The organism is Methanothrix soehngenii GP6, assembly GCF_000204415.1.
Classification (GTDB): Archaea; Halobacteriota; Methanosarcinia; order Methanotrichales; family Methanotrichaceae; genus Methanothrix; species Methanothrix soehngenii.
Genome location: NC_015416.1, coordinates 2,797,240 through 2,853,886, shown reverse-complemented (window position 1 = coordinate 2,853,886; position 56,647 = coordinate 2,797,240). Strand labels below are relative to the sequence as shown.

The following is a 56,647-nucleotide window of genomic DNA, read 5'->3' as shown; positions in this document are numbered from 1 at the left end:
CTACATAATCCTTGGACGCATACTGAACGCCTTGATCAGAATGATGAATAAGACCCTCAAGGGATTCCTTGGAACGGTTCTTCAATGCCTTTGCCAGAGCACTCATGGCCAGATCGCTTCTTATGCTCCTGCTCAGCTCCCACCCGATGCACTTTCTGCTGTAGAGATCCAGGATAACCGCGAGAAAGATATGCTCGTGCTGCAGCTGGACATAAGTGATATCAGAAGCCCATGCCTGGTTCAGTCCCGTGATTTCCCTGCCTTTTAGAAGGTTAGGATAGACCGGCAGACCATGAGTGGAATCGGTTGTTACCGGCTTGAACTTCTTCTTATAGCAAAGCAACTTCTCCTGGCGCATGAGCCTCAGCACGCGCTTATGGTTGACCGCATAGCCGCGATTTTGAAGTTCTGCTGTAATTCTCCTGTACCCGTAATAAGGAAACTCCAAAGCTATCTCTTGAATCTGGTTAACCAGATCCGAAGATTCGCTATTCTCCGCAGTGAACTTTTCGGACCGCTTCAACCACTCGTAGTAACCGCTGCGACTCACATCCAGCGCCAAGCAGGAGTGAGATATTGGCAACAGAAGGCCATCTGATTGAGCTTCCTGAATGATCATATGTCGTCCCTCAACATCGGCTTTCGTCTCTCCTCGCGGACCTTCTTCTGGGTCATGGCGAAGGCTTTTTTTAAAAGGTCAATTTCAGCATGAGCCTGGCCCAGAAGTCTCTCCAATTCTGCAATCTTCGCCTGATCTTTGTACTTGTTTCCGTTACCCATGAATGCTTTTTCGGGATTTTCAGCCAGCTCTGCCTTCCATCGGCAAGGAAGACTCGGATGGATGCCATATTCGCGGGCGATCTGAGCAAGTGGCTTGCCTGCCTCAAGTTCGGCTAATACTGATATCTTGAAGTCCCGGTCGTAACGCCGCCTGGTCTTCTTCATGCACTTCCCTCCATGAGTCGGCATTGCTTAACTTTTTGTCCACTCGGAGGGGTTCACTCCAAACGCAACGCTAGATCTGCTATGGATTTTTCCAAATATATTGCAGAGCCTATCCCGATGAAAAGGGAATTGAAACTCTTGTAATTTCTGTATCTAATGTTGATAGTAGGTCTTCATTGCAGAGCCTATCCCGATGAAAAGGGAATTGAAACTGACGGCATTTGCCAGGACGCCAAGAACTATTGGTTCCCGATTGCAGAGCCTATCCCGATGAAAAGGGAATTGAAACTTGGAGCGTCCGCAAGGTATGAGATGTACCGAGGGAATATATTGCAGAGCCTATCCCGATGAAAAGGGAATTGAAACACGAGGATCTCCGAACGGCCCGCATAGAGATGCATGATATTGCAGAGCCTATCCCGATGAAAAGGGAATTGAAACTCATTATTCTGAGATGATCAGATATACGATCTGCAGCCACATTGCAGAGCCTATCCCGATGAAAAGGGAATTGAAACACCGCCATCTTCTTGGCCATTGTCCGGGGTGCGGCCAGAGCATTGCAGAGCCTATCCCGATGAAAAGGGAATTGAAACCCGGGCGGGCATAATACTAATTCAGGATTGATGATATGATTGCAGAGCCTATCCCGATGAAAAGGGAATTGAAACACCATCTTGGTTAGGGCATCCATGCCGTATGAGCCGATTGCAGAGCCTATCCCGATGAAAAGGGAATTGAAACCTTTTTGAAGCCCTGGCTGGCAGAATCGTTGATCAGCTATTGCAGAGCCTATCCCGATGAAAAGGGAATTGAAACGTGTGAGTGTGACCCAGGCCCCCGCCAGCATATTCTGTGTATTGCAGAGCCTATCCCGATGAAAAGGGAATTGAAACCCCGCTTGGATTTCTCCAATGGTGATACCTTCCGCTTCATTGCAGAGCCTATCCCGATGAAAAGGGAATTGAAACATTCGGTGCCGTTCCACATCTCGATTGGGATATTTTCGAATTGCAGAGCCTATCCCGATGAAAAGGGAATTGAAACCAAGCATTATGATCCAATAATAGGCGAAAGACAAACTGATTGCAGGGCTTGGTTTACATTTTCCCGATTGCTTTCTTCTTGCAAGACATCAGCTGAGTTGGGGACTATTCAGCATCTTGACATCTGTATGGATTCACATATGCAGTGTATCTGTTAGAGCTTTTCTCCATTTTATAGGGTATATATGTAAGGACAAATATTCTATGTTTGCCTCTTTCAATCTTCTTATTCGAAAATGTATTTATATGATCAAATAAGTCTTTTGAGTCTGTCTCCCCAATATCATCTAGCGGTTGAACTATCTCATATCCCTTAATATTTCCTTCTGGATCTGTTGATTTCACTGTGAAGCCAGGTGGCAAATCTGGAATCGTTCTACTATTCGTATATTGGAAAAAACTTCCACGTTTTCCAAAATAATTTATATGAGCTGCTAATTCTTTTATTTTTTCAATATTTATGTTAGGGTAATTGGTCAGAGATAAAGCTATATTAAGCATTCCCTGGAAATAGCAAAACTCTCGGTAGGCGATCGTGGATTGATAGGGATCTGAATTTTTATCCCTGCTCTCATCAAGAATTTTTATAAAGGTGTTAAGAACATATAACCTCTCTGGAGGAGATAAGCGAATATCACAACCCTTGATATCTCCGAATATCTCCCTGGCTAAGCCCTCTCCGCCGATACGGAAAGCTGCATTTATGAATGATAGCTTAATTGAATAAGGTGTGGGAACGAAAAGCGTTTTCCCTCCTTTATTTGTGGCCGTTGAAATTTTAAGAGTGAATAAGCTAGTAGGCAAATATTCCAAGACCAGCCACTCTTGATTGCTCAGAGTCATGCTCATATCTCAATTGATTCTATTATTTCTTTAATCTTTGATGCGAATTCAGGTAGTCCCCCCTAATTAAGTTTATATTCCTTCATTGCATATTTAGCTTGGGGAATGCAATGAAGGCAGGTAGACTGGCAATTGCTGGTTCGTTTTGCTGGAATAAAGACTGTCCTGACTATGGCAAAGTGGATCACGGAAACATAGTCCGATACGGCCGCACTTCCAAGGGCACGCAACGTTTGAAATGCAAAACATGTGGCAGAGTATTTGTAGGAAATAAAGGGACTATCTTTTATGGCCTGCATCACAGCCCAAAAGAGATCCTCGAATGTCTGGCTATGCTTGCGGAAAGAAATAGCCTTGCCGCCATCCATAGAGTGAAAGGAATAAAGGAAGAGACTATTGTGGATTGGCTTCGCAAAGCATCGGCTCATGTTGAAGAGATTGAGGCTTTGCTTCTGGCTAACTACCATCTGACCCGAGTTCAGCTCGATGCGATGTGGACCTATGTAGGACATAAGGGGGAAAAAGCAACCATCCTGAAGAGGTCGATCGAGGCACATTCTGGCGAGGTACCGCGATAGATGTCGATACCAGGCTGAGAGTGGGACGTGCGATAGGAAAGAATGAAGAGGAAGTTGCAGTGGCTATGATGCTGCAAATAAAGAATCGCTGCAATCCGATTGAACCTCCTGCAATATCGAGCGACGGAAATGATAGTTATCCTGAAGCAATGCTTGAAACCTGGGGGAAGTCGCCTGAATACGCTGGCAGGGGAAGACCTCCAACTCGAAAACAACCGCAGCCTGGATGGAGATGTCTCCAGGTTACAAAGCATCGATCAGGTGGAAGATTGATTCGCATCACTCACAGAGTAGTCTATGGAGATCCTAACGAGGTACCAAGTTTTTTGGGATTGAATACCGCATATGTCGAAAGGACCAATCTAACTTCGAGACAAATGAATGGAAGAATGGTTCGAAAAACCTTATCATTCTCAAAAGAAGAGGAGATGCTTAAGGCTTCTTGTGCCTTGGAGGATATGGTTTATAACTATGGAAGACCTCTCAAATCCTTGCGAGAAGAATCCAATAGCGATCAAAGACAATGGGATCCCAGATCTCCAGCTATGGCAGCTGGCATAACTGATCATATCTGGACTATTGACGAGATGATGATGTTGCTAGTGGTTCCTGAAAGTATCAACGCATAAGGGGGTGACTACCCGAATTCATTAAGGCTATTAAAATCCCATTTGGTTATTGAGTTTGGGCTTAGTTCATTCAATGTAATGCATATGCCATCTATTTCTCCCAGGTAATTCTCATTAAGGGCGCTCACCGTTGGAGCGGGAAGCATCGAAGAGCTTGCAGTAATGCAGCCCTGGAAATTGACGATATGCGGATTTTGCGTGTTTCGGTGCGCTCCAGCTGGCTTGAGGATGGCTGCAAGTATGCTTTTAAGGGCAATTGCGGTCCTTCTCTTGCGCTCTTCGGTGTCTATTGAGTAGGTGCAAGTGATATCATTGAAACGCCCATGAGCCCAGGCAGGGGCTCACACGTGACGGATGGAAAACCAGATATTTTAATCCGTCCATGTTAAGTCTGATATGGGCAGTGAAGGCTGACAAGTTTATGGGACGCTTGATCCCGCGATTGAAACCAGCCAATATCCCTCGAATACGGGACTGCGTCATAGAACGCGTATGGGAAATTATCCCATATAAGGGAATGATCATCTGCCCATATCAGGCAGAGACATATATGAAAAAACGAAGAGAAAGAGTTTGCGGTGCAGATGTCCATAAAGATCTGATCGTTGCCACAATAACTGGCGACGAAGTGCCGTCGATTCGAGAGAATTTTGGGACAACAAAATCCGAGCTTGATAGATTCAGAAACTGGCTTGCAGACAACAAATGCGAACAGGTTGCATTTGAAGCTACAGGAGTCTATTGGATCCCGATTTATGATGTTCTGAGCCGAACCATAGATACCATTGTTGCCAATCCGCTGCAGATAAAGTCCATTCCAAACGATAAATCAGATTCAAAAGATTCAAAGCGTATTGCAACTCTGTGCTTGAATAATCAAATCAAGAGATCTCGGGTTTTTTCCGATGAAGACCGAGAGCTCAGGAACCTAACGCGAGCCAGGTCAGGATATGTCAAGACACGAACTCAGTTCAAGAATCGGATACACAAATATCTCTCATCAAACGGCATTAAACTCAGCTCTTCTATGGACGACATATTCTGCAAATCAGGAACACATATCATAAGAGGTCTGGCTGAAGACAAGCCCGTCGAAGAGATCCTGAAAGGCATACCCTCCGGAAAGATCAGGAAAAAGCAAGACGAGATCAGATCAGCACTTGCCAATGAACTGAGCGAGACAAATCGAATGCTGATCAGCGATTCTCTTGAAATCATGGACAATGTCGAATCCAAAATAGAGAAGACAAGCCTAAACATTCTGAAAAAGATTCAAAATAAGAGCAAGGATCTGGCTATCGTTATGTCCATTCCTGGAATCGCATTTATCTCAGGTTCGGTCATCCTGTCAGAGATCGGAAATTACAGAGATTTTCAGACCCCTGAACAGCTGGCGAAATGGTGTGGCCTCAATCCTGGAGAAAATGAATCTGCCGGCAAAAAGAGGAAATGCGGGATCACAAAGCGCGGTTCCAAGTATATCCGAGTTGTACTTGTCGAGGCTGCCCAGACAATAGCTAATATGAAAAATACAGGGCTGTCCAGATTCTACAAGAGGCTGAGCAAAAAGAAGGAGCACAATGTGGCAATCGTTGCCGTAGCCAGGAAACTCATCTGTCTGATTTATCATCTTCTGATCAACCAGGAGTTCTATCAAGAGGTTGATTGCAGAAAGAGGAAAAAAGGTCGAAATGAGTCCTGCCATGAACCTTCTTTGAAGGATGAGCATCTGACGGATAAGGTAGCTGCAATTGTAGATGCCTTTTATGGAATGAGCGATAGTAGCCGGAAGAAGGCTCTCTTGCGAGCGCTTGAAGATATTTCTGTGAACAAGCCCGACCAGAAAAGGTCATCTGATGGAGGTGGATAGCTAGCCTCTTGCATTTGATTTTTTTTGGTTTTCCATGGGAAACCTATTCGACATAAATCGGCATTTAAGATTATTGCATATCTGCCGCTTGACGCGGGCCTGTGAAAAATATTTTGCCCTATGTTGGCGCCAGTACTCTCATCTCCTCTTCCACTGGCTCTCTCGGTCTGATCAAACTTGACATGAAAATAAGACTCGGTTTTTGTTTTCTCCGGCTCACCAACCGCCCAACCGAACTCTATTATCGATTTCCTGCCGATGGCTCTTTTTTTCTTTCCTATCTCCTGCGTGATGAGAATTCCCTCGATGTCATCTCCTGCACATTTTTCCAATAATTTATCAAGAATTTCTGCATCTTTTGCTCCTTCGGAAAATCCTTGGACAAAGCCACTATCAACATTTATTCTATTTGGATTGTCCTTCGAGCAGCCATCGCAAAGGGATATGTTTTCTTCACGTGCAAGGGAATATAGATGATCGGCCTGAATATGTTTAAACATGTCTCCCGAGATGGCATTCACCGAATGAGCGATTCCTTTTTCATCTACTATTTCAACCATCCTTGTCTGGAGATAGTTTCCTTCACTGCCCTCATTATTTAATGCATGCATATTAAGGGTTAATAGTCCAGATATGCTTATAGAGTTTATTTTCATTTGATTTCACCTTCTTTAATTTCAGTACTATTTGATTCATCCGTTTCTTTGACATCTCTTGCATATCCGTAGGCTAAGAGAAGCATTCCAACCAGGAATGAGCCGTAATTCTTGATTAAGTTTAGAACTTGGTCCAGATCTCTTGTTGTTATATTTTTTCTTCTTTCTTTATTCTCTTCTGCATGTCTTGCATTTTCTGCGTTATATTGTTGGACAAATTCCGATATAGCAATAACCAGCTTGTCAGGCTGCTCTGCTACTCGCTTCCAATCCTGGGCTAATCCATACTTGATATCCCAATCTCGCCTGCCTTGTGCTTTACGATATTGTGCATTAACAGTGGCTCTTCGTATAGCGGATGCCAAATTCAAAAATCCTTCATCAGATATTATCTCAGAGTAATCCTTATCGACCATAAAAATCCTCCTTAGGTTTTGAACTGTAAATTGCATTACCCATTTGTTTTTCTCTCTCCTCTGCATGACATATGTTCCAAAAAGTGATAAAAACTCCAGAAAATGCCTATAATCTCCTGAGGATAGAAAATTACGATAATCCTGGAGAAGGGGAATATCACTGGAGATCTCTTCTTGAAGAGCACCAATGCATTTTCCGTGCTCATCTAAAATATCCATAAATTCATGCGCGGTTTTATTATCATCGATTGTGAACCATCCAGGCAACCCGATGAATGAATAGTTCATCAGTGAAGCAGCCGTTCCCATGCTTTTAAAATAGGCCTGATATAATCCTTCGATTACCTGGTTGGGACGCCTATTTAGCATCTTGAAAGAACCTTTTTCTTTATCGTATTCTTCTGAATGATTGACTAGAATTTTAGCAAGACTGAGCGTAGCCTGAATATCCAGTTTTATTCCGCCCCATAAATTCATTTTAAAGAGATCATTATGTATCGATACCACGGAATTATATGAGATATCCTTAGGAACTATAACTAAAAACTTAAAATCATCTCCATTCCTATATGGAAGCAGGAACTTAAACATGCCACGATACTTCATCCATTCTGAAAACCAATCGATGAAATCAGACGGCAGTCCAGACTTGCCTGTAGAATCTGGCTTTGACCTATTGACACCTTTACCGCCAATTGGTAGAAGAACCTGAGATCCAGATACGATTTTGTCAAGATCATCAGAACTGCATTTCTCAAAGCATGGATCTGACAGGTGCCTAAGGTTGATCATCGCTAATTTTGATATCTTCTCTCTATTGTTAATAAAGTACTCATGAAACTCTTTGTCGCTTTTCCAACCTTTGCGCATAGATGCCAAAATTTTGTGAAGCTTGAGATTAGGATCGGGTTCATAAGGCTTATCAAATCCAGAATCAATCATTTTATTGCTGATTTTATTTTTCCTTTTTCCAGATGTCTTAATGAATTTATTATATGCCTCTTCAATTTCTTTATTCTTTTCATAATCAAAAACATCGTCTACGCCGTTAGGTATTATCTCATCATTCTTTTGTTTTACAAAAGGATATCCTATGTCAAGTCGCGTAAAAGTATCTAAAAACTCTAAACCTTTATCGCTCGAGACTTCGATGGAAAGATTATCACCTCTATCCTCTATCGTAGTTCTGGCCTCATCTCCATAAATCTCATTCAGTAGGCTCGCCGTACCCAAGGCCATAAGGACATCGGCATAAGTATTGGTCTCCCTTGGGATTTTAAAACAAAGTCTCTGGCTCATTTCAGGCTCCAATCTTAGATGTTGCTCTTTGGTCAGCTAATCGAATGATTCTTACTGATAACCAGTATAGGAAAATTCCATTATCTATTTCGCTAATTTTTAAATACTGCCTGAATGAATCGATTACATCCTTGTTTGGTGTTTCGCTAATTTCCATATCCCCTAAGTCAATCTCCAACGTCTTCATAGCATCATTTAATACGTTTTTCGCTTGCGGAATCAGCTCAAACGGTTGAAGATTAGATGTCCTAGGCCCATGATGCCTGGCTATAGCTGCCATGATGCCAATTGCCATATTTTGTGTATCGTCGCCGTCGCCAAGCATAGTTTGACTTCCTTTAAATATCATTGTAAAAACTGCATATGCTCCCTCTGCAGCATGCGGACCTTTCTGTATCTTCAGCTCCTGCATTCTTATCCAATCTTTGACTGGATCGTAAGTCGTATGGGCTAAGGGCAATCCTTTGATAAATTGCTCTGCATTTGGATTTGAAATTCCTTGCCATCTGTTCATAGCGCCCTGCCACCTGACGCTTAATTTTCCAGTATCATGAAGAGCACAAGCAAGAAGGATCATCTTCTCAATGGAATGATTTCTGTCCAGCCTCATCTTTTTGGAGAGTTTCATTATTCCTTTATCAGAGAGAGGAATTAAAGATCTTGCCTCTGCGATGACGCGATGGGTATGTTCCTGGAAGGATTCGCAAGAATATTTATAGCTTTTATACGGGGATTTTTTATTTAGGATAATGCACCTCGTCCCCTCTTCACCAAATATCAGGCCAACTTCCTGAGAATACCTGGCAAATTTGGGATTCAATGCAACCAGCCAGGAAATATCTCGGACAGATTCCACCTTTTCCCATTTTACGCCTTTGAACTCTTCATCATCGCTGAAGATAGGAATCTTGAAGATCCAATCATCTGCACCCTTCTTTTTCAACTTGTATAATGTTGATCTCGGAACAGATAGCATCTCGGGCCATGAAATCTCCAAATTTTCGCTATGAGGATTTGGAGTGAGAATAATATTAACGCTGTCCACCTCTCTTATCAGCTTTTGAATGCTGGAAGAATGACCGTGATCCATTGCCTCATTCACTTCACCGCGACGATTCTGAAGAGAATCAATTAGCCTTGAATCATCAAGAGGAGCATGAACTCGTTCAACCAAATCCTTCTCAAAATCTGGATCAAGCTCTTTTTCTCTGAAATTCTTTATCTCTTTTCTGGTAGCATCAACTTCATTTTTAGGGTAAGGAAGTGGATTAGATGGATCCTCTATTTCATGAATGAATACATTACCCGTTCCTGAATACCTTGCACATCGCCCAGCACGCTGGATAAGAGAATTTGCGGGAGCTAACTCGGTATGCATCGTATTGCACGAAATATCAATTCCTGCTTCAACAACTTGGGTTGAAACCAGTATTGCATTTACATCCTCAGATCTTTTACCAAACCAAAGCTGCAGATTCTTCTCTATCTCGCTCCTATCCCTCTTAAAAAAGCGACTGTGCAGAAGAGCTATTTTCGTATCTGCATTTATGAGCTTTTCCTTGAGCTCTGAATAGATTTGTTGGGCTTTATCTACTCTATTACATATGACCAACGTCTTTTGTCTGTGATTCTTGATTACTGTGTCTGAGGATATCGGACTATTTTCAAATGAATAAACTCTGCTCCTTTTCTCATAGCCGGGTACGCTCTTTAACTCATTTATGCTACAGGTTATGGGTTCAGCCTTTATTTGCTTTGCCAGCCATTTCTGCGTGGGCTCAGTCAAAGTGGCAGTCATAACAAAAAACTGGGCCAAGCCCTCGAATCTATTCATCATCTCTGTTGCAGTTAAGAATGATCTTTGAAACTCCATCAGATGTACTTCATCAAATACAATTAACGACCCAATTATTGCACCTATATTTATATTTCCGAGTCTATCTGGAAGCGATACGGGCAATGTTAGATAACCAGATAGCAGTTGATCAATAGTTGTGAAAATTATATCTCCTTCAAAAAAGTGATCGTTTTGGAGTTCTCCCGTCTGTATTGTTATGCAAATCTCCGAATCTCTGTCTTCGCCGCTCCTTTTCTCAGGATCTTCTACTACACAAAATCCGGCCTTTTCGGCTGTCTGTATTGTCGAATTATAAAGGTCAAAAGCCAAAGCACGCATAGGTAAAGCGTAGATTATTCTATCCGCCATTTTCTCATTATTTTTTCTGAGATATAGATAAGGCATAATAACTGATAGAGTTTTTCCTGAGCCAGTGGGGGCTCGAAGAACTACGGATTTTCCACGATCAAGCAATGAGAAGACCTTCTCTTGATATGGATATGGGCAATAACTTGTGATTTCCTTGAAGAAGGAAGCGTATCCGTCAATCAATGATGGTTTCAGCATTGCACTCCAATCCTGGCCTCAAATGAACCCATAGCACTTTAAACTTTTTCCTTGCCATCCGAAAGTAATATCCCCTATGAAACCAATATTTCTCAAATGTCTCGCATCATCCTCTCTGACCGGGGGACATTCTTGGGCAAATCCAGCGAGCAGTTTCGCATCACTAGAAAGGATCTGCCCGATGTGCTCGTGCCTGCTCGGGGAGTGGAGCAGATATTGGTGCTGGGCAGCGGAATCTCTGTCTCCTCCGATGCCATTCAGATGGCAGACGAGCTGGGTGTCGAGGTGGTCTTCGCCAGCTACTATGGCAAGCCCATGGCCAGGCTCATCCCGGCAAGCCTGGGAGGAACAGTGAAGACCAGAAGGGAGCAGTACAATGCCTATAACGACTCCCGCGGAACCAACCTGGCCAGATCCTTCGTCCGCGGCAAATTGAAAAATCAGGCCTCCCTCTTAAAATCATTCGCAAAAAAGTGGAAGGGCGAAAGGCAGGACCTTTGGGGAGAGTTCCGCAATAATTCTAATCAGATAGAGGAGCTCATCCCCAGGCTCAATCTCATAAAAGGGAAGGTGGATGATGTCCGGGGAGAGATCATGGGAGTGGAGGGAATAGGGGCGGAGATCTACTGGAGGACCTGGGCCAAGCTGATCCCAGATGACTGGAGCTTCCCCGGCCGAGACTACCCTGCAGCCAGGGACCAGATCAACTCTCTCTTGAACTTCGGCTACTATCTCCTGGAGCAGGAGGTCTGGGCAGCAATCCTTTATGCAGGACTGGACCCCTACGCCGGCTTTCTTCATGCCGACCGGCCAGGCAAAGAAAAGCTGGTCTACGACATGATGGAGGAGTTCAGGCCCCTGGTGGTGGACAGGGTGGTGGTGAGCCTAGCCAGGGAGATGCGGCAAGGCCACTTTCAGGATGACTGCCGCATGACTAAGGACGGCATAAAGATTGCCTCCAAGGCATTCTATGGCCGACTGGACGAGAGAATAACCTACCGAGAGAAGAGCCAGATCCTGAGAAACATCATCCGTTCTCAGGCATCATCTGTTGCTACCTTCCTCCGCGGAGAGAGGCCATGTTACGAGCCATTCACCCCAAGATGGTGATGGAGTTCGTGATGATTCCTGGGAGGTGCCAGTGGATACCATAATCATCTACGATATCAGTGATAACAGCCTGAGAGCCAGGGTGGCCAAAGTTCTGCTGGACTTCGGCTGCATCCGCATCCAGAAGAGCGCCTTTTGGGGCATCATGAACCACAACACCAGAGAAAAGCTTCGCCTGCGGCTGGAGAGAATGATGCACGAAAAGGAGGGAAACATTCAGTTCTATCCGATGTGCAGCAAATGTTTCTCCCTCAAAGATAGCATCGGCGAGATCTATGAGGTCGAGGAGGAGGACGTGTCCGTCTTTTAGCCATGAGAGAAAGCGAAGACAAGCAGAGACAAGTGAAGGCAAGTGATGGCAAGTGAAGAATCGTGAAGGAAGGATATGAGAGATGATCACAGTAAGCGACGTGAAGCAGTACCTTTACTGTCCAAAGATAATCTACTTCGACCATGTCCTTCACATTCCCAAACCTCCTGACCAGAAGCTGCAAACGGGCATAGAGATGCACGATTCAATCACCGCCAAAGAGAAGCGCCGCAAGGGAGCGATCTTCTACGATCCGGAGCTGGACCAGGCAGAGAAAATGTTCAGGGTGGAAATGGAAAGCAGCACCCTCGGCCTGAGAGGGGTCTTAGACTACCTGGTGAGAACCAACCGGGAATTCATACCTGTAGACTACAAGTTCGGCCAATCCCATAAGGGAAGCATCCACCTGAACCACAAGTATCAGCTTGCCGCCTATGCCCTTCTGGTAGAAGAGAGCTTTAAGACCATCGTCCGACGGGGCTTCATCCATTACAGTAGGGATCAGAAAAATGTGCAGATTGACTTTGGCGATGAGATCCGCAGACGCACTCTGAAGATGATCGAAAAAATAGCTCAGATAATTGAGGATGAGATTGAGCCAGCAGGAACCAGGAATTCCGCTCGATGCATAGACTGCGAATATAGAAAGTACTGTGTTGGAAATATTTTGCCCAAACCACATACAGAGAAATAATATAATTATTCCAATACATTATTGGAGGGTGCATGTATTTCTTTTCCGAAGAAGAACGCAAATATCTCTTAAAAAAGCTTATTCCGAGCACACGAGAGAGAGGAATAGCAGAGGACCTCAGGGGCTGGAACTGGCACTGCTCTGAGCTATCGCCGCCACATGATATACTGATGCCCGTCTGGGAGGTCTCTGACAGGTACTGCGAGACCGGTCGGGACACTTATCTGAGACATGTGCAGAAGGTCAGCGTCCCGGCCAGCGAGGAGATGGTGGCAGGGCGCATCTACCATCAGGCTATGGCAGAGCTTTATCCCACTGCCAAGAGGCTCATCTACAAAGAAGGCATGAGCATCTGTGCCGAGCTGCCAGGTATCTTGATGGAACGGCTTGATGACGCCATAGTTGAAGCTAATGAGCAGCTCTCGCAAACAAAATTCTCACCCTCTGCAGAGGCCGGCCAAAGCGTCAGCGATAACCTGAGAAAGCTCTGGTCATTCGAGGTGAGCAGAATAGTTTCTTCCATCTTTGCCTATCTTGCCAAATATAAATACCTCAGCGATGATTCTCTGATCAATCATGCTCTGCCTTTTGTTGTAGAGCACAAGCTCGATGGTAAGTACTTGGGCTTAAGCCGCAACCTCTCTGCTGATGCCATCAATATGGGCGGGATGCTGATATGCGATCTGAAGACCGGGCAGAAGAGGGACTTTCATCGGCTCTCTGCCACCGGCTATGCCTTGGTCTACGAGAGCCTTTATGAGGTTCCCATCAACATCGGCTGCACAGTCTACCTGAGCTTCCCAAAAAATCACCCCACACCTCATATCGAGAGGGATTTCTTCATCATCAGCGATGAGGTCCGTCAGTGGTTCATTGAGGAAAGGGACAGCAAACAAGACCTTATATTTTATGAGCGCGATCCTGGAAGGTGCCCAAATCCAGGAAGCTGCAGGTACAGAGAATTCTGCTTTTAGCAGTAAACAGAGCAACTATGGCACTTCGTCCTGGCTATGGGTTTGTAGTTTAACCTCGTCAATTGTTGTTATCCAAGCCACCCCGGCGTTGAGGGGGCCAGGGCACTACCGCGCGTTTTTTTTCGCGCGCGACGCCACTGAAAAACAGCCTTCTCCAGTCATATCGTCCACAATACAGATCGGACTTTGGAAATCAACTGCATATTCTGACACGATTTCCCCAAAGAAAAGGAGAGGATAGCAACCAGAGGGACAAGGACCGGCGGATTTGCGGTAGAAGAGGCGTTGGCTGAGGCAGCGATGGAAATCAGCGAGTTCCAAGAGGCGGTAGAATCCGCAGCACAGACTACTCCAGGCTTTGGAGCACTGCTGGTTCTAGCCATGATCAGTCTGGGGATGGCAGGTGCCCGGAGGAGACGGAAATAGATTTGGCTCCTCGCTATTTATTATTGGTGAACTTAAATCACAAATTCTCTGTCTCTGCGCTTATGAGGTGAACCGCGATCCTCTGACCCAACTTGAGAGGCGCAGAGAGACAGAGGCTGCAATATCTGCCAGGCCAGCACACATAATTCAGCAAAGAGCCGAAAATCTGTTACTATACCAAAATTGTAAAAAGTGGCAACGATCAAAAGGGAAAAGGCTGTCCCTAAACGCAAATTAGATATACGTTGGAATGAGTTAGCAAGCAGAGATAATGATCACTGCCGTTCTTCCAGGATGGCAGTAATTATGGACTTGGATGTGAACAGTTTGGCTGATCGTGCAGCAGTCTTCATCGATGGTGCGTATCTGACTAAGATTTTGGATGTTGATTTCGGGAAGCCGAAGATCGACCTCGCCCGTTTTTCTGACATTCTTTGTGGCAACTATGAGCGTCTTCGGACCTATTATTATAATTGCATGCCTTACCAGAGCTGTCCCTCCACTGACGAGGAGAGCCGCAGGTTTGCCTCCATGGACAAGTTCGTCTATACTCTGCGAAAGCTCCCCAGATTCGAGGTTAAGCTGGGGCGGCTGGGCCGGGTGGGAGGAGAGTTTGTGCAAAAGAGGGTGGACATCGCCCTGGCCGCGGACCTGGTCCGGCTGAGCTGCGGGCGGATGATCGGAAAAGCGGTTATCGTCACTGGGGACAGCGATTTTCTCCCCGCCATCGAGGCGGCAAAGGATGCAGGCGTCCTGGTGACCCTATTTTACTCAGAGAGCTCTATTCACGATGAGCTCCTGTCCGCAGTGGACGAGAGAACTCCCATCGATCAGGATCTGATAGATCTGGTGGCTCGATAGAGGAATCGAGCAGTATGATTTGCTCTGATGTCTGGATAGAGAGCCAAATTCCATTTATGTGAAAAGATATGTACATAAGCAATTGGCCAATACAAATATCAGTGTGATATAAAATGGACATCCTGGCCATAAACGGAAGCCCTCACATGAACGAGGGAAATACGGCGAAGATCTTGAATCCATTCCTGGAAGGCTTGAAGGAAGCGGGAGCAAATGTTGAGCTGATCTATTCCTGGAAGCTGAACATAGAGCCCTGCAGCGGAGACATGAGCTGCTGGTTTGTGAATCCCGGCACCTGCGCCAAAGACGATGACATGAAGACCATCCTCCCAAAGATCAAAAATGCAGATGTCATCGTCTGGGCCAGTCCGGTCTATTATTCGGGAATTACCGGCCCTCTTAAGACTCTGATGGACAGACAGCTACCGGCCTATGTGATGGGCCAACCCAGATCAAAGATGCAAAAAGCGGTTCTCGTCTCCACCTGCTCCGCCTGGGAGATTTCCATGTTCGATCCGCTTCTTGTGCAGATGAAGGCCATCTACGACAACCCACAAGATGGCTGCGAGTTTGCCGGCGCGCTTCTCAGGCCCATGGCAGAGGGCATGAATGAAATGATAAAAGCCGGTGAGACAGCACTGATCGAAGGCATCTTCAAGGCAGCAAAGCAGGCTGGCCACCAGCTGATAAAAGACGGCAGGATCTCAGAGGATATGGAGAAGGCGGTGAGCAGAGAGCTGATGCCCAGGGATGCTTACTACAGAGCTGCTCAAGAGATGATCGAACAGATGAGGACCAGCCAATAGATTGCTAATACCCTTCTGAAGTGTGCTCTCGAAAGGATCAAATCCTTGTACGTCTTTAGCCCCCGAGGAAGAAGGTATGATCATGAAGGTTCTTGTCAGTGATTCATTAGCAGAGGACGGCGTGAAGAGACTGCAGTCGGGTGCTGATGTCGATGTTATCACCAACCTCTCTCCAGAGGAGCTCATCCAGAAGATCCCAGACTACGATGCCCTGGTAATCCGTAGCGGAACCAAGGTAACGGCTGATGTCATCAATGCCGCGAAAAGGCTCAAGGTAATAGGCAGAGCCGGTGTGGGCATAGACAATGTGGATGTAGAGGCCGCGACCAAAAAGGGGATCATCGTTCTCAATACCCCCGGCGGAAATACCATCTCCGCAGCCGAGCACACCATCGCCATGATGCTGGCCCTGGCCAGGAACATACCCCAGGCAAACTCCGCCCTGCACCAGGGCGAATGGAATCGCAAGAAGTACACAGGTGTCGAGTTCTTCAACAAGACCCTGGGCGTCGTCGGTCTGGGCCGGGTGGGAGCAGAGGTTGCCACCCGCATGAAGTCCTTTGGCATGCGAATCTTAGCCTATGACCCCTTTGTGACTGAAGAAAAGGCCCAGCAGATGGGGCTGACCCTGGCGAACCTGGAGACCGTTCTGCGTGAGGGCGACTTCATCACCGTCCATACTCCCCTTACCAATGAGACCCGCAACCTGATCGACGATGACGAGTTCAAGATCATGAAGGACGGGGTTCGCATTGTGAACTGCGCTCGAGGCGGTATCATCAACGAGGCCGCTCTTGCCAAAGCTGTGGCCGAAGGAAAGGTTGCAGGAGCGGCGGTCGATGTCTTCACCAAGGAACCTCCCACCGGAAACCCCCTGCTCGGGCAGGAGAGGATCATAACCACTCCCCATTTGGGAGCTTCTACCGCCGAGGCCCAGGTCAATGTCGCCTTAGCAGTGGCAGACCAGATCCTGGCCATAGCTAAAGGCGGACTGCCCACCAATGCCATCAACATGCCTGCCATATCACCGGAAACGCTGGCGGTCATGGAGCCCTATATGATGCTGGCCGAGAGGATGGGATCGCTGCTCGGACAGATGGTTGGCAGCGGTTTTGAGAGCTTGGAGTTGATCTATAGCGGAACCATTGCCGAGAAGGATACGAGACCCGTGACCATATCAGCCATCAGGGGTCTTTTGGGCTGCCTGATGGGAAAAGACAGCATCAACTTTGTCAATGCCACCACGACGCTCAAAGAGATGGGCGTGAAACTTCTGGAAAGCAAGACCGAGTCGATAAATGGATACAGCAATGCCATAACCATGAAGCTCACCAAGAACGGCGTGATCAACATGGTTCAGGGCACGGTCTCAGGAAACAAGGAGAAGCGCATTGTGCAGCTTGATCTCTACCGGACCTATATTCCCACAGAGGGTGACATGGTGATAGCAGTCATAGATGACAAGCCGAATATCATTGGGCCCTGCTGCGTGGTTTTGGGTGAGGGCAATATCAACATCGGCTCAATGCATGTAGGGCGTATGGACGAGGGTCAGCCTCAGCTCATGGTACTGAGCGTCGACCAGATGGTACCCGATGATTTGATGAAAAGGCTATTGCAGGTTCCAGGGGTGAAGAGCGCCAAGATGGTGGAGCTGTAAAGCCGACGAAAGCAAGGAGATGTCGGATGATATTAGATGCAGCAGAGGTTCTTGAGAGGGTGAGAAGGGATAAGCCCCTGGTATGCCACCTGACGAACTTCGTCACCATTTACGATTGCGCCAATATCGTCAAGGTCTTTGGGGCTTCTCCGGTAATGGCACATGCCAGGGAAGAGGTAGCCGATATGGCAAAGATAGCCTCTTCTCTGGTCCTGAATATCGGCACCCTCACCACGGAATTCGTTGAGGCCATGCTGCTTGCCGGAATTAGCGCCAATGAAAAAAAGATACCCGTGGTCCTTGATGTCTGCGGCGCCGGAGCGACGAGGTTCCGGGACGAAAAATGCCAGGAGATCTTAGATGCAGTCGAAGTAAGCATCATCAAAGGCAACTCGTCCGAGGTCGCCCGCATCGCAGGAGAGGATGTCAAAACCAGGGGAGTTGATGCCGCAGATATCGAATCAAACCTGCTGGGGGTGGCCCATTCTCTTGCCGGGGAGCGAGGTTGCACTGTGGTCATCACCGGCAAGGATGATATCGTGGCCGATATGAAGAGAGCGATATGGGTGCATAACGGCCACCCCATGATGGCCAATGTAGTGGGCACAGGGTGCATGGCCACATCGGTGATTGGAGCATTTGCGGCCGTCGAAACTGATCATGTCGTTGCTTCCGTCTCCGGGCTGATCTGCTATGAGGTGGCAGCAGAGATCGCGGCCCTGGTTGCGGCTGGACCGGGATCATTCAAGGAGAACCTATATGATGCAGTCTACAACCTGGATTCCGAGACCATAAGGAGAATGCAGAGGATAGAAGATTGAAGGGATACTATTTCATTACCGATTCGAGATTGAGCCGGGCGGGGAACATCAGCGATGTGATGGAGGCTGCTTCTTGCAAGGTTGATGCAGTGCAGTACAGGAATAAGAATGCTGAAACCCGGGAGATGTATGAGGAGGCCCTGCACCTGAGAGAGATCTGCCGGGACCTAACCTTCCTGATAAACGACCGAATAGACATCGCTCTTGCCGTGGGCGCAGATGGCGTCCATCTGGGCCAGACGGACATGCCCTGCAAAACTGCCCGCGAGATGCTGGGGGAGGAGATGATCATAGGGGTGACCGTCCACAGCTTGTTCGAGGCTCTGGTGGCAAAGAGAGATGGAGCCGACTATCTTGGTGTTTCGCCGATATTTCAGACGGCGACGAAGTCCGACGCGGGAAAGCCCGCAGGGATTGCTCTCATCGAAGAGATCCGGCGGAAGATTGACATACCACTGATAGCCATTGGAGGAATCAATCTCTCCAACGCCCCGGAGGTCATCGGGGCGGGAGCGGACGGCCTGTGTGCTATATCCTGTGTCGTTGAAAGCGATGATGTGAGCGCCCAGATCAAGAGGTTCCAGGATCTGTTTTGAGCGATCCATCGCCCCATTCGACTGTGAAGAGCATAGCAGAGTGAGAGCGGCTAAGCAATAGGCATCCCGAATCCCAGGCAGATCAATTGCATCCAACGGCAAAATCATGATATCCTTAGATTCTCTTCCTCATCTTCCCGGATGCTACCTTTTCCGGGACAGCCCTGAAGAATGGGGCAATATCATATATGTGGGCAAAGCCAGAGACCTCAAAAAAAGGATTTCCAATTATTTTCAGAAGCAGAACCACAGCCCAAGGACGGCGGCCCTGGTGGCAGCCATAAAAGGGGTGGACTTCATAGTCACAAATACTGAGGTCGAGGCGCTTCTCTTGGAGAACACCCTCATTAAAAAGCACCAGCCCCGCTATAATATCAAGCTCAAGGACTCCTCCCGCTATGCCTCAATTCATCTGACCGATGAAGAGTTCCCCCGGATCAGAATCTCCCGCAAAGCCCAGGGCCCGGGCTCATTTTATGGTCCCTTTGTATCGGCCAAAGAGAGGGGATTCGTCTACCAGATAGTTCGCAAAGCCTTTGGCCTGCGCACCTGCAAGCGCCTTCCCAAGAGGGCGTGTCTTCGCTATCATCTCTGCCACTGCTCAGGCCCCTGCATAGGCAAGATAACGAAGAAGGACTACCAGGCAAGGGTCCAGAGAGCTAAATCAGCCCTGAGCGGCAGGACGGCTGAGCTGATCAGCTCTATGAAAGAGGAGATGACGGGCCGGGCCAATCGGCAGGATTTCGAGCGGGCCATAGAACTGAGGGATGAGATCAATGCACTTGATCGGCTTCAGGAGCGGCAGAGGGTTGAACAGAACCGCAAGTATGACCAGGACATCATCAGCTACTTGATGGATAAAGAAATCGTCTATCTCATGCTCTTCAAAGTCTATCGGGGCACACTGGCGGGAAAGGAGGAGTACCAGTTTCCCTCCAGCGAGGACTTTCTGGAGGAGTTCGTTGTGCAGTACTACTCGGAAAACGAGCCTCCAGAGGAGCTGATCGCACCGGAGCCATTCGATGATTCTCTGGAGGAATTCCTAGCTCACCTGAAGGGTAAGAAGGTTCGGGTCACCGTCCCCAAGCAGGGGGAGAAAAAAGAGCTTCTCTTGCTCGCCCAAAAGAACCTGGAGATCAGCGTCTTCGGCGATCGGGCAAAGCTAGTAGCTCTGCAAGAGGCACTGCACCTGCCCAAAAAGCCCGAGGTCATAGAGTGCTTTGATATCTCCCACCTGGCCGGCTCATTTGCCGTGGGCTCGATGGTCCAGTTCCGGAGCGGTAAGCCGGACAAAAGCAACTACCGCCGCTTTAAGATCAGAGATGTTCAGGGTGGAGACGACTTCGCCTCCATCGCCGAGGTGGTGCGCAGGCGCTACTCCCGGCTGAAGAAGGAGAATAAGGAGCTTCCGGACCTGATTGTCATCGACGGTGGCGCAGGCCAGCTCAGCTCAGCCTTAAAGGAGCTGCGGGAGATGAGGGTTAAGGTCCCCATCATATCTTTGGCCAAAAGAGAGGAGGAGATCTATGTTCCAGGGCTGGACGGGCCACTGGATATAAAGAAGAATGAAAAAGCATCACTCTATCTCCAGGAGATCAGGGATGAAGCCCACAGGTTTGCCATCGCCTATAACAGATTGCTTAGGAAGAAGGCATTGACAGAGTGAAGAGGGTTAGCCCGGCCCCAGGTTCCCTCTATCCCGCAGTCCGAAAAGGAGGATAGATAAAGGAGAGCCATCCGTGGCAACCTCCTTCATCGAACTGCAATCACAGCATAGATCATGAATCCCACCTCATTCGCTTATCGTTATCCAGGCGTCGAGGATTGCCTCTGCCTCGTCGCGGTAGGCATTCATCACATAATCTATTCCTGAGACCCGGGCCGCCTCCTCAGTGAGCGCCATCAGATCCTTTCGGGAGACGGTAGAGAGACGGAAGTTCCTCGATCCGGCCATAAGCTGCTGCATTCCCGTCTTGAACTTCTGGCAATAGGTGTAAAGGGCCACTGCTCCACAGGGGATATCCTTCATATCATTGCCATACTTGGCATGAAGATCCTCGTAGGAGACGAATATCTCCTCCGGCCGGCTGCCGTACTTGGAGACGCTGGCCGGCAGCTCTCCTTTCTCGAGCCATTTGCCGATGTTCTTTCCTACCATTCCCGGAATCATCAGCGCCCGGCCCATGCATATCGCTTTTACGAAGGGCGCGCCCATGGCAATGGACTTGAAGACACCATCCTCAGTGGAAAAGCCGCCGGCCATAGCGATATCTGGCACCTTCTTCCCCCGACGGGATAGCTTGGTGGCAAACTCATAGACCAGCGCCTGCAGGTAGAAGGTGGGAATGCCCCATTCGTTCATCATCGGCCAGGGGCTCATGCCCGTACCTCCAGGGGCACCATCGATGGTGAGAAGGTCGATCTTGGCCTCAGCTCCATAACGGATGGCCATGGCCAGCTCAGCCATGCTGTAGGCCCCTGTCTTCAGGGTGATGCGCTTGAATCCCAGGCCGCGAAGCCGGTCAACCTCATCGAAAAAGCCATCCCTGGAGACGAAGCCCAGGCGAGAGTGCCTCTCGAACTCCTTTATCGCTCCGGACTTGTAGGCCATCTGCACCTCCAGGTTCCCTGGATCGGGCTGAACCATATAACCCCTGGACTTCAGTTCCAGGGCTCTTTCCAGGCGGTCCACCTTGATCTCCCCGCCGATGCACTTAGCTCCCTGGCCCCACTTCAGCTCTATTGTCTCCAGGCCGTGCCGGGAAGAGACATACTCTGCCACCCCCAGGCGGGTGTCCTCTACATTCATCTGCACCAGGATCTCTCCCCAGCCCTCATGGAAGCGCCTGTAGGTCTCGATCCTCCGGTCCATCTCCGGAGACCTCTGCACCTGACCATGACCATCCAGCACCAGCTCGGGGTCCACTCCGCAGACGTTCTCCCCGCAGACGATGGTGATGCCGGATATAGCGGCACCGATGGCGAAGTGCTCCCAGTTCTTCCGGGCGATATCCGTAGACCCCAGAGCACCGGTGAATATGGGAAGCTTCATCGAAACCTTGTCAGACCAGCCATATTCGGTGGAGACATCCACATTGGGAAAGATGGACGTGTCCGGTCCCGGTTCCACCCCCTCGGGAAGGCCGAAGGCTCCCACGGCATAACCCTGGATGTTGAGGTGGGAATAGTCGAGGGGGTAGTTCTTGTCCGCTCCAGCGGTCATATCTCCGAATGGTCCTGGATACAGCACCTCTCTTCCCCTGAAAGAGGCCAGCCAGGTCTCGCAGCCACCTTTGCAGCCATCTATGCATCTGGTGCAGATTCCTGACATCGGCACCACATTTCTTGATCGGTTGAATGTTCCTGTTGCTTCATTGGCATTCGGTCTTCTTAGATTCATCCTTGATACCTCTGATTATAAATATGCAGACTGCTTGGCTTATTCATTAAAAAAAATAAAATTTATTGGCGCTCAAACAAACACTTTATCCGGCCTTTCTATTCTGGATCTCACTGGCAGCAAGCTGTTATTTGCTGCATCTTTCTCAGATAGATGCATCTCATGAAGCCTCCAGAAGGGCTCCGGGCTCCTCAGCCTCTCATCAATTCCCTCTTCCGGCAAAATCAGATCCCAGGGCTTCATGCACAGCCTGAAAATATTCGTATTCATCATTGCGCTTGCTTTTGGCGAATAACCTGCCCATGTGGTCCAGCCTCTTGCTCTCATGATCCATTCACCTGAGCAAATCTCTCTCTGGCCTTTACTTAGTTATTTTTGAGAATTGATCATAATTATTCATATCATAAATCTTATGAATATTTCGTAAAACATCATAATAAAAAATTGGTATATGTAAGATGCCCGAGAAATCAAAGGCACGGGGATAACGAGGGCGGGGATGAGCATATGCTAGCGGACTGGACTCATAAATGAAAAAAGCGAAAAAGAGCAGATACAATTATATTCCCTGAGGGATTGAGAAAAGCTCCATGCCAGGCAAAATCTCCCACAGCTATGCATTTCGCGGCTCAGAAAAACCGCTTATTGGAAAGACCATTGGGGATATGTTCGACGAGATTGCTGAGAAATATCCGGATAATGATGCACTTGTCTCCATTCACCAGGGAAAGAGATACACCTATCGCGAGCTGCAAAAGGAGCTAAACCGGACGGCAAAGGGATTCATAGCTCTGGGGCTGAAGAAGGGCGACCGCCTGGCCATATGGGCGACGAACATAGCAGAATGGATCATCACCCAGTATGCCACTGCCAAAGCGGGAATCATTATGGTGAACATCAACCCCGCCTACAGGACCCATGAGCTGGAGTATTCCCTCCGCCAGTCCGAGGCTCAGGTCCTCCTCCTCATGGACCGGTTCAAGAGCTCGGATTACGTCAAGATGTTCTATGAGGTATGCCCTGAGGCCCAAACCAGCAAACCGGGAGAGATCCACTCCGAGAAGCTGCCCTTCCTGAGAACAGCTGTCCTGATCAGGGGAGAGAAGCAATCCAGCATGTACACCTGGGAGGAAGTGCTCCGCATGGGAGAGGAGATTCCAGATGAGGTTCTGGCGGAGAGGCAGGCGAGCCTTGACTTCGACGATCCCATCAACATTCAGTATACATCGGGCACGACAGGATTTCCCAAGGGCGTGGTCCTGACCCACCATAACATACTGAACAACGGCTACTTCATCGGAGAGTGCATGAAATTCACGGAAGAAGACCGGCTATGTATACCGGTCCCATTCTATCATTGCTTTGGCATGGTTCTCTCCAATATGGCCTCTGTGACTCACGGGACCGCCATGGTCCTGCCGGCAGAGCACTTCGACCCCGTATCCACCCTTTCCGCGGTAGAAAAGGAGCGCTGTACCGCGGTGCATGGAGTTCCCACCATGTTCGTGGCTGAGCTTGAGCACCCCGATTTCAGCAAGTTCGATCTTAGCAGCCTGCGCACGGGAATCATGGCCGGATCGCCCTGTCCCATTGAGTTCATGAAAAAGGTGAGCACCCTGATGAACATGCGTGAAGTGGTGATAACCTACGGCCAGACCGAGTCCTCCCCAGGGATCACCATGTCATCCACCGATGACTCCCTGGACCTGAGGGTCTCGACTGTGGGAAAGCCCATGCCCCATACAGAGATGAAGATCGTGGATCCGAAGACGGGAAAGATCGTTCCCCGTGGGGAGACGGGCGAGATCTGTGCCCGAGGCTATATGATCATGAGGGAATACTATAACAATCCCGTGGCTACGGAGCAGTGCATAGACGAAGAAGGCTGGCTGCATACCGGAGACCTGGGGACGCTGGACGAGAACGATTACTGCAAGATAACCGGCAGGCTCAAGGACATGGTGATTCGAGGAGGAGAGAACATCTATCCCCGAGAGATCGAGGAGTTCCTCTATACTCACCCCGCCATCAGCGATGTGCAGGTGATCGGCGTTCCGGACAAGAAGTATGGCGAGGAGCTGATGGCCTGGATCAAGCTTAAGAATGGCGCATCTGCCAACCAAGAGGAGATCAAAGCCTTCTGCAAGGGCAGAATCGCGCACTTCAAGATTCCCAGATATATCAAGTTCGTGGACGATTTCCCCATGACGGTCAGCGGAAAGATTCAGAAGTACAAGATGAGAGAGGATTCGATCAAGGAGCTGGGTCTGGAGGAGGCGGCGGAGATGAAGACGGCCTGAGCGGGGGGGTGGACGCTCTTTTGCTCCTCAATTTTTTTAAGCCCTCGGTGGCCCATCTCTCTTTCTTTCCTCTTCATCATTTATGCTCAAGGCTTTGAAGATTTAGGGGCGCAAATATTTCCCGCAAACAATAATATCCTGCAAATTTCACTGTAAGATCCTCACGCTACTTACTTCTGTCTGGAATGATAAGCCAATTGTTATATCTCATAACGAGATACACTACTTCTCAATAATCGAATCAATTTCATTTATCTGCAAAAACAGAATGGCATTAGACTGGCAAATCGCCAGGAGGCGGGATGAACAGGATAGTTCGGCGAGAGGAGATGGCAGGGGGGAGGATGGTGCTCAATGAGATTGAGGCGCCAAAGATCGCCCGCACCGCCCAGCCCGGGCAGTTTGTGATGCTCAGGGCAAATGAATTAGGGGAGAGGGTGCCGATGACGATCTCGGATGCCAATCCGGAGATTGGGACCATTACCATCATATTCTCCGTTGTGGGCTGGTCCACAGCCCTTTTCAAGACCCTTCAGGTGGGAGACTCCTATCAGAATGTGGTTGGACCCCTGGGCCGACCTACTGAGATGGAGGCGGTGGGGACGGCGATATGCGTTGGCGGGGGCACGGGCGTTGCCGTTCTCTATCCTATTGCCAGGAAGCTCAAAAGCAGAGGAAGCAGGGTGATTAGCATCATCGGAGCAAGAAATGAGGAGCTGATCATCCTGAGACGAGAGATGGAAACAGTCTCCGATGAGCTGCTGGTCTGCACAGATACCGGCACCATTGAACGTAATGCTCTGGTCACTGACCTATTGATGGAGGTGCTGGATAGGGAGACTCCGGATGTGGTGGTGGCTATCGGACCGGTGCCCATGATGAAGAGGGTTAGCGAGATCACCAAGCCCCTCGGGATCAAGACCATAGTTAGCCTGAACCCCATCATGATCGACGGCACGGGAATGTGCGGCAGCTGCCGGGTGGAGGTTGACGGCCAGATGAGGCTGGCCTGTGTGGAGGGCCCGGAGTTCGACGGCCACAAAGTGAACTTCGATCTGCTCATGGAAAGGCTGCAGTCCTTCCAGGAAGAGGAGGTGCAGGCCCTGGAGGCTCACGGAGTGACTGAGCTGCACAGCTGCAGGATGGAAGAAGTGATCCGGAAAAAGGAGAGGGAGCTGGAAAAGGACTGAAGAGTGACATAAATCTGCAAAAAGAGCGCTCAGCCATCCAGCCGGAACTCCCGCGGCCAAAGACCATCTCCCTTCGAGCGATCAGGGATGATTAGAGCCTCTTCTAAACGGCCCAGAATCATCTCATCCACCTCCGACGTCCTGATCCTGAAGACCTCAGCCAGGATCTCCTTTGCCGTCTCCAGCTCCAGAGCCGCATGGTCTGCTTGGCGGGAATTGCTGCCGACGAGATATTTCTGGGGGCGGGCCAGCTTTTCCATGATGGATGACAGTGCTTCCATGGAGAACAACTGCTACGTATAAGATTAAGTACTTTTGCCGAAAAACAATATCTATAAACCATTTTTACATAATAGAACGTGTGAATAAGATACATCACACTTTATTTAATGCGCCGTTGACCGAAATGAAGCGATTTCAAGGATTTGCCAAGCACAACGATCGAGGTCCCTCTACTAGGCGCAGGAGTACTGCAAAAAATTATGAGATTTCAGGGAACACCAGCGCATTCTCTGAGGTCTCAAATCTGGCCCGCAAATCTATCTGGTATCCCAGCCAAGCCGCCTTCGATCTCAATAGGCGGATAAGCAAATACTCCATGCTCATTTAGGTCATAATCCAGATGCTGGAACCTGCTGAGGTACTCCTGATGAATCTTTTCTGGATTCAAGTCCAGATCGGGATAGATCCACTTTGCTAGATATGCCGCCCCTACTATCATAGACTGGCTGTAGGAGAATAGCTTGTACTCCATCATATAGACCCGGCCGTTCTTAACCGCATTGACCTCTGCCAACTCTGGTCGGCTTAAAAAGTCCTCCCTCTCTCTTGCCATCTGAGATGGATCGTCCAGATCATAACCGGCAAATGAGCCTCCCCCTTTCGCCTCTATCAGATTGGATGCAATGATGATGATATCGGGATTCTGCTCTATCACCCATTCCGTATCTACCTCCTCATAATCTTTCGTCGGCAACAGCTGACCGATGGAGTTTACGGGTATCAGTGTCATCAGATCATCCATTCCGGTTGTGCCTCCCTCTCCTCTGTATACGCCAAATACGCCGCCGGGCTTGGGAAGGGCAACGAGGACGCGAGGTCTATCATCAAGGGGTATCTCATCGACCTCCTCCTTGATCTTGTTTATGCAATTATCATGCCATTTTATATATTCCTCTGCCTCATTCTCCTTGTCCAAGATATAACCGAGCTTTCTGATATCACGGGAGGAGTTGAGGCCCCAGAGCTTTGAATGGATCAGATTGATTCCCGGTAGCTTCTCGCGATCCTCTTTGTACCATCCCAGAAAGATGTCGGGATTCATGCTTAGGATATACTCGTTATCAAGCTCACTGGTGCGTGTATCTGCGACGTAGGGCAGACGGCTCAGCTCAGGAAAGAAAAGTGAATTCTCCTGAAAATTTTTGCATCCCACGGCAAGTATCATATCGGTTGAATCAAATATGCGAAGAACTTCAGCAGAGTCAAAAAACCGGGTCAAGACGGTTTTAACCGGTTTTTTAATCGTCACTGCATTATATTCATCCCAGTTGCTCTCCGAGACGACTGTAAGCTCCTCCTCTTCCCCTCTTATTATCTTCTCGATCTGAGTTATGTCATCTTCATCGATCTTGCCATCATAATTGGCATCGGTTAGGTTGTTAGACGTCATTCTACCAGCGATGACCTCCTGAGTGTATGCAATGTCTTTTTCATCTATCCTGTCATCCAGGTTGGCGTTACCAAAGACTCCTAATGCGGGTCTCTCATCATCCCGATCGCCCGAGGTCGCACTGAAGGATGCAACTAGGGATATCAGTATGCACAGTATGCTTCTCCAATGTCTTCTCATGCCATCACATTAGACATTTAGTGTTAATTAGTATTAATTTTGCAAATATTATTAGTATATATTATAGCTTTCGGTTGCATTCTCACATATTCAAGGGAAAGATGATGGAAGCATTGAGTTAATAAAGATCTGATTTTTCAGAAGAAGGAAGATCCCGAGCATCACGGGAATTTGAATCAGCTGATCCCATTAAAAAAAAAGTGCAGTTCTCCGACTGCAGCCTACGATTTCAGCCTCAACTCATATACTCGTAATGCCGGTATCCCTGGTGGTCGATCTGGGCCAGAGCGAACTCCCCTGAAGGCTGGATCAGGCTCTCCTTTCTCACTCCCTCATGCAGCAATTCATACTCCTCCAGGGATATTTCCCTTCTCTTCTCCAGCCTCTCAAACAGGTCCCTTGACGGTACAGAAGAGAACTCCGAGCTGACCCGCGCCGAGAAGACCAGGGCTGAACATCCGCTTCCGTAAGCCCCAAAGCAAAGCCTCTCATGCGCTCGAAGCTTCTGCAACTCCAGGAGGCTGGCCAGGCCCAGATAGATCGAACCGGTATAGATATTCCCAATGGAACGAGAGAGAGCTGCCGAATCTATAACCCTGGCATTATAAGCCTCCAGAAACTGCCTGGACCGAGCAAAGCTCCGGGCATAGCGGGCCAGGTCGAGCCGATACCTCTCGAGATCATCATAATTTCCAGCCTCGGGCTCCGGTCCGATCTCCGCCTCAACATCACTCCACCGGCTGCTGTTCTTCCAGTCTTGCCGGAATATAGCGGCAGATGCATACTCGATCATTCTGGGATAAGGGATATGGAAGAGAAGGTGGTCGATCCAGTCGGTGGTGCACTCCCCATTCTTTGGACTGATTATGCCCTTGCGAGCAGCTTTGGCAGCAAATGATGCAAATGCTCCCTGCATGGCATCGAGGTAACACTGGTTGCTATGCTTGCCATTGACCGTGGCCATTGTGCAGCCTGTCGGGCGGAAGAAGTCGTTTTCATCCCGAGTAAAGCAGCCATAGATCTGCTCTAAAGCGGCAATCCTCGGATTTTTCTTGACCAGCAATGAGACGCTTCCTGCCCCCTGAGTGTATTCTCCAGAGGAGCCCAGTGGGTATTTGGCCACATCAGAGGCTATGACCACCCCGACCCTTTCGCCCTCATCGGCAGCCACCCAGTAGCTGATGCTCTCCAGAGCCAGAGTTGTGCCGATGCAGGCCGACTTGAACTCCACCGTGGAGCAGTGCTGAAATGAGCCAGGGCCATATACCTTCTCCAGCATGCCGATGACATAGGTTCCAATCGCTTTGGCCTCGTCGACCGCAGACTCCGTGCCAATATGAATTTTTCCAATATCCTCGGGCAATAGGTCGCAGCGGCGCATCAGTTCGAGAAGTGACATGGCGGCCATGGTGGCTGCGTCCTCATGGGCATCGGGAATGGCCATCCTCTCTATTCCGATTCCTCGGGTGAGCTTGCCTGGATCGATCTCTCGCCGGCGGGAGAACTCCCCCTCTAAAGGAAGGTAAAGCTGGGGAATATAGACTGCCAGGTCGTCAATTCCCACCGCCTCCTTGAATGGAGAATTGCCTGAAATTGAAGCGCTTTTCGAAGAATTGCCAAAAATACCGGTCACTATAGCCTCTCTCCTTTTAGCCAGAGGTTGGAAGGATATTATTTCAGGCTTTTGCTGCTATTAATCGAAAAAGATCAGGAAAATATATCAACTAAAAGAACCAATAATTGATTAAAATTTAAGGAGTGAAGGATATGACCGGAGACGTATACAAAGTAATTGAGCTAGTTGGGACCTCGACTACCAGCTGGGAAGATGCCGTCAAGACAGTAGTCGACAGGGCAACCAAGACCCTCAGAGACCTTCGCATTGCTGAGGTCAAGGAGCTGGACGTCAGGCTGGATAATGGGAAGATCGCCGAGTACAGGGCGAAGGTCTGCCTCTCGTTCAAGTACGAGGGAGAGAGCGATTAGATCCGGCCAGGTCTGTCAATTGAACTGATTGACTCAAGCCCTGCCGAAGACCTTTTTCAGCAGCCCGCCGCTGCTCTGGCTCTTCTTGCTTCGAACTGGCTTCTCGTTCCCAGAGCTTTCCGGGGATTGAGGCCTTGATCGCTTCTCCAGAGCTCTTGCTGGCTGGACGGAGGAGGCTTTCGCCTTCTCCCGGGATACTATCTCGGTGCTGACCCCGCCGTGCCTCGATTTTCTCGGTCGAATGTTGACAGTGATCGGCCTTTCTATCTCATTGCTCACCAGCATAGCCACACCAGCGGGCAACCTCTTGATCTCTTCCTCCAGGTCAGTGGTCATGCCCTCCAGGCCCTTGCTTAACGCCTTGAGGTCATTGGGATTGGTTACCCTCATAATGATCTGGGTGTTGCACTGAGATATGACGTTCTTGTCCACCCTGGCCGGCCTCTGGCTGATGATCATCAGTCCCAGGCCGAACTTGCGCCCTTCAGCGGCAATGGTGCGGACGATATTGGTGGATGCCGCATTTCCTGTCCCCCGCTCGGGAATATAGTTATGCGCCTCTTCCACCACCACCATTCCAGGAGAGATCAGCCTGCGCTTTCGGGCCTCGAAGATATCGGTCAGCAGACGGGCGACGATCATGGCCTGAAGCTCAGGTATGATCCCAGTCATATCGATAACTGCCGCCCTCCCAGGCCTGAGCAACTCGTCGCATGGCGTCGCCGTACCGGAGAAGAGCCCCAGCTCCAGGAGAGACTCCAGCTGGCCCACCAGATTCCACTTCACCTTGGAGTTGCTCCTCACCACCTGCTCTATGATATCCTCCAGGGTGTAGGCATCCGTCTCCGCTCTCAAGGCGCTGATGGCCTCATAGAGCAGTCCCAGCTGGCCGCTGCTGCTGCTCTCATTGGGAATCATCTTCGCCACCTCTCTTGCCGAGAGGTTCAATGAATTGAAGCGAAATGGCCTGTCCGCCCTGGGATTCATGGCCATCTCCCCTGGAGTATAGACAGTGATATCATATCCCCGGGGCTTGACCTTATATTTGCTGAAATCGCCCACGTTGTTCGGCTCTTTCATGGAGGCGTACTCCCCATGAGGATCGATCACCAGCAGTGCCACCTTCCTGTCCAGGAGCTCTTCAAGTATCACAGCTGCTGTATAGGATTTTCCCGAACCGGTCTTTGCCAGAACGCTACAGTGCTTTTGCACCAGGGTATTGGCATCCATCTCCACCCGGATATCGTAGCCTTTCAGCATGCCTATGTACATGTCGCCTTTAGATAGGCCGAGGGTTGCCTTGATCAGCTTCTCATCGGCCAAGAATACCGACTCTCCAGGGCGGGCTGGGCTGGTGGGGAGGCGCAGCTTGCCATTGCTTTCCACGCCAATCACCCTCGACTCAGCGATCATCATCTCTCTGGAGTCGTAGTTCCTGGCTGCATCATTGAGCTGGTTTACGGTATAAGCAGTGTTAGACCTTTTTATGTCCTCAATCTGGGCTAAGATCCACTCCCTGCCATCTCCTTTGGCTTTTATGTATGTGCCCCGTCCAACCTCTTTACTTATGAGAAACTTAAATGCAGTAGGTGTGGTCTCACCAACGATTGTGCCCACAGATCCCTTGACTATCGACCTCAAAGACCATCACCGCGTTCGTGCGCTTCCATGCGCAACACATTCTTCAAAAATTTTCCATTTCCCCCATTGCTATAAACCAGGATTTAATAGAGATCTGGAAGTATAAAAAGATTAGTCCGGATCATTGATGCCCATGTCTTGCATACTATAATTATAAAACGGAGATGTGGACCGATCCCTCTCCTTCCGACATGAGAGTCGTATCGGCTACAGGATGCGTATTCTTATTGCAGGGATGGCCTGATCGGCGGTCTTCTTCGCCGGTCCAAGATTGCTCTTTGCCGGCCTATATGCATACGGCGATTCCAAGAGGAGAATTGATGCCCGCAGAGCCCCTTAAGGAAGAGAAAAAAGACCGACTGGGCCAGATCATGACCCAGCTTCTATTTCATCGCTCGATAGTATTCGCCTGCTATTCACGACTTGTTTGGAGGGACTATTCCCTTCACCAGCCCGCTGATCAGGGAAAATCCTGTCCCATTGGGAGCGGTTTGAGTGGGCGTGACCACAACTGTCCAGTATCCCTCGGCCGGATTTCTCAGGAAGTAGTAGTTGTAGTTGGAGCCGGTGAGATGCAGTGCATTCTCGTCGCCATCCTGAACAGATAGAGTGGTCCCATTGGGCTGAATTAGAGTTAAAGTGAATGGGCTGCTGTTCGCAGGCCAGGAGAGACCTACCATCTCCGCCCGATCGAAGATATTCTGGCTGTCCGGAAGCTGGTAGACCTTGCTCATGCCCATCTGTCTTGAGAACCGGATGCCCGATCCGCTTGAGAGGGCGACACCATTCTCTACCTGCAGTGCATCAAGGGCAGTGACTGTATGATTCCAGGGGAGAGTAATTACCGTCCCGGCGCTTATGTTATAGGATTTTGTCTGAGGAGTGGCAGCACTAGTTGCCGCGGCTTTTGATATTGCCGCGCTCGGTACAGCAACTTTTGGTGCTGATACGATAGGTGCAACCCTGTACGGATAGTAGTTGACGGGATAATAGAAATCGAGGTAGGGATAGTGGTAGTCTGCAGGCAGATGGTGGCTATATGGGTTGCAGTAATGGCGGTATGGACCGCATATCGGCACATGAACACAACCGCGGGACTTATCGCAGTAGTCCTTGGTCCAGGGATTGCCATCATCGCATATCAGCGGCTTGAAGACCGGATTGCCATTTTCGCATTCCACTGTGCAGTAGTTGTTATCATGATTTATCTCCATATTCTGGCATCCTGCGAGCTTATTGCAGGAGTCCTCGGTGCAGGGATTGCCATCGTCGCAGTTCCTTGGGCTATGCACGCATGCCGTCCCGTTATAGGAATCGATGGTGCATTTGTCTCCGTCATCGCAGTTTATCGGAGAATGAACGCAATCCCCCTGATAGCAATAATCGAAGTTTGAGGGTATATTGTCGTTACAGGTCTTCGTATAATGCATGCACTTGCCATTGACGAAATGGTCATCGGTGCATGGATCGCCATCATCGCAGTCTGAAGCTTGGGTGTAGTTGGAAGCCACCATCAGATGCCCATCGGCTGCGCTGGAATTCTCAGAGGTTTCATTCCCATTTGAGCCAACACTACTGCAGCATTCCTGAGCGCTGTCATTGATGCAGTCGCATATTGGGGACAGGGAGATGATCTCGGTTTCATTGCCCTCATCCTTGGTGTTGACATCCATCTCTAAGCTACCACTCTCATTCCCTTCTTGGGTGAAATTCTCCTCTTGGGTGGCATTGCCATCTGCATAATTCTCCAAATTCGGCTGAATGGCAGAAAGGGTTTCATTCTGAGGCGTTAGAAAGCCGGCATCAAACCTGTCCGGCTGAGAGGGGCAACCGCAGTATGAGCGAACATCCTCACTGGCATCATCACAGTTCACCGGATCGTTAACGCAGCCCATTGCCCCACAACTATCGGTAGTGCATGGATTGGAGTCGTCGCAGCTTACAGGATCGTGCATGCAGCCCGCCAGACTCGAGTAATCGCTTGTGCAGGGATTGCCATCATCACAGTTTACTGGATCGTTAATGCAACCTGTTGCTGTGCAGTAATCGGTGGTTAGGGGATTGCCATCGTCGCAGCTCACAGGATCATGTGTGCAGCCTGCAGGGCCGCTATAATCGATGGTACAGAGATTGTAGTCCTCGCAGATTATGGGAGCAGGAGTCTGAACCTCGCCGGTCCCCTGGAACTGCACTCCCATGGTGGCATTGTAGCCACTTGCATTCCTACCCATGCTGCCATTGAAAGTCTCGCCGGAATCATCATATTCCATGAATGAGTCCTCAAAGCAGCTCTGAGGAGTATGCTCGCATTTCGTTCCATTGCAGAAGTCCTTGGTACAGGGATTTCTGTCGTCACAGTCTCCGCACTGGGCCGAGACGCTACTGGGAATCAGCAGCCCACAGAGAATGAATGTTATTAGATATTGGCAAAGCTTGCCTTTAGTATATTCTTTTATCACACTTCACACCCCGAACTTCTTTTGCTCTCAATCTCATTTATATCTAATTTTCGCTCTCTCCGATGTCTATACTTTTCAAGAACCTATATAAACGATTCAATAGCAGATCTGAATCCTGATACCCAGTTTATCGGTAATCCAGGCCAGCAAGCACTACCATTAAACTAATAGAGTCTCAGATTTAGGGCTAAGCCCACCAGAGAAAGAATAAGCGGCATTTGAGATAAAAGTCATGCACTATCAATTCCAGGCAGCGAGCTTAAAGGCTGCAGGATCTTCCACATCCGCACAGCATGGCATCCCCGGCCGTAGTAGTTCCGGACAATCTCCCTTTCCCTGTACCCTGCCTTGCGGTAGAGCTCGATAGCCTCTGGCTTCTCCAGGGAGGCCTCCAGGCGAATAGCCCTGGCACCCATCATAGCGAGCCTCTTCTCCAGGGACAGCAATAGCTCTTTGCCAATTCCCCTCCTTCGGTAGCCGGTATGGACATCCAGAGTGTAGACCGCTCCTGCATTCCCGCTGTTATATCCGATTATGAATCCCAATATCTGATCCTCAGGCTCACAGGCGACTATCGCCACTGCATAACGGATCAGGTAGGCAAACATCCCCGGCGGAAAGGCTGTATCATCCGGAAAGCAGAGCGATTCGATCTGCACCATCTGTGGCAGATCCTTTGGCTCTGCTTTTCGAATCCTCATTTTTTCTCAGGAGCCTTCCCTCTAACCTGAGCTACTACATCAGCATAGGCCCCGAAGACTTCTGGGATATCGATCGTTCCAATCACATCCACTATGCCGATGGCGGCAACAGTCCGTCCCTCCACCACTATGGGTGCAACTGATACTGGAACGCCCTTAAAGGCACCGCTCTTTGGAATGGTTCGAATGGCCTTCCCGGTTCTTATGACCTCTTCCAGGATGGGGCCGGTATAGTTCCCATCCACGACCTTGCCGTTCTCCACCCGAACGCCTGGATATTTCAATCCTCTCATGGTTACAGGAAGCCGAACGATCTCATTGAGGGCTATTGCGAGATCTGCCAGATCCTCATATCTGGCCTCTTCAGATATCACCAGTTTGGACATATCGGTATTGTATGGAGGCGATATCAAATAAATGCTCTCCTTTACCTTCCCTTCCTCTTCAATAGCCTGGCTTGGAAGCCATGATACTTGGCAAAGCCCTCTGCATCCTTTTGGCTTAAAGTTTGGGAATCGAAGGAGACCATATCCTGGGAATAAAGGGCATCCGGAGACTGGCGGCCTACTGAAATGGCGCTGCCGCAGAAGAGCTTTATCTTTACCGAGCCGTTCACCCTCTTTTGGGACTGGTCAACGAAGGCATTCAGGTCGGCATAGAGGGGATCCTCCACCAGGCCCATATAAGCCAGCTCAGACCAGAATTCGTCCACCATGACCTTGAAGCGGAGCTCATTGCGAGATAATACCAGGCGCTCCAGATCCTTATGGGCCGTCAGGAGGATGGTGGCCGCAGGATGCTCATAATTCTCTCGCGCCTTCAGCCCCATAACCCGGTCCTCGATCATGTCCGTCCTGCCCACGCCGTGCTCGCCGCCGATCTGATTGAGCTTCTCGATCAGCTCCATGCCGTTCATCTGCTTTCCATCCAATGAGACGGGCACGCCCTCTTTGAATCCGATCTCAACTATCTGGGCGGACCGGTCAGAGCTAGGGGTCTTCGTCCAGCCATAGATCTCCTCCGGCGGCTCGAAGTAGGGATCCTCGAGCTTTCCCCCTTCAATCGACCGAGACCAGATGTTCTCATCGATAGACCAGGGCTTATCTTTGGTCACAGGCACATCGATGCCGTGCTCGCGCGCATAGTCTATCTCCCACTCGCGAGCCAGGTCCAGCTCTCTCATGGGAGCTATCACCCGACAATCCGTGGCCCTGAATATGGCCTCGAAGCGGAGCTGATCGTTGCCGCGGCCGGTGCATCCGTGGGCCAGGTTCTTTATCCCCAGCTTATCAGCAATCTCCGCCGATTTGCTGGCGATGAGGGGACGAGCAATGGCCGTTCCTAGAACGTATCCCTCATATGAGCCGTTGGCCTTGATCAGGGGGAAGAGGCATTTCTCCACGAACTCCTCCCTGGCATCTATAGTATAATGCTCATCTGCCAGCTGCTTTGCCCTCAGGTTCCCTCGTTCTATATCCGACCTTGGTTGGCCGACGTCCACCAGAACGGTAACTATTTTATCAAATCCGTAGCGCTCCCGGAGGAGAGGAATGCAAACCGATGTATCCAGGCCACCGGAATAGGCCAGTACAACTTCAGACACTTTGTCAACACCATTTTGGTATAGGAGGATGGATCGATTTAATCTTATCTCTTATAATTCCAGCCGGCTCTCTAAATAGCTTCATCCAGGCCCTTCCTCTGGGCGATAACTCTATAACTGCACTGAGAAAAGGGGTTCCAATGACCCAGCTTATCAAGACGCCCGCTCTTTGTGTGGACTTTGATAGGGACGCTCGGGCCCTGCAAGCCCAGGGCGCCCTGGCGCGAATGATCCAGCCGGTTTTGAATATGGTAAACCAGAGGCTAGAAGAGGAGAAGCCTGCCCAGGTCAGGCTGAAGGATCTGGTTGCCAGCACCTGGCTTCCACCCATTCCCAGCGGCCCATTCAAGAGGCTGCTGGTAAATGAGGCCAAGACCGCAATAGGAAGACCTGTACCCCAGACCGTCTCCATTGAGGTCACCAGGAGCTGCGGCGCCAAATGCGACCACTGTCTGATAAAAGAGGGCGAGGGTGAACTGAGCTCGGAAGAGATCAAGAGGGTCATCGACCAGGCCCTGGATATGGGAACATGTATCATAACCTTTACCGAGGGAGATCCTCTCCTCAGAGAGGACATCTTTGAGTTGATAAGGCATGTGGACCCGGAGAAGGCAGTGGTTAATCTGTTCACCCCAGGCCTGGAGATGACAGTGGAAAAGGCAGTCAAACTCCGAGAGGCAGGGCTCTATAATCTGATAATCGGGGTCTACAGCATCAATCCTGAGGAGCACGATCGAGTGAGGGGCGTTGCAGGCGCTCATGCCAAAGCACTGGAGGCGATTCGCATTGCTCTTGATACCGGCCTGTTGGTAACCATGTCCTGCCACATTCTCTCCGGCCAGGTGGACAGGATAATGGAGCTTTATGAGCTGGCCACAGAGCTGGGGGTCCAGGAGCTCTCCGTTTGGGAGGGCATGCCAAAAAGCCCTGAGCAGGCTCTCACCCAGATCGAGAGGGAGAAGATCATAAACATCTACCGCAAGATCAATTCCACACCAGGTGGTCCCCGTCTTTTTGCAAATACCTATTTCGAAGGCCAGATGCTGGGGTGCATGGCGGGAAGGAGATGGATGCATGTGGCAGTTGACGGCAGGGTCAGGGCCTGTCCATACATGCAGGATAGCTATGACGATATACGCGAGGTATCGCTTAAGGACGCCTGGAAGAGGTTGCGCAGCAGCGGCCAGTTCGATGGCTTTGTATCCTGCTGTCCGGCCCAGGGCATCCATGCTATCTCTCCATCAGACAAAAAATATAGATAAGACATGGAAAATTATTAGTACAGATATGTCCTAGTCTGATCTGAGGTAGTATATGGGTTTCATGAGCAGCTTCAGGGAGAACCTTGGAGGCTGGATAAGAAAGATCTTCAAGAAGAAGAGGGCCAGGATCGGATTGTATGGCCCGCCTAATGCCGGAAAGACCACTCTGGCCAATCGAATACTAAAGGATTGGAGCACAGGAGATGCTATTGGAACGGTCTCTCCGATTCCTCACGAGACCCGCAGGGCGATGAGGAGAGAAGGGCTTGTCATCAATGCCAATGGATCTAGCATCGAGCTGGATATAGTTGATACGCCGGGGATGGCGACAAAGATCGATTTTAAGGAGTTTATGGCCTTTGGGCTCTCAGAGACTGAATCCAAGAAAAGAGCCAAGGAGGCCACGGAAGGGGTTATAGAGGCCATCAAATGGTTAGACGACCTGGATGGTGTATTGTTGGTTATGGACTCGACCGAAGACCCCTACACCCAGGTCAATGTGACAGTGATAGGCAATATGGAAGCGAGAAAGTTGCCTCTTCTTATTGTGGCCAATAAGATGGACCTGCCCAATGCTTCCCCCTCCAGAATCAGCGCTGCCTTTCCCCAGCATTCCATCGTCCCAATCTCTGCTTTAGAGGGATCGAATATAGATGACCTTTATCAGGCAATCGCGACTCACTTTGGGTGATCTTGATGAGAGAAGTGCATATGGACCTAATCTCCGAGGAGAAACTGGAGAATATGACATCTATGGAGAAGATCAGGCTCATCCTGGACAAGGTCAAAACGGGAAAGATCGTGGTCCTTGAGAGCGGCCTGACTCCAGATGAGGAGGTGCGACTCATCGAGATGACCATGACTGAGATCAGGGTGGATGAGTTTTCAGGAATAGAGATAGAGAGCTACCCATCCAAGAAGGGAGGATCGTTTTTAGATCGGATCTTTGGAAAGGGCCTCAAGGGGAGGATGACAGTTATCGGCCCGGCAAATCAGATCCATACCATTGAGAAGGATGAGTTTCAGATCAGAACAAAGGTCTCTGTGGGGGATTGAATGCCTCACATCTGCACCCGATGCAATAGCGTATTCGAATCGGGTGAGGATATCCTCAAAGGCTGCCCATCCTGCGGCTGGAAGAAGTTCATGTTCGTGCGCAAGATGCCGCAGGGCGGGGACATATCTTCCGTCTCTCAGGATCGGATAATATCCAGGGCGATGGGGGTAAGGATGCCTCCCAAAAAAAGAGAGAAGCCCCTGGCCATAGATAGGGATGAGCCATCGATAAGGGAGTTTGGCGACGGGGAAAAACTGGAGGGTGAAAAGCTAGAGAGCATAAAGATAACAGCGCCAGGAACCTATGAGTTGAATCTGCCATCCCTATTCGAGAGGGAGGAGCTTATCATGGCAGTCAAGGAAGGAACTTATTTTATCGATCTTACATCTGTATTCAGAAAAAGTAAAAAGGATTGAGAGATGATCTTTGCAGGTCAATCCTGCGATATACGGATCTCGATTACCTTCCAGTTCTCATCTACTCCTCGCAGAGACTGGGCCATGGCAGCTGCTGTATTGCCTATGATCTCTTGAGGGAACTCGCTCAATGGAATCTCTTTGCCGTCCACCTTCAGCTCTACAGTCATCTCAATCGCATTCCTTAGACTTTCTTCAGCCTTTGAATTTTATTTGATGTTAGATTATATCAATAAGAATTATATCTTTCAGGCTCCACCGAATATGGCTATTGGAGGGGTGTAGACGGAATTACCGGATGAGACTGCCTGGGGGAGAGTGAACACAGTGCTTCCTGCTACATTGCTTGTATTGGTATTCCTAACAGCGAACATGGGCGTGATGGTGATAGGCGTTGCGCCCATTAAGGCAGTTGCGGGCACCGTGGACACCGCCTTCTTCCCAAGGGTGCTGAGATCCATTACATTGCTTGTTATATCGCTTCCCAGAGCAGCAGGCGCAATCGTGGGCATGGTGGGAGAGAGCTGGGGCAGAGAGATAGCATCTACCTGGGGTTTTTTGCCTAATGTACTCAATTCGATGACATCCGCAGCGCTGGCAGCGGCCATAATGCCCAATAGGAAAGCGCTGGCAGCGAAGATTGTGAGAATTGACTTCATTTATGAACCTCCTTTCAGAAAGGGTGTATACCCTATGATTTCTCGTACATGGGCTTTTACCATTTATTCTTTTTGCCTATTCAATAAGAGGCTGCACTCCTCTAATCCATTATCAGTATGCTGCCGTTACACAACACTAATATAAATCATAATATGATAATTATATAAAATTAAGAATGACGATACTAATTGGAAAATGAGACTATTATAGGGAAATGACGGAAAGAGAAAATATGAAATCCTGTCCGATGACTAGATACTGAAAAAAAAATATAAAGACTGCTGGATCTTATCTAGCAGTCTATGCCGTCGCAAGGCGGATGTCTGTCCCTTTCGGGCACGGGATTCTCATGGAACTTGATGAGCTTCTCGGCCTCGAATGTTCCTGTGAACATCTCGTGGGCCTTTATGTCCTTGTAGAATATCCTGTGCCATGTGGCATCCGTTCCCCATGTGCCGTTGAAGCTGTTCTTGGTCTCCAGTCCGATCAGATGGGCCGGATCGTATATGCCGCTAGCAGAGGTCATGAGGGCTTCTACCTCAGAAGTGTTTCTCCCTGCTGCCTTGAGCTTTTTGATCAGATCCTCTGGGCTGACATTATCCTTGGGCTGATAAGGCGTAGTGGAGACGAAGAAGCTTGTCTCGTCCTTCTCCATCTCATTTACCGAGAACATCTCCTGGACATCAGCTCCAATGCCGCCGTAGAAAGCCTTGGAGTTAATATATTTGCCTCCGGTAAGAGGAGTGGCACCTTGATAGGTCATCTTTGTGGTCTCAAATAGATTGAAAGCTGACGCGTTGCCGCCGTTGACCGAGGAGACATTTCTCTTCAGCTTCTCTGCATTTTGTGAGTAAGCATGCTCTGAATCAAGCTCCAGATCACCATCTCCAGCCATGGTATTGTAGTATTCCAGGGCTATTTTCTTATCAATTATTGACGTGCTGACGTCGATTATGCCCGATCCGGAGACCTTTTGACTCTCACAGAACTGTTCATACTGCACTGGTGGTACCAGTGGAGGATTAGCAAGCACCGTGCCGCAACCCGCAAGGGCAATTGCTAACACCAATGCTACTATTACTACTCCCTTCATTTCTTTTTTCGCCCCCTATTCTTGAATCTTTTATTTTGAGCTTATTTAGCCAAATAGTTTAATTTGGCTTAATTCAAGTATCTAACTTTTATATTATATAAATTTAACCTTTGAACTTTATGGCTAACCAAGCAAGCACTTGATACACGATCAAAGCACAATTGTATGAGTTGATGATCTCAGTGGCTTGCTCCATTTAGTCTACCACCTATCTTTAAAAAAATTAAATATAATCATATCTAATAATCATATCTAATATAATAATATCCAATACAACAATATCTAATACAATGACCATTAAAAGATCTATTATGTCCACCTATCTGGAGCATCCACTCCTGAAGCCGCATACAGTAGAAAAGAGGCTCTTCCAGATGGACCTGGCTGCCTCCGCCCTTAAGTCCTCCAGCTTGATAGTGGTTCCCACGGGTCTGGGCAAAACGGTCATCGCGCTCATGGTTCTTCTCGCCCGGCTGGACAAGGGACGGGTCCTCTTTCTTGCCCCCACCAAGCCTCTGGTGGAGCAGCATGCAGCCTTCTTACGCCGTGTGCTCAAGGATGAAGGTGAGGTGACTATGATGACCGGCGAGATGATGCCAGAGAAGAGGAAAGCAGCCTGGGAAGCTGCGCGAATTACAGTATCCACTCCCCAGGTGATAGAGAACGATCTTCTCTCCCGCAGGATCGATCTAGAGGATATCTCCCTGATAATCTTCGATGAGGCCCACCGGGCGGTGGGAAACTATGCTTATGTCTATATTGCAGAACGCTATGCTCGAGAGGGGACCAATCCTCTGGTCCTGGGGATCACCGCCAGCCCAGGCAGCGAGAAGGAGAAGATCGCCGAGATCTGCACCAACCTCTCTATAGAAAATATCCAGACCCGTTCGGAGAAGGACTCTGATGTAGCGCCTTTTGTTCACTCCAAGCAGATCGAATGGGTGAAGCTGACCGTTCCCAAGGAGCTACTTGATATCAGAACGGCGATAGAGGAGGTGCTGAGAGATCGAATAGATGACCTAAACCGCCTGGGGATCAGCCCGGTGAAGATCGACCCCAGAGCCACAAAAAAGGAGCTCCTCGGCCTTCAGGCCATGCTCATGTCCTCAGCTAAAAGACAGGCCAATCAGGCCACATTCAAGGGCATATCCATCCTGGCAGAAGTTCTCAAGCTCTATCATGCCATAGAGCTGGCTGAGACCCAGGGCACAGAAGCTCTGCTCAAGTACTTCCAGCGGCTGCAGGGTGAGGCCATCTCCCGCAGCGGCTCGAAGGCCTCTCGCCGGATTATGGAGGATTCCAAGTTCCGCCAGGCCATGCAAGCCCTGGAAGATCTGCAGGTGGAGCATCCCAAGCCTGCCATGGTCAGGAAGATACTGACCGAGCAGATCGAGGCCAAGCCCGAGTCCCGGATCATGGTATTCACCAATTACAGGGACACCGCCTCTGCCCTCATCCGATTTTTAAAAGAGGATCCCAAGATCAAGGCCGTTCGCTTTGTGGGCCAGTCCAGCCGGGCAGATGATGAGGGCCTGAGCCAGAAGAAGCAGGCTGAGATCCTGCAAAGGTTCAGGGCAGGGGAGTACAATGTCCTCATCGCCACCTCGGTGGGAGAAGAGGGAATCGATATTCCGGCCACTGATATGGTCCTCTTCTACGAGCCGGTTCCTTCGGAGATTCGCAGCATTCAGCGCAAGGGCAGGACGGGGAGGGCGAGGAGCGGAAGGGTGGTGGTCCTGATGGCCAGGGGCACTCGGGATGAAGCCTACTACTGGATTAGCGACCGAAAAGAGAAGACAATGAACAAGCAGATGCGAACTCTGAGCGGCCAGGCTTCCCAGTCACCCTCGAGCAGCTCCAAGGATTTCCTTCCCCGCCAGCTGGAGATAACCGAAGATAATCCAGAAAGGCAGAACAGGAAAGGGCAGGAGAGCCTGGTGGATTGGACAGAGGCATATGAGGAACGGGACAAGATCTATGTCGACCCCAGAGAGCGTGGAATGGCCAGGCTTCTGGAGGGGAGAGGATTGGAGGTCACCCTGAAAAACCTGGAGGTGGGCGACTATGTGGTAAGCGATCGAGTGGCGATCGAACGCAAGACCGCCCAGGATTTCGTGGCCTCGATCATCGATCCGGAGAGAAACCTCTTCCGCCAAATAGCAGATCTTGCCCGGAGCTACGAGCGGCCGGTCTTGATCCTGGAGGGAAGGGACCTGTATTCCCGCCAGGTGAGCGCAAGCTCCATTCAGGGAGCATTGACTTCGGTGGCTGTTGATTATGGGGTGCCCATCATTCCCACGGAGGACCAGGAGGATACGGCATCTGTCATCACCATGCTCGCCGCTCGGGAAAGAAGGGCAGGGCATGAGCCCAAGCTGCATGGCCACAAGACCGCCAGAACGCTAAAAGAGCAGCAGGAGTACCTCATATCCGCCATTCCCAGCGTGGGGCCGTCGGTGGCAAGAAAACTCCTCCGCCACTTTGGGTCAATTGAAAAAGTGATCGCTGCCAGCAAAGAAGAGCTGCAAGAGGTGGACATGGTCGGGCCTAAGATCGCTGAGCGCATCCGGGAGCTGGTGGGAGTTGAGTACAAGGGATGAGATTAGTGTTAACCAACAAGTATATAAGGCAATTAAACCACTCTGATGATGCTGCATAAGCGTCGCTTCAATTGAGTTTGATGGGATGTTTTGTAGTATGTAGGATCGATTCACGGAATCGATGCCAAAGGTAAGTGAGTTTAAATGGAAAGATATGGAAGCGGAAGCAGAGGCGGCTACAGCAGCGGCCCGAGAGAGATGCACGATGCCACTTGCGCAGAGTGCGGAAAGGCATGTCAGGTTCCCTTCAAGCCCGATGGCTCCAGGCCAGTTTATTGCAGCGACTGCTACCAGAAGCATAGACCAGCCAGACCACCCAGAAGATACTGAACTGGGAAATCATCCCTTTTGGGGATTGCTGTATAAGCGGGGTTATTTTTTAAGCCCTGCAAGGCAAATTTTTAGAAAGTTTTTTCGAATTTTTTGATATCTTCAAATTTGCAGATTCAAGCCATCCGTTCCCACGATTATGTCCTGATAGTCCTTTACCGATGCCACGGCATCCATACGCTCCTGAATGCTTCTGTACCTGCCTGCATCGAAATGGGTTAAGGCCAACCTTTTGGCTCCTGCCCGCCGGGCGATATCGGCTGCATCCTGGGGATTGAGATGTGGCCAGGCAGGACTTGACTCTCCAGGCTTATGGGAGCATTCAGCTATCAATAGGTCTGAATCACCTGCCAGATGAACTGCGCCCTCGCAGATGCCCGTATCTGGACAGTAGGCGATGATCTTTCCCTCCAGATCGAAGCGATAGCCGAGGGTGGGAGAGGCATGAAGCAGAAACTCACACTCCAGGGCGAAAGGCATCTTATAGGGCCCGGGCAGAAGCTCGCCAACTTCAACCGGATAAGGGAGCTTTTCCAGAGGAACGGTGAAAGGGTCATTGACTATAGTGTTCAGAACCTCCCTGGTGCCCTTCTGGCCGAATATCTTCAGCCCCTGAGAGAAGTGAAACTTGTTTAATATATGCAGCCCCTCAATGTGATCCAGGTGAAAGTGGCTCAAGAAGAGATAGACAGGAAGATCGTCATCGATGTACTGGTCTGCCTTGCTGATGCCGTTCCCCGCATCAAGGATTATGTGATACTTTTCGGAGTTGATCAGGGTACATATGGTGTTCCCGGTGTCGCTGTCATACCAGCCGTTTGTTCCTAGAAAGATTATCTCCATCTATCTGCCTCATTGGGTCAATAGGTCAGCATTTGCCTTTGCGGTCTTCTCTTTGGCCCCAAAATTTTCTGCATCCCTTTTCTCCCATAACGGCTCTCCCTGATAAGAGATGCGCCTGATGCGGTGAATGGGTATGAATTTCGTTTTCAGATCCGACCTGATCTCCATGATCCCCGACTCCAGGCTGATGATATCCTCCCCCTTGACCAGGGATATGTCTCCCGAAGCACCCCGATCCAGATACTCTATACTGGCTTTGGACAGATCATACCCAGGATCATGAATGAGGCGGAGCAGAAGGGCGTAACTGGTCCTCATCTCAATCCACTATCTGCTTCGCATGCCTTCTGCTACCTTCTGCGTCATCTATGCTGGCCCGCTTGCTATCCTGTCCGCCAGGCTCCATCCTTCAGATCAGGATGGGGGATCGTGCCTTCATAGCCGCACATCTTGCAGCAGACCTTTACCGTCAGTCCATCTATGCTCTGGGCGTTCGCCACATATCCACATCTGGGGCAGTTGGTGAGAAAATGAGTTCCTGGCATCAGATCCTCCTTGGCTTATTCTTTTTCAGCACTATCTGGCATCTACAACCAACGCTTATTCTGCACGATTCTCTTTCTATTCAGCATCTCTATCCTCAGCCCTGATGCCTGCACCGGCAAGCTCCGCTCGGATCAGCTCGTTTAAAAGGCCTGCCCGGATCTGCTGGGCATAGTTCCATAGATCGGGGCCGCATTTGCCGCAGTCTTTAGACGATTCCTCCAGGATTCTGACCAGATCGAGTAAAGATCGGTACATCAGAGGAGCAGCGTCCTGGAGCTTCAGTTCAAAGGGGCTCAAGATCCCAGATTTCGAAATCAGCCGGCAGTCTCCCTGCCTCCAGGCCATGCAGCCCCCGTCGAGGCATTCCCTATCCACAAAAGGGCAGGCTTTATTAAGGGCAGACAATTGCAGTTCACCATTCCGAAAGCTGAATTGAGATGACTGTATGGTATATTCGTGCTTTGAGATGTTAGCTTTTTCCCTGGCTTTGTTCAATTTTATTTAACATGGATCTTGCCCTTACAGTCGACCTTAGCGGGAAAGCTTAATAGCCTAGAAGCAGTGACTACCTCATTTGATGGGCTCGTAGGGTAGTGGATATCCTAGCGGGCTTCGGTGGCTATTTGTCGAAGATACCCGCTGACCTGGGTTCGAGTCCCAGCGAGTCCGTTATTTCTGCTTTGAATTGGCGACAGACTCTTTTTGTAAAAGGATTTTTAAAGAGGAAGTTGAGACGAAATGACCAGATAAGAAATAAAAGGCTCTTCAATGAATTATGTGGGTGAGTTCAGGCAAAGAATATGGCCTCTGTTCCTCAGCGTCTCTGTGGTTGGGTCAATGCATCGCGGTTCACCACAGAGGCGCGGAGGCACAGAGAATATACGATTAGAGTTCATCCATACCAAATAGCGAGGAGCCAACTAAAAATTAGCTTGGAGGGCGTGAGTTGGTTGACCTTTTCGGCAAGAAGAAGCTGGAAGATCGCATAAGCGAGCTGGAAGAAGCCATAGCGGTTCAAGAGCGAGAGAAGGAAGAGCTGGTGCGCACTCTCCAGAAGCGCGAGGAGAAGATAAAGAGGCTTACCAGCGCCAACCAGGAGGCAAACCTGGCTCTAAAGGCCATGGAGCAGAAAACAGCCACAATGGTGGCTTCGTCCCCAGAGAAGACGGAGACGGAAAGACCCAAAGCAAGGCTCCCTGAAGCCTGGATGCCGGACAATAGGGAACTGGACCTATTGATTCAGAGGCTCCAGGGATTCCTATCACCCAGGGAAGATCTGCTGGTTTACGCTTTTCCTGGCTCTCTGCCCAAGGACGCGGATATTCCGCCGCAGATCAGAAGAGTAGCGATGGAGATCAAATCCCAGAGGGGCGGCATAATCATATATTGCCCCCAGCTTTTTGCCCTGCAGTTCATTCCTCCCTTTCCCATCAAAGAGAGAATATCGTGGGAAGGAAGTTCATTTCAGCTCTCTTGGATTGAAGAGATGATGAACACTCCTGCCCTGGTTGTATCAGCACACGCGGGAAGCACCTTCCTGGGAGTGGCCTTGAGCAGGGAAGGCTTCGCAGTAAATGAAAAGGTAGAAAGCCAGGTGAAGGAGAAGCATTCCAAGGGAGGATGGAGCCAGAAGAGGTTTGAGAGGTTGCGCGAGGAGGACATAAAAAACCACCTCGATGCCGTCCAGGAGAAGCTCGCCGGTCTTCAGAGCAAATACGGAAGCATAGTGAAATATGCAGTCCTGGGCGGTGAGGAGGGGCTCATCAGACAGATAGCGCCCTCAATAAGCCTGCCTCTGGTGGAAAGGAGGCTGAAGCGGCATGACGAAAAGGATCCGGATTCGCTTTTAAGAGAGGTTTACGGCTTCAAATGTTATCGAATTGATATAAATGTGATAGAGGCAGAGAGGAGCAATGCTATCTGAGAAAGACGAAAACAATCTAGATCTAAAAGAAGATCCAGAAGAGCTCTCTCGCTCCTGGGACTGGCATGTGAGACGAAAGCTGGCCTGGAATTCCGATACCTCTGAGGATATCCTGAGCTATCTCGCCCGGGACCAGGTCCAGTGGGTGAGAGAGGCAGTAGCGGGCAATGCCTGCACCCCGTCCTCGAACCTGGCCCAGCTGGCAGAGGACAGCTCGGGATTTGTGAGAGCGGCTGTGGCCCTGAACCGCCAGGCCACAAGCGAGATGCTGGAGTCTCTGGCCGGTGACGAGATGACCGACTACGACTCCACTCTGCAGAAGAATCGCTATCTTGTAAAGGAGGCAGTGGCAAAAAGCCCCAATATCAACCCCCAGACCCTGGAATTCCTCGCCCGCGACTCTGATGAGCATGTCCGGGCTTGCGCGGCATCCAATCCTCTGCTCACGGCTGAGCTGATGAAGAGGATGGTCAAGGATGTGAGCTGGCTGGTGAGAAACAATATCGCCCGAAATCCTTCCACACCAGAAGAGCTACTGGCCTACCTAGCTTTGGACAGGATCATAGACGTGAGAGCGACTGCCGCCCTCAATCCCCGCACTCCCGCAGAGTCGCTGGTCACTCTTGCCAGGGACAGGAGCTGGGAGATCAGAGAGGCAACAGCCCGCAATCCCAAGCTTGATGGAAAGCTCCTGGATGAGCTCGCGAGCCACTGGTCCTGGATGGTGAGGGAAGCGGTGGCAAAAAATCCCAATACACTGGCTGAGACGCTCGAGAGATTGGCCACAGATCCCGACCAGAGCGTGCAGAAGGCGGCCAGGAGTCGGGCAGATTGATGGAGCGTTTTTTCTCCACCACCATTCGAAGCCTGCCAGCTTTATCGGATGTCAAATCAGCTCATACAGAGTGGTCCTCTGCACAGCTTTTCGTCCACAGCTCTCGATCAGCTCTTTGATCTCCTCCGCCGAGATTCCTGGCTCCTCCTTGGAGTTGCGGGCGATTCTCTCGTCCATAAGCGTTCCCCCCAGGTCGTTTGCCCCCCACATGATGGCAGCTTTTGCCGCATCCCGCCCCAGTTTGGTCCAGCTAGCCTGGATGTTGGTGACGGCGGGATAGAGGGCGACCCTGGCCAGGGCATGCATCTTCAGCCGATCGAGGAGATCTGGCCCGGCAACAGTCCTTCCCAGCAGATTATTCTCCGGGATGAAAGGGAGAAGGACCAGCTCAGTGAACCCTCCTGTCTCATTTTGAATTCCTTTCAGTATCTCCAGGTGCTCCAGCCGATCTTCCATGCTCTCCACATGGCCGAAGAGAATGGTGGAGGTGGAGGGGATCTTAAGATGATGAGCGGCCACTATGATCTCCTTCCACTGCCCTGCATTCAGCTTCTCTGGGCAGATCTTCTGGCGAACGGAATCGACCAGGATCTCAGCTGCGGTACCGGGCATTGACCCCAGACCACTCCTCTTCAGCTCCTTCAGGCAGTCTTTCACCGGCACATTGGAGTTGCGAGACATATGCAGCACCTCCATGGGAGAGTAGGCATGAAGATGCAACCGGGGATGGCTGCGGTGGATGATCTCCAGGATGCCGCAGTAGTCCTCCAGGAGCATGCCGGGCGAGAGTCCTCCCTGCAGGCAGATCTCTGTAGCTCCCCGCTCCTCTGCCTCCCTCGCCCGGCTGAGGATCTCCTCAGTTGAAAGGCGGTATCTCTTGCTATGCTTAAAAGAGCAGAATTTGCAGCTTCCTATGCAATAGTTAGTGAAGTTGATGTTCCGGTTTATTATAAAAGTGACCTCGTCCTTGCCGCTCTTCTGACGCAATAGATTGGCCAGGCGGTAAAGCTTAAGAGGCTCGAACCAGAGCCTCATCAGCAGATCATGATCATTGCTGGGGCTTTTTGGAGAGAGGCAGGCTCTTTCCATCTCCGAGAGATCTGAGACGGTCAACGATTCTCACACTTCCCTGGTGTTAATATCAGTACGGAACTGCATGGCGATCTATATGGAATTATCGCATATCGATCGGCATCTCACTGGCCACTTCATCTTTTGCGTTCTGATCCGCGCTCTCTTCTGCGCCATTCTTAGAGCTCGCCATCCTCCGCTCTTTTGGAATCTGAGATACCAGCTTTCCATGCGAGTACAGACCGCATCCAAGCACCTCTCCTCTATAAAATACTACCACATAGCCGGATTCCGAGTCCGATTCAATGGCCAGGGTCTTGCCCTCCATGAAGCTTCTGGAATTCGCTGAATCCAGGTGGATGAGGTTCCTTGTGGCATGCCGGCCGAAGACCTGCAGGGCGCTGGTAGTCGGCTTCCAGGGCCGGTCTTTCAGGTTCATGATGCGCATTCCGATGGCCTCATAACTGAGCCTGGGGAGGATGGCCTCGTTGGCCGCCCAGACGCTATTCGCCTTTCGAAAAAAGATAAAGCCCGCGAAGGCAGATGGGGGGATACCAAACCGTTCCCCCCAAAGGTCCGCCACGAATGACGTATCCAGGGGCTCAAATATATTCCTGGCTCTTGATGAGCTTGGCGACAAAGAATCCTCCTGTATCATTGAGATGGGGGTAATAACGGGCTGTCTTCTCGACCTCATGGTTCAAGTTAATGCCGCCCCATTCAGTTATTCCCGGGCAGGCCAATAAACCCGGAATCGATATCCTCTCCAACCTGGCCGTTTCGAGGACGCTTTCTATCACTAGCTCGTTCTCCTCCGGAGCATAGGTGCAGGTGGAGTAGACCACTATGCCTCCAGGCTTGGTCAGCCTGATGGCGTTCCGGAGTAGGTCGGCCTGGAGCCTGTGCAGGTCCATCGACCTCTTGCTGCTGCTCTTGCACAAGACCCCCGGCCCTCTCCTCTCCCGGCCCTCGCTGGAACAAGGGGCATCCACCAGGACCCGGTCAAATTGAACGGGGCGAGAGGGAAATCTGCGGCCATCATAACGGGTGATAGCGACGTTCATGACCCCCAGCCGTTCGCAGTTCGAGCGCAATGGAGCGATTCTGGCCAGCGATGGCTCGTTGGCGATCACCCTTCCAAGGTTTTTCATCATCTGAGAGATCTGGCAGGTCTTGCTGCCGGGAGAGGCGCACAGGTCAAGGACCAGCTCGCCTGGCTGGGGATCGAGAACCAGGGGCGGGACCATGGATAACTCCTCTTGAATATGGATGAAGCCCGAGAGGTTCTCGACAAGCTTTCCCGGGCTCTCCATATCCAGCTTCAGGCCCAGAGGATACCAGTTGAAGCTCTGATAATCGATCCCATTCTCAGCAAATCTGTCCAGCAGGGCACATCTCTCGATCTTCAGGGTATTGATCCGGCAGGAGCTGGGAAGCGCCTGGCTCTGCACCGCCCGGAAACCATCGAAGTCCGGTATCAAATCCCTGTATCTCTCCAGCCATTCCATATTTCAGAAAGACTAGCATTCTAGCAGAAATAAATTGGCCTAATTGAGCAAAAGAATTTAATAGTCAGATGTCGAGGCCAAGACCAGCGCAAAACTGTTTTCTGGTTTTCGCGAAGGACGGTGAAAGCTTGTTCAGAGGTGAAACGGGATCTTCCAATGGCGGATCCGCTCCAGCTGTACCGGTTGCAGTGGGAGGAGAGTACGATGTCAAGATCGAGGACATTGCCCGTGAGGGCGACGGCATTGCCAGAGTAGATGGATTTGTGATCTTCGTGGCTGATACCAATGTCGGCGACGATGCCCGGGTCCAGATCGATAAGGTGATGAGGCGATTTGCCATCGGACATAAGGTCTGAATTGCTTTTCTAGTAGGATTGGTGATGCAATTGACAGGTTATGATACAGATAGGTCCTCTTTGAGCGCACCAGCCCCAGTAGAGGTTGGGGGAGAGTATGATGTCCATATTGAGGACATTGCTCGCGAAGGCGACGGCATTGCCAGGGTGGAGGGATTTGTGATCTTCGTGGCCGACACCAAAGTAGGCGACGACGCCCGGATCCAGATCGATAAGGTGATGAGGCGATTTGCCATCGGCCATAAGGTCTAACCGAAAATAAATAGTGAACTACCGCGTCCTGAAGGGCGCGGCTTCCCACGTCATCGCCAAAACTTGCATCACTGATATGTGATGTAGCGGTTTTGGCTCTATGGGCGCTAGGGGCTGTTCCATCCCTGTGATGAGTATGTTCCTGGAAGCATCGTAGTCTCGATCACATGAGAATCCGCAATAGGGGCACTCATGCACTCGTACCGACAGATCTTTCTTTACGATGCTTCCACAAGCAGAACACCTTTGAGTTGTATCTCTGTGATCTACTTTTATCAACTTTCGATCAGCACTTTGAGCCTTGTACGTGCAGCGGACTCCGTCAGCTGCTCCCCTGGACGAAGTCCAGGAGAAAAGCATAAATATGAACTTTGACCAGGATGCATCATGGATGCTGCGATGCATGCCATTATTATGGCCTTTCTCTTTTAGACCTTTGATATCAAGATCCTCAACACAGATGATATAAAATTTATTGACATAGGTCCGAGATAACTTATACAGGAAATCATCTCGTTGGCAGTTGATTCTCTTATGTAGCTTAGCGATTTTATCCTTGAGGGACTTATAATTATTGGCTCTTCGCTGAATTATGTGGGTGAGTCCAGGCAGAGAATATGGCCTTTTGTTCCTCTGTGCCTCTGTGGTTGGGTCAGAGCATAGCGGTTCACCACAGAAGGCACAAAAGACACTGAGAATTATGGTTCTTGATTGGCCTGGACTATGGCAAACCATCTCTCGCCTTCTCTCTTGACTATAACAACAACGTCCCGAATAACAATATTTATAACTAGTGTGTCCTGCTAGTCTATCTCGCGAGCCATGGCTCGAACCAAAGAAGCAACGGGATGGATTAGAAATGGAGCGAATAATTGGATTAATCCTTTTCGCTGCACTGGTCAATAGTGCTTCGGGACTGGATTTCCGGTATAACGAAACGCTGGACAGTCGAATGCCCGTTATTGAATTTCCAGAAACTGAGAATTCAGATGTATATGTTTTCCAGCAAGGCCAATCCATCATCGCCGAAACTGCCGACGGCAGGCAGATAGCCACTTCCTCCATCAAATCCGATGCATCGGGTCTATTTAAAGCAGCCATCGATGCCGTCCCTGATGGCGGCAGCTTGAACATTGGCAAGGGCCTTTACGTCCTATCTGCGCCCTATGCCGTCCCGCTATATCCCAATGGAAGCAACATTCTCTATTGCTGCATCCCTGTAATTGACAAATCCATGCACATCTACGGCGCGGGAGTGGATGAGACTATCATCCAGCTAGCCCCGAATCAACGCAATCTTTCGCGGCTCGTTGCCATGATGATCATCAGGGGGAGTGGGCCACTTTCCCCAGGTTATAGCGATTTTACAGTTGCCAATTTGACTTTGGACGGCAACCGGGCGCAACAAAAAGATGACCAACCACAAGATGGAGAGGCCCTAATCTTGGCGGGCTCTAAGCGAAGCAATGGAAAATACTATCGCCTCAAGTTAGTGAATTCGCATGGCTCAGGTATCTATTTGGGAAATAATGGATCAGGCAGAGAGAGGGATGCGGTGGTTTTCAGTGTGGTAGCCCAAAACTGCGGAGCGGAAGGCTTCATGCTGGATACCTGCCATAATAGCCATGTTTTGGATTGTGCAGCCTGGCATTGCAGAGAGGGGCTGTGCCTGCATGGAAATAACGACTGGAAGAGTAGATCAAAGGATCAGGTCTCAGCAACCAAGTTCCAAACCGATAGCCAGATAACCGTCTGGCAGGTGAACGACTTCACACTCAGCGAAATAAATATGGATTGCACACCAGCGACTGATGCCTATGGCCTCGTGGTCAGAGACGGAACCGGACAGGTGAGAAGATCAGTCCTGAAAAATGACAAGGCAAAGACCGATTCGACCGGAGGAGCGACGTATATCTATGAGTCCTCCCGGGTATTATTCGATGATTGCCAACTGGAAGGATTTTTTGGAATCCATGCTGTCGGGCGGTCCCATGTAGAGGCAAAGAACTGCCGACTAGTAGCACCTGGTGGGTGCTTCTGCACGACCGATCCAAATCCCGTTCAGAGCACCATCATCGCAGAGAATTGCGTCTGGTCTGGAAAAAAGGTAGTTTTGCAGGCGGGTGCTGCATTCCTCGAAGTTGAATGCGTGGAAGAGCAAACTACTCCGGCCTAAAGACCGGAGCTTTCAGTAGCCCTGAAAGGACTGCCTTGATGCTTGGAAGTCCTTCCGAGCCTCCAGGCCGGTCTACATAGCGGCCCAAGAAAGCTATATTCTTAGCACCATTGAAATCAGCATCGCCAGACCAACCACACACAGGACACTTGAAGCTCTTGCCATTCCTGATTCCATGCTCACCGCACTGATGGCACGTCTGGCTGGTGCATGCGGGGTCCACCTGAACCAGAGGAACACCCGCCGCGAGAGCCTTATAGCTAAGGAACTCCTTAAGCTGGTAGAAGGCCCAACCATTGACTCTTCGTCTATGGTTTTTTCCTGCTTTCTGGTTGACGCCTTCTCTAATTCCGGTTAGATCTTCCAGAGCTATCTTTGCAGGAATCTCCTGGGCTCTGGTCACAATGGCTTTGCTGATTTCGTGGTTGATCTGCCGTTGGTAGCGTGCTTCTTTGCCTGATAGTCGTTGCTGAAGCTCTCGGCATCTTCGCCTTGAACTCCTTGTACCTTTCACGGCTTTCTGTTGAAGAACAGCACGCATAGACGCATAATGATTCTTGATTAGCTTGATAGTCTTTCCGCCAAACTTCTGGCCTTCGGAGGTCACAGCTATATCAGTTATACCAAGATCGACACCTAGAACTGTATCAACATGTATCTGCTCCGGTGCTTCGCTTTGGTAGCGTATCATTTTTGCTGTAAAATTTGCAGAAATATCAGTAACAAGAACTGACTTGCTCTTCACGAGATAACAGCAAGTTATTTCTTCATGAGATATTATAATTGGCCCTGTATCCCCAAGTCGTCGAAACTTTGGGAGGGACACAGAGCCATGAATATATCCGACATAGCAGATGATTATCTTATCGATCGAAAAGAGGGCATGAAGAAGCTGACCGCGGGTTTTCTGAATGAGGTAATGCAGCTTGAGGCTGAAAATCAAATCCAGGCCCGTCCCTATGAACGGACTGGCAAGAGACGAGCACACCGCAACGGAACGAGATCGCGAAAACTAAAGACCATCTACGGCGAGATAGAGCTTGATAAACCTCAAATCCGAGAATTCCCATTCGAAACCGCAGTATTCGAGAGATTTTCTCGTGTGGAAGACTCATTAAGAGTTGCTGTAGCAGAATCTTATTTTGAGGGAGTATCAACCAGAAAAGTCGAGAAAGTATTCTCGAAGTTTGGATTAAAGAACATATCTGCATCTGAAGTCTCAAGAATTGCTAAAAAGCTGGATAAATTGGTCAAAGATTTCTTGAACAGGCCCATCGAAGGATCAATCCCCTACATATTCGTGGATGCAAGCTACTTCAAGGTCCGAACAGATGGCAGATACGTAAATAAGGCATTGCTCGTTGTCGTTGCCATTCATGATGATGGATATCGCGAGATCCTCAGTGCCACGGTGGATGATAGCGAAGATGAATCCTGTTGGGAAAACTGTTTTGAAAGCTTGAAGGCTCGAGGACTTAAAGGAGTCAAATTGGTGATATCTGATGCGCATAAAGGGATACAAGCAGCCGTCCAGAAGTCATTTCTTGGAGCATCTTGGCAAATGTGTAATGTTCACTTTATGCGTGCTGTGCTCAAGAACATACCTAAGAAAGAGAAAAAGGAGGTCGCCTACATGCTGAAGGATGCTATTGAAGATGAGTTCAAGATGCAGGAGCTGGCTGTCATTCTTGATGATAAAGGATTCAAAAAGTCGGCGGATACGATTGATAGCTTCCGATTTGACCTTTGGAACTATAAATCGTTTCCCAGATCGCACTGGAAAAGGATCCGAACAACTAACGTCCTGGAGAGAATCAACAAGGAGCTGAAACGAAGAAGTCGTGTGGCTGGAGCCTATTCAAATGATCAGTCGCTTCTGAGGGTGGCGGTTTGCATCATGATGGACATTAACGAGGATTGGATAACAGGTAAAAGGTATTTATCATTGGAAGAGTAGAGTGGAATCAGGATACAGGGCCACTGTGAAATTACAGCAGATATGGCACGCTACCTTCGCTTTTAACCTGGATGTTGATATAGTATTCAGATCCTTTCTTACAAAGCGTTGTGCTTGTCGGTTTAGAATCCTTGAGTCTGGTTCGCTGATAGTCGCCTAGAACCAACTTGATTCGTTGTCTCGATCTAAGAAGAGTCACGCTGACTTCTTCGTCTTTCTCTCTGAAAGCAAAGATCCTAGTACAGCCGGGCTGAGATGAACCTAACGATAAGGTTTTATATATAATCATTGACAGATACTCTATAACAGGGGAGTATCAATGCCGGGTCCGAAACCAACAGCAATCAACTTGAACGACGTCGAGCGCCAAGAGCTGGAATTGCTTGTTCGTCGGTATACTACAGGGCAGCAAAAAGTTATCCGAGCACGGATTGTTTTGCTGGCTGCGATGGGTAAGAACAATCGTGAAATCGCTAATGAATTAGAGGTTTCCTTGGACACTGCTCGATTATGGCGACGACGATGGCTGGACTTGCAGCCGATTTCTTTGGATGATCTGAGTATTGAAGAACGCTTGGATGACCTGCCAAGACCAGGAGTACCACCTCGTTTAACTGCAAACCAGATTTGTCAGATCCAACAGCTGGCTTGTGAGAAACCTGAAGAATCGGGACGTCCAATTAGCCAATGGACAAGCCGTGAGATTGCAGCAGAAGTAATGAAGCGGGGCATTGTAGATACGATTTCAGCTCGTCATTCTGCCAGGATTCTAAAAAAAATGACCTCCAACCGCACTTGATTCGTTACTGGCTAACACCTGCTCCGGACGATCAATTCGACGAAAAGGTAGACGACATCAATTCACTGTATCAACAAGCCATTAATTTGGCTCAAAAAGGTGAAGTCGTAATGAGCATCGATGAAATGACTGGGGTACAAGCTCTCGAACGCAAACACCCTGGATTGCCAATGGCACCAGGAAAAGTGGAACGCAGGGAGTTTGAATACATCAGGCATGGAACTCAATCATTCATCGTGAGCTTTGCGGTAGCCAACGGAAAGGTTGACACCATTTCTTGCGGCGATACGCGCAATGAAGATGACTTCGTATCCCATATCAAGGAAGTGGTAGAAAGATCCTTATCCACATCCCGCTGGCACTTTGTCGCCGACAATCTAAATATCCATAAATCAGAGTCTCTTGTGAGGTATGTGGCAGATGTATCCGACTTGGACATCGACTTAGGAATCAAAGGCAGAGATGGTATTCTGAAGTCAATCGAAACTCGCGAATCATTCTTGGCCGATCCATCTCACTCAATTGTCTTTCACTACACGCCGATACACGCTTCTTGGATGAACCAGGTCGAAATATGGTTTAGTATTTTGGTCAGGAAGCTGCTCAGGCGGGCCAGCTTTGCTTCTATCAATGATCTGAACGCCAAGGTTCTGGCGTTTGTCGAGTACTTCAACAAGACAATGGCAAAGCCATTCAAATGGACATATCGAGGGAAGGCACTTACTATCTAAAATTGGGCTCATTTAAGCCCGGCTGTACTAGGATCATTGACATAGCCCTCTCTTATTGGTCCGATGATCTTGTGGTTGTTCTTTTGCAGCCAGTCAAAGAGCTCCATATAAGTCGATTCGCATTCCTGGTAAGGTCCTTTGTGAACTGTCTTGGC

The 56,647-nt window shown here is 49.6% G+C and carries 58 protein-coding genes, 1 tRNA gene, 3 pseudogenes and 1 CRISPR repeat array (2 of these 63 running past the window's edge); of the genes and pseudogenes, 32 read left to right on the top strand and 30 right to left on the bottom strand.

The features are described from left to right. Together MCON_RS14305 and MCON_RS14295 are read right to left on the bottom strand one after the other, a co-directional pair. Positions 1-945: pseudogene (locus MCON_RS14305) on the bottom strand (IS3 family transposase); it reaches 260 nt to the left of the window's first position. Positions 946-1,043: 98 nt separating this feature from the next. Next, positions 1,044-1,992: direct repeats of the CRISPR family, unit length 37 nt; unit sequence ATTGCAGAGCCTATCCCGATGAAAAGGGAATTGAAAC. 104 nt (positions 1,993-2,096) lie between these two features. Next, positions 2,097-2,834, bottom strand: coding sequence for a hypothetical protein (locus tag MCON_RS14295; RefSeq protein WP_013720642.1), 738 nt, complete (start codon positions 2,832-2,834; stop codon positions 2,097-2,099). Between the two features lie 110 nt (positions 2,835-2,944). On the opposite strand from MCON_RS14295, the gene MCON_RS14290 reads away from it, so the two are divergent. Continuing rightward, positions 2,945-3,412 carry a transposase-like zinc-binding domain-containing protein gene (locus tag MCON_RS14290; protein WP_013718669.1) on the top strand — a complete coding sequence of 156 codons (468 nt, stop codon included), beginning with the start codon at positions 2,945-2,947 and terminating at the stop codon, positions 3,410-3,412. A 65-nt stretch (positions 3,413-3,477) separates the two neighbouring features. Then, on the top strand, positions 3,478-4,041 hold the full coding sequence (locus tag MCON_RS17215; RefSeq protein WP_157863658.1) for a transposase: 564 nt from the start codon (positions 3,478-3,480) through the stop codon (positions 4,039-4,041). 8 nt (positions 4,042-4,049) lie between these two features. Here the strand turns inward: MCON_RS17215 and MCON_RS17210 are convergent, their stop codons facing one another. Then, positions 4,050-4,349, bottom strand: a complete 300-nt coding sequence (locus tag MCON_RS17210) for a hypothetical protein (protein WP_083804744.1) — start codon at positions 4,347-4,349, stop codon at positions 4,050-4,052. Between the two features lie 209 nt (positions 4,350-4,558). On the opposite strand from MCON_RS17210, the gene MCON_RS14280 reads away from it, so the two are divergent. Further along, complete coding sequence (locus MCON_RS14280) at positions 4,559-5,911, top strand: IS110 family RNA-guided transposase (RefSeq protein ID WP_048131613.1); 1,353 nt, start codon at positions 4,559-4,561, stop codon at positions 5,909-5,911. On the opposite strand, the gene MCON_RS15775 is transcribed toward MCON_RS14280, so the two are convergent. Genes MCON_RS15775 through cas3 form a run of 3 tightly spaced genes read right to left on the bottom strand, consistent with a single transcriptional unit; the run spans position 5,806 to position 10,671 of the window. After that, entirely contained in the window at positions 5,806-6,567 is a 762-nt protein-coding gene (locus MCON_RS15775; RefSeq protein ID WP_083804743.1) for a DevR family CRISPR-associated autoregulator, read from the bottom strand. The two genes, MCON_RS14280 and MCON_RS15775, sit on opposite strands and share 106 nt — an antisense overlap. Next, a complete protein-coding gene (locus MCON_RS14275; RefSeq protein ID WP_013720641.1) occupies positions 6,564-8,282 on the bottom strand; it encodes a hypothetical protein in 1,719 nt (572 codons plus the stop codon). The genes MCON_RS15775 and MCON_RS14275 overlap by 4 nt, the downstream gene beginning before the upstream one ends. Before the next feature lies 1 nt (position 8,283). Further along, positions 8,284-10,671 carry a CRISPR-associated helicase Cas3' gene (gene cas3 / locus MCON_RS14270; protein WP_162145026.1) on the bottom strand — a complete coding sequence of 796 codons (2,388 nt, stop codon included), beginning with the start codon at positions 10,669-10,671 and terminating at the stop codon, positions 8,284-8,286. A gap of 111 nt (positions 10,672-10,782) precedes the next feature. Here cas3 and cas1 point away from each other — a divergent pair, with 111 nt between their 5' ends. The 11 genes from cas1 (at position 10,783) to uvrC (ending at position 20,610) form a co-directional block, all read left to right on the top strand. Further along, complete coding sequence (cas1, locus tag MCON_RS14265; protein WP_013720639.1) at positions 10,783-11,796, top strand: CRISPR-associated endonuclease Cas1; 1,014 nt, start codon at positions 10,783-10,785, stop codon at positions 11,794-11,796. A gap of 31 nt (positions 11,797-11,827) precedes the next feature. Then, complete coding sequence (gene cas2, locus MCON_RS14260) at positions 11,828-12,106, top strand: CRISPR-associated endonuclease Cas2 (RefSeq protein ID WP_013720638.1); 279 nt, start codon at positions 11,828-11,830, stop codon at positions 12,104-12,106. Positions 12,107-12,188: 82 nt separating this feature from the next. Then, positions 12,189-12,800 (top strand): CRISPR-associated protein Cas4, encoded by a 612-nt coding sequence (gene cas4, locus MCON_RS14255; protein WP_048132626.1) that lies wholly within the window; start codon positions 12,189-12,191, stop codon positions 12,798-12,800. 32 nt (positions 12,801-12,832) lie between these two features. Further along, a complete protein-coding gene (cas4a, locus tag MCON_RS14250; protein ID WP_013720636.1) occupies positions 12,833-13,774 on the top strand; it encodes a type I-A CRISPR-associated protein Cas4/Csa1 in 942 nt (313 codons plus the stop codon). 300 nt (positions 13,775-14,074) lie between these two features. Beyond that, on the top strand, positions 14,075-14,200 hold the full coding sequence (locus MCON_RS16995) for a hypothetical protein (RefSeq protein ID WP_269798821.1): 126 nt from the start codon (positions 14,075-14,077) through the stop codon (positions 14,198-14,200). A 306-nt stretch (positions 14,201-14,506) separates the two neighbouring features. Beyond that, positions 14,507-15,061 (top strand): NYN domain-containing protein, encoded by a 555-nt coding sequence (locus tag MCON_RS14245; protein WP_013720635.1) that lies wholly within the window; start codon positions 14,507-14,509, stop codon positions 15,059-15,061. 113 nt (positions 15,062-15,174) lie between these two features. After that, the gene (locus MCON_RS14240) at positions 15,175-15,867 is read left to right on the top strand and encodes a flavodoxin family protein (protein WP_013720634.1); all 693 of its coding nucleotides are present in this window, start codon (positions 15,175-15,177) and stop codon (positions 15,865-15,867) included. Positions 15,868-15,949: 82 nt separating this feature from the next. After that, positions 15,950-17,527, top strand: a complete 1,578-nt coding sequence (gene serA / locus MCON_RS14235; protein WP_013720633.1) for a phosphoglycerate dehydrogenase — start codon at positions 15,950-15,952, stop codon at positions 17,525-17,527. A 26-nt stretch (positions 17,528-17,553) separates the two neighbouring features. After that, positions 17,554-18,348 carry a hydroxyethylthiazole kinase gene (gene thiM, locus MCON_RS14230; RefSeq protein ID WP_013720632.1) on the top strand — a complete coding sequence of 265 codons (795 nt, stop codon included), beginning with the start codon at positions 17,554-17,556 and terminating at the stop codon, positions 18,346-18,348. Further along, positions 18,345-18,944 (top strand): thiamine phosphate synthase, encoded by a 600-nt coding sequence (gene thiE / locus MCON_RS14225; protein ID WP_013720631.1) that lies wholly within the window; start codon positions 18,345-18,347, stop codon positions 18,942-18,944. Before thiM ends, thiE begins: the two co-directional genes overlap by 4 nt. 106 nt (positions 18,945-19,050) lie before the next feature. Then, on the top strand, positions 19,051-20,610 hold the full coding sequence (gene uvrC / locus MCON_RS14220; RefSeq protein WP_013720630.1) for an excinuclease ABC subunit UvrC: 1,560 nt from the start codon (positions 19,051-19,053) through the stop codon (positions 20,608-20,610). A gap of 126 nt (positions 20,611-20,736) precedes the next feature. On the opposite strand, the gene MCON_RS14215 is transcribed toward uvrC, so the two are convergent. Both MCON_RS14215 and MCON_RS14210 read right to left on the bottom strand, forming a co-directional pair. Further along, positions 20,737-22,344 (bottom strand): FMN-binding glutamate synthase family protein, encoded by a 1,608-nt coding sequence (locus tag MCON_RS14215; protein WP_013720629.1) that lies wholly within the window; start codon positions 22,342-22,344, stop codon positions 20,737-20,739. 72 nt (positions 22,345-22,416) lie between these two features. Continuing rightward, positions 22,417-22,671 carry a hypothetical protein gene (locus tag MCON_RS14210; protein ID WP_157863845.1) on the bottom strand — a complete coding sequence of 85 codons (255 nt, stop codon included), beginning with the start codon at positions 22,669-22,671 and terminating at the stop codon, positions 22,417-22,419. Positions 22,672-22,934: 263 nt separating this feature from the next. Here MCON_RS14210 and MCON_RS14205 point away from each other — a divergent pair, with 263 nt between their 5' ends. Both MCON_RS14205 and MCON_RS14200 read left to right on the top strand, forming a co-directional pair. After that, positions 22,935-24,644: an AMP-binding protein gene (locus MCON_RS14205; protein ID WP_013720628.1), complete on the top strand. Its 1,710-nt coding sequence runs from the start codon at positions 22,935-22,937 to the stop codon at positions 24,642-24,644. A 302-nt stretch (positions 24,645-24,946) separates the two neighbouring features. After that, a complete protein-coding gene (locus MCON_RS14200) occupies positions 24,947-25,834 on the top strand; it encodes a sulfide/dihydroorotate dehydrogenase-like FAD/NAD-binding protein (protein ID WP_013720627.1) in 888 nt (295 codons plus the stop codon). Positions 25,835-25,863: 29 nt separating this feature from the next. On the opposite strand, the gene MCON_RS14195 is transcribed toward MCON_RS14200, so the two are convergent. The 3 genes from MCON_RS14195 to MCON_RS14185 all read right to left on the bottom strand — a co-directional run bounded on the left by MCON_RS14195 (position 25,864) and on the right by MCON_RS14185 (position 29,319). Beyond that, positions 25,864-26,115, bottom strand: coding sequence for a hypothetical protein (locus tag MCON_RS14195; protein ID WP_013720626.1), 252 nt, complete (start codon positions 26,113-26,115; stop codon positions 25,864-25,866). 239 nt (positions 26,116-26,354) lie between these two features. Next, positions 26,355-27,686 carry an ABC transporter substrate-binding protein gene (locus tag MCON_RS14190; protein WP_013720625.1) on the bottom strand — a complete coding sequence of 444 codons (1,332 nt, stop codon included), beginning with the start codon at positions 27,684-27,686 and terminating at the stop codon, positions 26,355-26,357. A gap of 235 nt (positions 27,687-27,921) precedes the next feature. Beyond that, positions 27,922-29,319: a hydroxymethylglutaryl-CoA synthase family protein gene (locus MCON_RS14185; protein ID WP_013720624.1), complete on the bottom strand. Its 1,398-nt coding sequence runs from the start codon at positions 29,317-29,319 to the stop codon at positions 27,922-27,924. Positions 29,320-29,453: 134 nt separating this feature from the next. Here MCON_RS14185 and MCON_RS14180 point away from each other — a divergent pair, with 134 nt between their 5' ends. Next, the gene (locus MCON_RS14180) at positions 29,454-29,672 is read left to right on the top strand and encodes a dodecin family protein (protein WP_048132622.1); all 219 of its coding nucleotides are present in this window, start codon (positions 29,454-29,456) and stop codon (positions 29,670-29,672) included. A 33-nt stretch (positions 29,673-29,705) separates the two neighbouring features. Here MCON_RS14180 and MCON_RS14175 read toward each other — a convergent pair whose 3' ends face one another. The 5 genes from MCON_RS14175 to MCON_RS14155 form a co-directional block, all read right to left on the bottom strand. After that, positions 29,706-31,313, bottom strand: a complete 1,608-nt coding sequence (locus MCON_RS14175; RefSeq protein ID WP_013720622.1) for a helicase HerA domain-containing protein — start codon at positions 31,311-31,313, stop codon at positions 29,706-29,708. A gap of 416 nt (positions 31,314-31,729) precedes the next feature. After that, positions 31,730-33,583 (bottom strand): hypothetical protein, encoded by a 1,854-nt coding sequence (locus MCON_RS14170; RefSeq protein WP_157863844.1) that lies wholly within the window; start codon positions 33,581-33,583, stop codon positions 31,730-31,732. Positions 33,584-34,002: 419 nt separating this feature from the next. Beyond that, on the bottom strand, positions 34,003-34,473 hold the full coding sequence (locus MCON_RS14165) for a GNAT family N-acetyltransferase (RefSeq protein WP_013720620.1): 471 nt from the start codon (positions 34,471-34,473) through the stop codon (positions 34,003-34,005). Then, complete coding sequence (locus tag MCON_RS14160; protein WP_048132620.1) at positions 34,470-34,859, bottom strand: DUF2111 domain-containing protein; 390 nt, start codon at positions 34,857-34,859, stop codon at positions 34,470-34,472. The genes MCON_RS14165 and MCON_RS14160 overlap by 4 nt, the downstream gene beginning before the upstream one ends. 41 nt (positions 34,860-34,900) lie before the next feature. Then, a complete protein-coding gene (locus tag MCON_RS14155) occupies positions 34,901-36,076 on the bottom strand; it encodes an argininosuccinate synthase (protein ID WP_013720618.1) in 1,176 nt (391 codons plus the stop codon). 140 nt (positions 36,077-36,216) lie between these two features. Here MCON_RS14155 and MCON_RS14150 point away from each other — a divergent pair, with 140 nt between their 5' ends. Genes MCON_RS14150 through MCON_RS14135 form a run of 4 tightly spaced genes read left to right on the top strand, consistent with a single transcriptional unit; the run spans position 36,217 to position 38,811 of the window. Beyond that, on the top strand, positions 36,217-37,338 hold the full coding sequence (locus tag MCON_RS14150) for a radical SAM/SPASM domain-containing protein (RefSeq protein WP_013720617.1): 1,122 nt from the start codon (positions 36,217-36,219) through the stop codon (positions 37,336-37,338). 52 nt (positions 37,339-37,390) lie between these two features. Beyond that, a complete protein-coding gene (locus MCON_RS14145) occupies positions 37,391-38,029 on the top strand; it encodes an Era-like GTP-binding protein (RefSeq protein ID WP_013720616.1) in 639 nt (212 codons plus the stop codon). Between the two features lie 20 nt (positions 38,030-38,049). Further along, on the top strand, positions 38,050-38,394 hold the full coding sequence (locus MCON_RS14140) for a DUF2073 domain-containing protein (protein WP_013720615.1): 345 nt from the start codon (positions 38,050-38,052) through the stop codon (positions 38,392-38,394). Then, positions 38,395-38,811 carry a Zn-ribbon domain-containing protein gene (locus tag MCON_RS14135; RefSeq protein ID WP_013720614.1) on the top strand — a complete coding sequence of 139 codons (417 nt, stop codon included), beginning with the start codon at positions 38,395-38,397 and terminating at the stop codon, positions 38,809-38,811. A gap of 17 nt (positions 38,812-38,828) precedes the next feature. Here MCON_RS14135 and MCON_RS16505 read toward each other — a convergent pair whose 3' ends face one another. From MCON_RS16505 to MCON_RS14125, 3 genes are all read right to left on the bottom strand, one after another. After that, positions 38,829-38,981, bottom strand: coding sequence for a hypothetical protein (locus tag MCON_RS16505; RefSeq protein WP_013720613.1), 153 nt, complete (start codon positions 38,979-38,981; stop codon positions 38,829-38,831). Positions 38,982-39,059: 78 nt separating this feature from the next. Then, on the bottom strand, positions 39,060-39,470 hold the full coding sequence (locus MCON_RS14130; protein WP_013720612.1) for a hypothetical protein: 411 nt from the start codon (positions 39,468-39,470) through the stop codon (positions 39,060-39,062). A gap of 293 nt (positions 39,471-39,763) precedes the next feature. Then, the gene (locus tag MCON_RS14125; RefSeq protein ID WP_013720611.1) at positions 39,764-40,564 is read right to left on the bottom strand and encodes a hypothetical protein; all 801 of its coding nucleotides are present in this window, start codon (positions 40,562-40,564) and stop codon (positions 39,764-39,766) included. Positions 40,565-40,854: 290 nt separating this feature from the next. On the opposite strand from MCON_RS14125, the gene MCON_RS14120 reads away from it, so the two are divergent. Next, positions 40,855-43,164, top strand: a complete 2,310-nt coding sequence (locus MCON_RS14120) for a DEAD/DEAH box helicase (protein ID WP_232844299.1) — start codon at positions 40,855-40,857, stop codon at positions 43,162-43,164. Between the two features lie 144 nt (positions 43,165-43,308). After that, the gene (locus tag MCON_RS15770; RefSeq protein WP_013720609.1) at positions 43,309-43,494 is read left to right on the top strand and encodes a CxxC-x17-CxxC domain-containing protein; all 186 of its coding nucleotides are present in this window, start codon (positions 43,309-43,311) and stop codon (positions 43,492-43,494) included. 102 nt (positions 43,495-43,596) lie between these two features. Here MCON_RS15770 and MCON_RS14110 read toward each other — a convergent pair whose 3' ends face one another. The 4 genes from MCON_RS14110 to MCON_RS14100 form a co-directional block, all read right to left on the bottom strand. Then, positions 43,597-44,337 carry an MBL fold metallo-hydrolase gene (locus MCON_RS14110; protein WP_013720608.1) on the bottom strand — a complete coding sequence of 247 codons (741 nt, stop codon included), beginning with the start codon at positions 44,335-44,337 and terminating at the stop codon, positions 43,597-43,599. A 9-nt stretch (positions 44,338-44,346) separates the two neighbouring features. Further along, positions 44,347-44,655 carry a DUF504 domain-containing protein gene (locus MCON_RS14105; protein WP_013720607.1) on the bottom strand — a complete coding sequence of 103 codons (309 nt, stop codon included), beginning with the start codon at positions 44,653-44,655 and terminating at the stop codon, positions 44,347-44,349. Positions 44,656-44,720: 65 nt separating this feature from the next. Beyond that, the gene (locus MCON_RS16360) at positions 44,721-44,882 is read right to left on the bottom strand and encodes a hypothetical protein (RefSeq protein WP_013720606.1); all 162 of its coding nucleotides are present in this window, start codon (positions 44,880-44,882) and stop codon (positions 44,721-44,723) included. Positions 44,883-44,958: 76 nt separating this feature from the next. Continuing rightward, entirely contained in the window at positions 44,959-45,288 is a 330-nt protein-coding gene (locus tag MCON_RS14100) for a hypothetical protein (protein WP_157863843.1), read from the bottom strand. 174 nt (positions 45,289-45,462) lie between these two features. Here MCON_RS14100 and MCON_RS14095 point away from each other — a divergent pair. From MCON_RS14095 to MCON_RS14085, 3 genes are all read left to right on the top strand, one after another. Beyond that, positions 45,463-45,552 (top strand) — tRNA-Arg (locus MCON_RS14095). Positions 45,553-45,829: 277 nt separating this feature from the next. Next, on the top strand, positions 45,830-46,807 hold the full coding sequence (locus tag MCON_RS15405) for a Vms1/Ankzf1 family peptidyl-tRNA hydrolase (protein WP_013720604.1): 978 nt from the start codon (positions 45,830-45,832) through the stop codon (positions 46,805-46,807). Beyond that, positions 46,797-47,642, top strand: coding sequence for a hypothetical protein (locus MCON_RS14085; protein WP_013720603.1), 846 nt, complete (start codon positions 46,797-46,799; stop codon positions 47,640-47,642). Before MCON_RS15405 ends, MCON_RS14085 begins: the two co-directional genes overlap by 11 nt. A 51-nt stretch (positions 47,643-47,693) precedes the next feature. On the opposite strand, the gene cofH is transcribed toward MCON_RS14085, so the two are convergent. The 3 genes from cofH to MCON_RS14070 all read right to left on the bottom strand — a co-directional run bounded on the left by cofH (position 47,694) and on the right by MCON_RS14070 (position 50,221). Beyond that, positions 47,694-48,755 (bottom strand): 5-amino-6-(D-ribitylamino)uracil--L-tyrosine 4-hydroxyphenyl transferase CofH, encoded by a 1,062-nt coding sequence (gene cofH / locus MCON_RS14080; protein ID WP_013720602.1) that lies wholly within the window; start codon positions 48,753-48,755, stop codon positions 47,694-47,696. A 61-nt stretch (positions 48,756-48,816) separates the two neighbouring features. Next, positions 48,817-49,353 (bottom strand): methyltransferase RsmF C-terminal domain-like protein, encoded by a 537-nt coding sequence (locus MCON_RS14075; protein WP_052297594.1) that lies wholly within the window; start codon positions 49,351-49,353, stop codon positions 48,817-48,819. After that, positions 49,316-50,221, bottom strand: a complete 906-nt coding sequence (locus tag MCON_RS14070; RefSeq protein ID WP_013720600.1) for an NOL1/NOP2/sun family putative RNA methylase — start codon at positions 50,219-50,221, stop codon at positions 49,316-49,318. Before MCON_RS14070 ends, MCON_RS14075 begins: the two co-directional genes overlap by 38 nt. A 128-nt stretch (positions 50,222-50,349) precedes the next feature. Here MCON_RS14070 and MCON_RS14065 point away from each other — a divergent pair, with 128 nt between their 5' ends. Together MCON_RS14065 and MCON_RS14060 are read left to right on the top strand one after the other, a co-directional pair. Next, positions 50,350-50,577, top strand: coding sequence for a TRAM domain-containing protein (locus MCON_RS14065; RefSeq protein ID WP_013720599.1), 228 nt, complete (start codon positions 50,350-50,352; stop codon positions 50,575-50,577). A 24-nt stretch (positions 50,578-50,601) separates the two neighbouring features. Continuing rightward, positions 50,602-50,829 (top strand): TRAM domain-containing protein, encoded by a 228-nt coding sequence (locus tag MCON_RS14060; protein ID WP_013720598.1) that lies wholly within the window; start codon positions 50,602-50,604, stop codon positions 50,827-50,829. Positions 50,830-50,847: 18 nt separating this feature from the next. Here the strand turns inward: MCON_RS14060 and MCON_RS14055 are convergent, their stop codons facing one another. After that, positions 50,848-51,564 (bottom strand): RNA-guided endonuclease InsQ/TnpB family protein, encoded by a 717-nt coding sequence (locus tag MCON_RS14055; RefSeq protein ID WP_232844297.1) that lies wholly within the window; start codon positions 51,562-51,564, stop codon positions 50,848-50,850. 124 nt (positions 51,565-51,688) lie between these two features. On the opposite strand from MCON_RS14055, the gene MCON_RS14050 reads away from it, so the two are divergent. After that, positions 51,689-53,005, top strand: a complete 1,317-nt coding sequence (locus MCON_RS14050; RefSeq protein WP_048132615.1) for a hypothetical protein — start codon at positions 51,689-51,691, stop codon at positions 53,003-53,005. Here the strand turns inward: MCON_RS14050 and MCON_RS14045 are convergent. Next, positions 52,992-53,693, bottom strand: a pseudogene (locus MCON_RS14045) (RNA-guided endonuclease InsQ/TnpB family protein); the annotation flags it as partial. The gene MCON_RS14050 and the pseudogene MCON_RS14045 overlap by 14 nt on opposite strands. Before the next feature lie 144 nt (positions 53,694-53,837). Here MCON_RS14045 and MCON_RS14040 point away from each other — a divergent pair. After that, a complete protein-coding gene (locus MCON_RS14040) occupies positions 53,838-54,962 on the top strand; it encodes an IS256-like element ISMco4 family transposase (protein ID WP_013718283.1) in 1,125 nt (374 codons plus the stop codon). A gap of 55 nt (positions 54,963-55,017) precedes the next feature. Here MCON_RS14040 and MCON_RS16775 read toward each other — a convergent pair. Further along, positions 55,018-55,251, bottom strand: a pseudogene (locus MCON_RS16775) (hypothetical protein); the annotation flags it as partial. 30 nt (positions 55,252-55,281) lie between these two features. Between MCON_RS16775 and MCON_RS14035 the strand changes: the two are divergent. Beyond that, positions 55,282-55,761: a helix-turn-helix domain-containing protein gene (locus tag MCON_RS14035; RefSeq protein WP_052297593.1), complete on the top strand. Its 480-nt coding sequence runs from the start codon at positions 55,282-55,284 to the stop codon at positions 55,759-55,761. A gap of 110 nt (positions 55,762-55,871) precedes the next feature. Further along, positions 55,872-56,492, top strand: a complete 621-nt coding sequence (locus tag MCON_RS14030) for a transposase (protein ID WP_202795792.1) — start codon at positions 55,872-55,874, stop codon at positions 56,490-56,492. A gap of 8 nt (positions 56,493-56,500) precedes the next feature. Here the strand turns inward: MCON_RS14030 and MCON_RS14025 are convergent, their stop codons facing one another. Beyond that, positions 56,501-56,647, bottom strand: the end of a protein-coding gene (locus tag MCON_RS14025) for a GyrI-like domain-containing protein (protein ID WP_048132613.1). It continues 291 nt past the right edge of the window; 147 of the gene's 438 nt are visible here — the last part of the coding sequence; the start codon falls outside the window, past its right edge; it ends in the stop codon at positions 56,501-56,503.

Excerpts from the sequence above, each read along its gene's own strand:
- MCON_RS14280 (WP_048131613.1), top strand. The coding sequence starts at position 4,559 with ATGATCATCTGCCCATATCAGGCAGAGACATATATGAAAAAACGAAGA.
- MCON_RS14085 (WP_013720603.1), top strand. The coding sequence starts at position 46,797 with ATGCTATCTGAGAAAGACGAAAACAATCTAGATCTAAAAGAAGATCCA.
- MCON_RS14150 (WP_013720617.1), top strand. The coding sequence starts at position 36,217 with ATGACCCAGCTTATCAAGACGCCCGCTCTTTGTGTGGACTTTGATAGG.
- MCON_RS14060 (WP_013720598.1), top strand. The coding sequence starts at position 50,602 with ATGCAATTGACAGGTTATGATACAGATAGGTCCTCTTTGAGCGCACCA.
- MCON_RS14040 (WP_013718283.1), top strand. The coding sequence starts at position 53,838 with ATGAATATATCCGACATAGCAGATGATTATCTTATCGATCGAAAAGAG.
- MCON_RS14195 (WP_013720626.1), bottom strand. The coding sequence starts at position 26,115 with ATGGAAGCACTGTCATCCATCATGGAAAAGCTGGCCCGCCCCCAGAAA.
- thiM (WP_013720632.1), top strand. The coding sequence starts at position 17,554 with ATGATATTAGATGCAGCAGAGGTTCTTGAGAGGGTGAGAAGGGATAAG.
- MCON_RS14055 (WP_232844297.1), bottom strand. The coding sequence starts at position 51,564 with ATGGTTTGCCATAGTCCAGGCCAATCAAGAACCATAATTCTCAGTGTC.
- MCON_RS16995 (WP_269798821.1), top strand. The coding sequence starts at position 14,075 with ATGGAAATCAGCGAGTTCCAAGAGGCGGTAGAATCCGCAGCACAGACT.
- MCON_RS14245 (WP_013720635.1), top strand. The coding sequence starts at position 14,507 with ATGGACTTGGATGTGAACAGTTTGGCTGATCGTGCAGCAGTCTTCATC.
- MCON_RS14215 (WP_013720629.1), bottom strand. The coding sequence starts at position 22,344 with ATGAATCTAAGAAGACCGAATGCCAATGAAGCAACAGGAACATTCAAC.
- MCON_RS14125 (WP_013720611.1), bottom strand. The coding sequence starts at position 40,564 with ATGAAGGGAGTAGTAATAGTAGCATTGGTGTTAGCAATTGCCCTTGCG.
- MCON_RS14110 (WP_013720608.1), bottom strand. The coding sequence starts at position 44,337 with ATGGAGATAATCTTTCTAGGAACAAACGGCTGGTATGACAGCGACACC.
- cas4a (WP_013720636.1), top strand. The coding sequence starts at position 12,833 with ATGTATTTCTTTTCCGAAGAAGAACGCAAATATCTCTTAAAAAAGCTT.
- MCON_RS14050 (WP_048132615.1), top strand. The coding sequence starts at position 51,689 with ATGGAGCGAATAATTGGATTAATCCTTTTCGCTGCACTGGTCAATAGT.
- MCON_RS14130 (WP_013720612.1), bottom strand. The coding sequence starts at position 39,470 with ATGAAGTCAATTCTCACAATCTTCGCTGCCAGCGCTTTCCTATTGGGC.
- MCON_RS14290 (WP_013718669.1), top strand. The coding sequence starts at position 2,945 with ATGAAGGCAGGTAGACTGGCAATTGCTGGTTCGTTTTGCTGGAATAAA.
- MCON_RS14295 (WP_013720642.1), bottom strand. The coding sequence starts at position 2,834 with ATGACTCTGAGCAATCAAGAGTGGCTGGTCTTGGAATATTTGCCTACT.
- MCON_RS14140 (WP_013720615.1), top strand. The coding sequence starts at position 38,050 with ATGGACCTAATCTCCGAGGAGAAACTGGAGAATATGACATCTATGGAG.
- MCON_RS16505 (WP_013720613.1), bottom strand. The coding sequence starts at position 38,981 with ATGACTGTAGAGCTGAAGGTGGACGGCAAAGAGATTCCATTGAGCGAG.
- MCON_RS15770 (WP_013720609.1), top strand. The coding sequence starts at position 43,309 with ATGGAAAGATATGGAAGCGGAAGCAGAGGCGGCTACAGCAGCGGCCCG.
- MCON_RS14210 (WP_157863845.1), bottom strand. The coding sequence starts at position 22,671 with ATGAGAGCAAGAGGCTGGACCACATGGGCAGGTTATTCGCCAAAAGCA.
- MCON_RS14200 (WP_013720627.1), top strand. The coding sequence starts at position 24,947 with ATGAACAGGATAGTTCGGCGAGAGGAGATGGCAGGGGGGAGGATGGTG.
- MCON_RS14160 (WP_048132620.1), bottom strand. The coding sequence starts at position 34,859 with ATGTCCAAACTGGTGATATCTGAAGAGGCCAGATATGAGGATCTGGCA.
- MCON_RS14275 (WP_013720641.1), bottom strand. The coding sequence starts at position 8,282 with ATGAGCCAGAGACTTTGTTTTAAAATCCCAAGGGAGACCAATACTTAT.
- MCON_RS14145 (WP_013720616.1), top strand. The coding sequence starts at position 37,391 with ATGGGTTTCATGAGCAGCTTCAGGGAGAACCTTGGAGGCTGGATAAGA.
- MCON_RS14170 (WP_157863844.1), bottom strand. The coding sequence starts at position 33,583 with ATGGAATATGATGATTCCGGCGAGACTTTCAATGGCAGCATGGGTAGG.
- MCON_RS14165 (WP_013720620.1), bottom strand. The coding sequence starts at position 34,473 with ATGAGGATTCGAAAAGCAGAGCCAAAGGATCTGCCACAGATGGTGCAG.
- serA (WP_013720633.1), top strand. The coding sequence starts at position 15,950 with ATGAAGGTTCTTGTCAGTGATTCATTAGCAGAGGACGGCGTGAAGAGA.
- MCON_RS14135 (WP_013720614.1), top strand. The coding sequence starts at position 38,395 with ATGCCTCACATCTGCACCCGATGCAATAGCGTATTCGAATCGGGTGAG.
- MCON_RS14180 (WP_048132622.1), top strand. The coding sequence starts at position 29,454 with ATGACCGGAGACGTATACAAAGTAATTGAGCTAGTTGGGACCTCGACT.
- MCON_RS15775 (WP_083804743.1), bottom strand. The coding sequence starts at position 6,567 with ATGAAAATAAACTCTATAAGCATATCTGGACTATTAACCCTTAATATG.
- MCON_RS14105 (WP_013720607.1), bottom strand. The coding sequence starts at position 44,655 with ATGAGGACCAGTTACGCCCTTCTGCTCCGCCTCATTCATGATCCTGGG.
- MCON_RS14030 (WP_202795792.1), top strand. The coding sequence starts at position 55,872 with ATGAGCATCGATGAAATGACTGGGGTACAAGCTCTCGAACGCAAACAC.
- MCON_RS14035 (WP_052297593.1), top strand. The coding sequence starts at position 55,282 with ATGCCGGGTCCGAAACCAACAGCAATCAACTTGAACGACGTCGAGCGC.
- MCON_RS17215 (WP_157863658.1), top strand. The coding sequence starts at position 3,478 with ATGATGCTGCAAATAAAGAATCGCTGCAATCCGATTGAACCTCCTGCA.
- cas4 (WP_048132626.1), top strand. The coding sequence starts at position 12,189 with ATGATCACAGTAAGCGACGTGAAGCAGTACCTTTACTGTCCAAAGATA.
- MCON_RS14070 (WP_013720600.1), bottom strand. The coding sequence starts at position 50,221 with ATGGAATGGCTGGAGAGATACAGGGATTTGATACCGGACTTCGATGGT.
- MCON_RS14240 (WP_013720634.1), top strand. The coding sequence starts at position 15,175 with ATGGACATCCTGGCCATAAACGGAAGCCCTCACATGAACGAGGGAAAT.
- MCON_RS14120 (WP_232844299.1), top strand. The coding sequence starts at position 40,855 with ATGACCATTAAAAGATCTATTATGTCCACCTATCTGGAGCATCCACTC.
- MCON_RS14205 (WP_013720628.1), top strand. The coding sequence starts at position 22,935 with ATGCCAGGCAAAATCTCCCACAGCTATGCATTTCGCGGCTCAGAAAAA.
- MCON_RS16360 (WP_013720606.1), bottom strand. The coding sequence starts at position 44,882 with ATGCCAGGAACTCATTTTCTCACCAACTGCCCCAGATGTGGATATGTG.
- MCON_RS14190 (WP_013720625.1), bottom strand. The coding sequence starts at position 27,686 with ATGAGAAGACATTGGAGAAGCATACTGTGCATACTGATATCCCTAGTT.
- cas1 (WP_013720639.1), top strand. The coding sequence starts at position 10,783 with ATGTCTCGCATCATCCTCTCTGACCGGGGGACATTCTTGGGCAAATCC.
- uvrC (WP_013720630.1), top strand. The coding sequence starts at position 19,051 with ATGATATCCTTAGATTCTCTTCCTCATCTTCCCGGATGCTACCTTTTC.